Annotated in this window: 57 protein-coding genes (1 of these 57 only partly in view); 35 read left to right on the forward strand and 22 right to left on the reverse strand. The window is 61.9% G+C overall.

Features of this window, described 5'->3' with window-relative positions; genetic code table 11:
- Positions 1–646: the 3' portion of an EAL domain-containing protein gene (locus J3A98_RS18370; RefSeq protein ID WP_209967661.1), read on the forward strand. It extends 1,619 nt beyond the left edge of the window; only the last 646 of its 2,265 coding nucleotides appear in the window; the start codon falls outside the window, past its left edge; it ends in the stop codon at positions 644–646.
- Here the strand turns inward: J3A98_RS18370 and J3A98_RS18375 are convergent.
- Both J3A98_RS18375 and J3A98_RS18380 read right to left on the reverse strand, forming a co-directional pair.
- Positions 546–1,433 carry an NAD(P)-dependent oxidoreductase gene (locus tag J3A98_RS18375; protein WP_176685311.1) on the reverse strand — a complete coding sequence of 296 codons (888 nt, stop codon included), beginning with the start codon at positions 1,431–1,433 and terminating at the stop codon, positions 546–548. The two genes, J3A98_RS18370 and J3A98_RS18375, sit on opposite strands and share 101 nt — an antisense overlap.
- A 197-nt stretch (positions 1,434–1,630) precedes the next feature.
- Complete coding sequence (locus J3A98_RS18380; protein WP_209967663.1) at positions 1,631–1,936, reverse strand: DUF2288 domain-containing protein; 306 nt, start codon at positions 1,934–1,936, stop codon at positions 1,631–1,633.
- A gap of 358 nt (positions 1,937–2,294) precedes the next feature.
- Here J3A98_RS18380 and J3A98_RS18385 point away from each other — a divergent pair, with 358 nt between their 5' ends.
- The 8 genes from J3A98_RS18385 (at position 2,295) to nhaA (ending at position 11,093) form a co-directional block, all read left to right on the forward strand.
- Complete coding sequence (locus tag J3A98_RS18385) at positions 2,295–3,410, forward strand: branched-chain amino acid ABC transporter substrate-binding protein (protein WP_176685313.1); 1,116 nt, start codon at positions 2,295–2,297, stop codon at positions 3,408–3,410.
- Positions 3,411–3,595: 185 nt separating this feature from the next.
- Positions 3,596–4,519: a high-affinity branched-chain amino acid ABC transporter permease LivH gene (gene livH / locus J3A98_RS18390; RefSeq protein ID WP_008097482.1), complete on the forward strand. Its 924-nt coding sequence runs from the start codon at positions 3,596–3,598 to the stop codon at positions 4,517–4,519.
- Positions 4,516–5,772: a high-affinity branched-chain amino acid ABC transporter permease LivM gene (locus J3A98_RS18395; protein WP_176685314.1), complete on the forward strand. Its 1,257-nt coding sequence runs from the start codon at positions 4,516–4,518 to the stop codon at positions 5,770–5,772. Before livH ends, J3A98_RS18395 begins: the two co-directional genes overlap by 4 nt.
- Entirely contained in the window at positions 5,769–6,536 is a 768-nt protein-coding gene (gene livG / locus J3A98_RS18400; protein WP_021785842.1) for a high-affinity branched-chain amino acid ABC transporter ATP-binding protein LivG, read from the forward strand. The genes J3A98_RS18395 and livG overlap by 4 nt, the downstream gene beginning before the upstream one ends.
- On the forward strand, positions 6,537–7,238 hold the full coding sequence (locus tag J3A98_RS18405; RefSeq protein WP_021785841.1) for an ABC transporter ATP-binding protein: 702 nt from the start codon (positions 6,537–6,539) through the stop codon (positions 7,236–7,238).
- Between the two features lie 88 nt (positions 7,239–7,326).
- Positions 7,327–8,001: a hypothetical protein gene (locus tag J3A98_RS18410; protein ID WP_209967665.1), complete on the forward strand. Its 675-nt coding sequence runs from the start codon at positions 7,327–7,329 to the stop codon at positions 7,999–8,001.
- Between the two features lie 103 nt (positions 8,002–8,104).
- Complete coding sequence (locus J3A98_RS18415; RefSeq protein ID WP_209967667.1) at positions 8,105–9,712, forward strand: NAD(P)/FAD-dependent oxidoreductase; 1,608 nt, start codon at positions 8,105–8,107, stop codon at positions 9,710–9,712.
- A gap of 205 nt (positions 9,713–9,917) precedes the next feature.
- The gene (gene nhaA, locus J3A98_RS18420) at positions 9,918–11,093 is read left to right on the forward strand and encodes a Na+/H+ antiporter NhaA (RefSeq protein WP_176685316.1); all 1,176 of its coding nucleotides are present in this window, start codon (positions 9,918–9,920) and stop codon (positions 11,091–11,093) included.
- A 69-nt stretch (positions 11,094–11,162) separates the two neighbouring features.
- On the opposite strand, the gene J3A98_RS18425 is transcribed toward nhaA, so the two are convergent.
- Entirely contained in the window at positions 11,163–11,627 is a 465-nt protein-coding gene (locus J3A98_RS18425) for a glycine zipper 2TM domain-containing protein (protein WP_009684613.1), read from the reverse strand.
- A gap of 147 nt (positions 11,628–11,774) precedes the next feature.
- On the opposite strand from J3A98_RS18425, the gene J3A98_RS18430 reads away from it, so the two are divergent.
- Complete coding sequence (locus tag J3A98_RS18430) at positions 11,775–12,008, forward strand: hypothetical protein (protein WP_176685317.1); 234 nt, start codon at positions 11,775–11,777, stop codon at positions 12,006–12,008.
- A 39-nt stretch (positions 12,009–12,047) separates the two neighbouring features.
- On the opposite strand, the gene pdxH is transcribed toward J3A98_RS18430, so the two are convergent.
- The 5 genes from pdxH to dinG all read right to left on the reverse strand — a co-directional run bounded on the left by pdxH (position 12,048) and on the right by dinG (position 19,514).
- On the reverse strand, positions 12,048–12,695 hold the full coding sequence (gene pdxH / locus J3A98_RS18435; RefSeq protein WP_176685318.1) for a pyridoxamine 5'-phosphate oxidase: 648 nt from the start codon (positions 12,693–12,695) through the stop codon (positions 12,048–12,050).
- 19 nt (positions 12,696–12,714) lie between these two features.
- Positions 12,715–13,677, reverse strand: coding sequence for an OmpA family protein (locus tag J3A98_RS18440; RefSeq protein WP_176685319.1), 963 nt, complete (start codon positions 13,675–13,677; stop codon positions 12,715–12,717).
- Positions 13,678–13,776: 99 nt separating this feature from the next.
- Positions 13,777–14,922, reverse strand: coding sequence for a serine hydrolase domain-containing protein (locus J3A98_RS18445; protein ID WP_176685320.1), 1,146 nt, complete (start codon positions 14,920–14,922; stop codon positions 13,777–13,779).
- Between the two features lie 133 nt (positions 14,923–15,055).
- A complete protein-coding gene (locus tag J3A98_RS18450; RefSeq protein WP_209967670.1) occupies positions 15,056–17,290 on the reverse strand; it encodes a beta-galactosidase in 2,235 nt (744 codons plus the stop codon).
- Positions 17,291–17,369: 79 nt separating this feature from the next.
- Positions 17,370–19,514, reverse strand: a complete 2,145-nt coding sequence (gene dinG, locus J3A98_RS18455) for an ATP-dependent DNA helicase DinG (RefSeq protein ID WP_209967672.1) — start codon at positions 19,512–19,514, stop codon at positions 17,370–17,372.
- Positions 19,515–19,612: 98 nt separating this feature from the next.
- On the opposite strand from dinG, the gene J3A98_RS18460 reads away from it, so the two are divergent.
- A complete protein-coding gene (locus tag J3A98_RS18460) occupies positions 19,613–20,077 on the forward strand; it encodes a CopD family protein (protein ID WP_020191313.1) in 465 nt (154 codons plus the stop codon).
- A 116-nt stretch (positions 20,078–20,193) separates the two neighbouring features.
- Here J3A98_RS18460 and J3A98_RS18465 read toward each other — a convergent pair whose 3' ends face one another.
- From J3A98_RS18465 to J3A98_RS18475, 3 genes are all read right to left on the reverse strand, one after another.
- On the reverse strand, positions 20,194–20,469 hold the full coding sequence (locus tag J3A98_RS18465; RefSeq protein ID WP_209967674.1) for a DUF1145 domain-containing protein: 276 nt from the start codon (positions 20,467–20,469) through the stop codon (positions 20,194–20,196).
- Between the two features lie 97 nt (positions 20,470–20,566).
- On the reverse strand, positions 20,567–21,286 hold the full coding sequence (locus tag J3A98_RS18470; protein WP_209967676.1) for an OmpA family protein: 720 nt from the start codon (positions 21,284–21,286) through the stop codon (positions 20,567–20,569).
- An 89-nt stretch (positions 21,287–21,375) separates the two neighbouring features.
- Positions 21,376–22,068 carry an OmpA family protein gene (locus J3A98_RS18475; protein ID WP_176685325.1) on the reverse strand — a complete coding sequence of 231 codons (693 nt, stop codon included), beginning with the start codon at positions 22,066–22,068 and terminating at the stop codon, positions 21,376–21,378.
- Between the two features lie 159 nt (positions 22,069–22,227).
- On the opposite strand from J3A98_RS18475, the gene J3A98_RS18480 reads away from it, so the two are divergent.
- Genes J3A98_RS18480 through J3A98_RS18495 form a run of 4 tightly spaced genes read left to right on the forward strand, consistent with a single transcriptional unit; the run spans position 22,228 to position 23,882 of the window.
- Positions 22,228–22,722: a DUF6231 family protein gene (locus J3A98_RS18480; protein WP_209967677.1), complete on the forward strand. Its 495-nt coding sequence runs from the start codon at positions 22,228–22,230 to the stop codon at positions 22,720–22,722.
- A gap of 2 nt (positions 22,723–22,724) precedes the next feature.
- Positions 22,725–23,201, forward strand: a complete 477-nt coding sequence (locus tag J3A98_RS18485; protein ID WP_209967679.1) for a YchJ family protein — start codon at positions 22,725–22,727, stop codon at positions 23,199–23,201.
- 2 nt (positions 23,202–23,203) lie between these two features.
- A complete protein-coding gene (locus J3A98_RS18490) occupies positions 23,204–23,677 on the forward strand; it encodes an LEA type 2 family protein (protein ID WP_176685333.1) in 474 nt (157 codons plus the stop codon).
- A gap of 7 nt (positions 23,678–23,684) precedes the next feature.
- Complete coding sequence (locus tag J3A98_RS18495) at positions 23,685–23,882, forward strand: SEC-C metal-binding domain-containing protein (protein WP_003254900.1); 198 nt, start codon at positions 23,685–23,687, stop codon at positions 23,880–23,882.
- 169 nt (positions 23,883–24,051) lie between these two features.
- On the opposite strand, the gene J3A98_RS18500 is transcribed toward J3A98_RS18495, so the two are convergent.
- Genes J3A98_RS18500 through J3A98_RS18515 form a run of 4 tightly spaced genes read right to left on the reverse strand, consistent with a single transcriptional unit; the run spans position 24,052 to position 27,657 of the window.
- Positions 24,052–24,954 (reverse strand): pyridoxal-phosphate dependent enzyme, encoded by a 903-nt coding sequence (locus J3A98_RS18500; protein ID WP_209967681.1) that lies wholly within the window; start codon positions 24,952–24,954, stop codon positions 24,052–24,054.
- Positions 24,951–26,162: an MFS transporter gene (locus tag J3A98_RS18505; RefSeq protein ID WP_209967684.1), complete on the reverse strand. Its 1,212-nt coding sequence runs from the start codon at positions 26,160–26,162 to the stop codon at positions 24,951–24,953. Before J3A98_RS18505 ends, J3A98_RS18500 begins: the two co-directional genes overlap by 4 nt.
- Positions 26,159–26,947 (reverse strand): alanyl-tRNA editing protein, encoded by a 789-nt coding sequence (locus tag J3A98_RS18510; protein ID WP_176685336.1) that lies wholly within the window; start codon positions 26,945–26,947, stop codon positions 26,159–26,161. Before J3A98_RS18510 ends, J3A98_RS18505 begins: the two co-directional genes overlap by 4 nt.
- The gene (locus tag J3A98_RS18515; protein WP_176685337.1) at positions 26,944–27,657 is read right to left on the reverse strand and encodes a serine O-acetyltransferase; all 714 of its coding nucleotides are present in this window, start codon (positions 27,655–27,657) and stop codon (positions 26,944–26,946) included. The genes J3A98_RS18510 and J3A98_RS18515 overlap by 4 nt, the downstream gene beginning before the upstream one ends.
- 172 nt (positions 27,658–27,829) lie before the next feature.
- On the opposite strand from J3A98_RS18515, the gene J3A98_RS18520 reads away from it, so the two are divergent.
- The 7 genes from J3A98_RS18520 (at position 27,830) to pdeM (ending at position 38,907) form a co-directional block, all read left to right on the forward strand.
- On the forward strand, positions 27,830–29,170 hold the full coding sequence (locus J3A98_RS18520; RefSeq protein ID WP_176685338.1) for a PLP-dependent aminotransferase family protein: 1,341 nt from the start codon (positions 27,830–27,832) through the stop codon (positions 29,168–29,170).
- A gap of 102 nt (positions 29,171–29,272) precedes the next feature.
- Positions 29,273–31,714, forward strand: coding sequence for a penicillin acylase family protein (locus J3A98_RS18525; protein WP_209967686.1), 2,442 nt, complete (start codon positions 29,273–29,275; stop codon positions 31,712–31,714).
- Positions 31,715–31,840: 126 nt separating this feature from the next.
- Positions 31,841–32,857 carry a ligase-associated DNA damage response exonuclease gene (locus J3A98_RS18530; protein ID WP_209967688.1) on the forward strand — a complete coding sequence of 339 codons (1,017 nt, stop codon included), beginning with the start codon at positions 31,841–31,843 and terminating at the stop codon, positions 32,855–32,857.
- Positions 32,854–34,512, forward strand: a complete 1,659-nt coding sequence (locus tag J3A98_RS18535) for an ATP-dependent DNA ligase (RefSeq protein ID WP_209967690.1) — start codon at positions 32,854–32,856, stop codon at positions 34,510–34,512. The genes J3A98_RS18530 and J3A98_RS18535 overlap by 4 nt, the downstream gene beginning before the upstream one ends.
- Positions 34,513–34,625: 113 nt before the next feature.
- Entirely contained in the window at positions 34,626–35,741 is a 1,116-nt protein-coding gene (locus J3A98_RS18540; protein ID WP_209967692.1) for a succinylglutamate desuccinylase/aspartoacylase family protein, read from the forward strand.
- Positions 35,742–35,809: 68 nt separating this feature from the next.
- Positions 35,810–38,260, forward strand: coding sequence for a ligase-associated DNA damage response DEXH box helicase (locus tag J3A98_RS18545; protein ID WP_209967695.1), 2,451 nt, complete (start codon positions 35,810–35,812; stop codon positions 38,258–38,260).
- Positions 38,257–38,907 (forward strand): ligase-associated DNA damage response endonuclease PdeM, encoded by a 651-nt coding sequence (gene pdeM, locus J3A98_RS18550; RefSeq protein ID WP_209967697.1) that lies wholly within the window; start codon positions 38,257–38,259, stop codon positions 38,905–38,907. Before J3A98_RS18545 ends, pdeM begins: the two co-directional genes overlap by 4 nt.
- Positions 38,908–38,913: 6 nt before the next feature.
- On the opposite strand, the gene J3A98_RS18555 is transcribed toward pdeM, so the two are convergent.
- Together J3A98_RS18555 and dcd are read right to left on the reverse strand one after the other, a co-directional pair.
- Entirely contained in the window at positions 38,914–39,141 is a 228-nt protein-coding gene (locus tag J3A98_RS18555) for a hypothetical protein (protein ID WP_003254918.1), read from the reverse strand.
- Between the two features lie 94 nt (positions 39,142–39,235).
- The gene (gene dcd / locus J3A98_RS18560) at positions 39,236–39,802 is read right to left on the reverse strand and encodes a dCTP deaminase (RefSeq protein ID WP_176685345.1); all 567 of its coding nucleotides are present in this window, start codon (positions 39,800–39,802) and stop codon (positions 39,236–39,238) included.
- 327 nt (positions 39,803–40,129) lie between these two features.
- Between dcd and J3A98_RS18565 the strand changes: the two genes are divergently transcribed.
- Complete coding sequence (locus tag J3A98_RS18565; protein WP_003254922.1) at positions 40,130–40,339, forward strand: cold-shock protein; 210 nt, start codon at positions 40,130–40,132, stop codon at positions 40,337–40,339.
- A gap of 206 nt (positions 40,340–40,545) precedes the next feature.
- Here J3A98_RS18565 and apbC read toward each other — a convergent pair whose 3' ends face one another.
- Entirely contained in the window at positions 40,546–41,640 is a 1,095-nt protein-coding gene (gene apbC, locus J3A98_RS18570; protein ID WP_209967699.1) for an iron-sulfur cluster carrier protein ApbC, read from the reverse strand.
- Between the two features lie 158 nt (positions 41,641–41,798).
- Here apbC and metG point away from each other — a divergent pair, with 158 nt between their 5' ends.
- The 7 genes from metG to J3A98_RS18605 all read left to right on the forward strand — a co-directional run bounded on the left by metG (position 41,799) and on the right by J3A98_RS18605 (position 47,500).
- A complete protein-coding gene (gene metG, locus J3A98_RS18575) occupies positions 41,799–43,838 on the forward strand; it encodes a methionine--tRNA ligase (RefSeq protein WP_176685347.1) in 2,040 nt (679 codons plus the stop codon).
- A 105-nt stretch (positions 43,839–43,943) separates the two neighbouring features.
- On the forward strand, positions 43,944–44,492 hold the full coding sequence (locus tag J3A98_RS18580; RefSeq protein ID WP_209967702.1) for an Rnf-Nqr domain containing protein: 549 nt from the start codon (positions 43,944–43,946) through the stop codon (positions 44,490–44,492).
- Complete coding sequence (locus J3A98_RS18585; protein ID WP_209967704.1) at positions 44,489–45,460, forward strand: RnfABCDGE type electron transport complex subunit D; 972 nt, start codon at positions 44,489–44,491, stop codon at positions 45,458–45,460. The genes J3A98_RS18580 and J3A98_RS18585 overlap by 4 nt, the downstream gene beginning before the upstream one ends.
- Positions 45,457–46,059 carry an RnfABCDGE type electron transport complex subunit G gene (locus J3A98_RS18590; protein ID WP_209967706.1) on the forward strand — a complete coding sequence of 201 codons (603 nt, stop codon included), beginning with the start codon at positions 45,457–45,459 and terminating at the stop codon, positions 46,057–46,059. The genes J3A98_RS18585 and J3A98_RS18590 overlap by 4 nt, the downstream gene beginning before the upstream one ends.
- A complete protein-coding gene (locus tag J3A98_RS18595; RefSeq protein WP_209967709.1) occupies positions 46,052–46,576 on the forward strand; it encodes an Rnf-Nqr domain containing protein in 525 nt (174 codons plus the stop codon). The genes J3A98_RS18590 and J3A98_RS18595 overlap by 8 nt, the downstream gene beginning before the upstream one ends.
- Positions 46,577–46,580: 4 nt before the next feature.
- A complete protein-coding gene (gene nth / locus J3A98_RS18600) occupies positions 46,581–47,219 on the forward strand; it encodes an endonuclease III (RefSeq protein ID WP_143494696.1) in 639 nt (212 codons plus the stop codon).
- A 104-nt stretch (positions 47,220–47,323) separates the two neighbouring features.
- Positions 47,324–47,500: a hypothetical protein gene (locus tag J3A98_RS18605; RefSeq protein ID WP_003254937.1), complete on the forward strand. Its 177-nt coding sequence runs from the start codon at positions 47,324–47,326 to the stop codon at positions 47,498–47,500.
- A 72-nt stretch (positions 47,501–47,572) separates the two neighbouring features.
- Here the strand turns inward: J3A98_RS18605 and J3A98_RS18610 are convergent, their stop codons facing one another.
- Positions 47,573–48,196 (reverse strand): response regulator transcription factor, encoded by a 624-nt coding sequence (locus J3A98_RS18610; RefSeq protein ID WP_003254939.1) that lies wholly within the window; start codon positions 48,194–48,196, stop codon positions 47,573–47,575.
- A gap of 368 nt (positions 48,197–48,564) precedes the next feature.
- Here J3A98_RS18610 and J3A98_RS18615 point away from each other — a divergent pair, with 368 nt between their 5' ends.
- Complete coding sequence (locus J3A98_RS18615; RefSeq protein ID WP_209967711.1) at positions 48,565–49,047, forward strand: hypothetical protein; 483 nt, start codon at positions 48,565–48,567, stop codon at positions 49,045–49,047.
- 67 nt (positions 49,048–49,114) lie between these two features.
- Here the strand turns inward: J3A98_RS18615 and J3A98_RS18620 are convergent, their stop codons facing one another.
- Positions 49,115–50,332 (reverse strand): argininosuccinate synthase, encoded by a 1,218-nt coding sequence (locus tag J3A98_RS18620; RefSeq protein WP_021781974.1) that lies wholly within the window; start codon positions 50,330–50,332, stop codon positions 49,115–49,117.
- Positions 50,333–51,253: 921 nt separating this feature from the next.
- A complete protein-coding gene (locus J3A98_RS18625) occupies positions 51,254–52,186 on the reverse strand; it encodes an OmpA family protein (RefSeq protein WP_209967713.1) in 933 nt (310 codons plus the stop codon).
- A 130-nt stretch (positions 52,187–52,316) separates the two neighbouring features.
- Here J3A98_RS18625 and pyrC point away from each other — a divergent pair, with 130 nt between their 5' ends.
- Both pyrC and rnt read left to right on the forward strand, forming a co-directional pair.
- Entirely contained in the window at positions 52,317–53,363 is a 1,047-nt protein-coding gene (gene pyrC, locus J3A98_RS18630) for a dihydroorotase (RefSeq protein WP_176683651.1), read from the forward strand.
- Complete coding sequence (rnt, locus tag J3A98_RS18635) at positions 53,360–54,034, forward strand: ribonuclease T (protein ID WP_021781971.1); 675 nt, start codon at positions 53,360–53,362, stop codon at positions 54,032–54,034. Before pyrC ends, rnt begins: the two co-directional genes overlap by 4 nt.
- Before the next feature lie 159 nt (positions 54,035–54,193).
- Here the strand turns inward: rnt and J3A98_RS18640 are convergent, their stop codons facing one another.
- Complete coding sequence (locus J3A98_RS18640; protein ID WP_003254945.1) at positions 54,194–54,796, reverse strand: peroxiredoxin; 603 nt, start codon at positions 54,794–54,796, stop codon at positions 54,194–54,196.
- Between the two features lie 224 nt (positions 54,797–55,020).
- Between J3A98_RS18640 and J3A98_RS18645 the strand changes: the two genes are divergently transcribed.
- The gene (locus J3A98_RS18645; RefSeq protein ID WP_003254947.1) at positions 55,021–55,239 is read left to right on the forward strand and encodes a bacterioferritin-associated ferredoxin; all 219 of its coding nucleotides are present in this window, start codon (positions 55,021–55,023) and stop codon (positions 55,237–55,239) included.
- Between the two features lie 199 nt (positions 55,240–55,438).
- Positions 55,439–55,912, forward strand: coding sequence for a bacterioferritin (bfr, locus tag J3A98_RS18650; RefSeq protein ID WP_003254948.1), 474 nt, complete (start codon positions 55,439–55,441; stop codon positions 55,910–55,912).
- Positions 55,913–55,932 lie beyond the last annotated feature (20 nt).

Raw genomic sequence — 55,932 nt, forward strand, 5'->3', positions numbered from 1 at the left:
GGCCCGCTTGCAGCGTCACGGCTGCGGCGAAGTCAAGGTCACGGTCAATTGCTCGGCAGTCACCCTCAGCCACGACGAACTGCCCAACGAAGTTGAAAAGGCGCTGCTCCACGCCGGCCTTGCGCCGCGCCATCTGGAGCTGGAAGTGACCGAGAACGCCCTGGTGGGCGATATCCAGCGCACGGTCAGCCTGCTCAAACGCGTCCGGGCCTTGGGGGTGGCACTTTCGATCGACGATTTTGGTACCGGCTACTCGTCACTGGCCTACCTCAAACGCCTGCCGCTGGATGTACTGAAGATCGACCGCACCTTCCTGCAGGATGTACCGGGCAGCCAGAAAGACCGCGAAATTGTCCAGGCAATCATCGCCATGGCGCATACCCTGCACCTGCGGGTAGTCAGCGAGGGCGTGGAAACCGCCGAGCAGCAGGCTTTCCTCGAAAGCCATGGTTGCGACTACCTGCAGGGCTACCTGTTGGGGCGCCCCGTACCGCTGGCCGAGTTGCGTCCTCTGCTGGAGCGGTTGCAGCGCCAGAGTGGCCGGATCACTCCTTGTTGCGGTACAGCTCTACCAGGGTCGCCGGATCTTTTTGCAGGTAACCCTGGCTACCGTGCAGCCGCATCAGTTGCGCGGCAAGGCCACTGAGTGGCGTTGCTGAGCCTTGCTCGCGGGAAAACTTGACCGCACCATCGAGGTCCTTGAGCAGCGTGCGTACGTGCCACTTGATTGGCTCGAAGCGGCTCTCGGCCATTTGCGGCGCAAGAATCTGCAATGGCTTGGAATCGGCAAAACCACCGGCCAGCGCTTCAGCGATCAGCGTCGCATCCACGCCCGACTGTTCGGCCAGTGCCACCACTTCTGCAATTACCAGGGCATTGCACGCTACGATCATCTGGTTGCAAGCCTTGGTCACCTGGCCCGCGCCTACCGCCCCCATATGCGTCACGCGCTGACCAAGCACCTGCAGCACCGGGCGTGCACGCTGCAGGTCGGCCGCTTCACCACCAACCATGATCGCCAGCGTGCCAGCTTCGGCACCGGGCGTACCGCCAGATACAGGTGCATCCAGCCACGCCATGCCGCACAGTGCCGCCAGCTCGGCGGCCATTTCACGGGTGGCGGTGGGTTCCAGGCTAGAGAAATCGATCAGCAACTGGCCGCTGCGCCCGCCTTGGGCAATGCCTTGCTCACCGAACACCACTTCACGCACCACCGCCGTGTCGGCCAGGCACAGTAGCACCATGTCGCTGTCACGGCACAATTCGGCCGGGCTGTTGGCCAGGCGAGCGCCAGCGGCGACCAAGGCAGCGCACTTGTCCGGGCTGCGGTTCCAAACCGTCAATGGATAACCCGCTGCCAGCAGGCGGCGGCACATGGGCAGGCCCATCAGGCCGATGCCGGCGAATCCAAGCGAAGGTCGTGCAGTGCTCATCGATAAACTCCTGACTGATTCGAACATTTCCCAGATTGGCGACGATCCCGGTGGCGCCTGGCACAACGGTGCCACATTACGCATCCCGTAAACTGTTACCGCCACGCCGAATTGTTACTTCCCTCTACCCATCCTGATTGCTTTCAATCACCAAAACGGCGCTGATGCGTATTTTTGCGCACCAAAAAAGATCACGCTTATTCCTGGCTCTTCACCTGGATCACGATGAACGGCGACACCACCACCGCCCAGATCTCTGGCTCGCGGCTTTGCAGGTCCAATGCCTGCTCGGCCGACACCGGCCCAACGGTGCCATCACTACGCCACTTGGCGAAGATCTCGCTGCGATTCTCGGCCATCGCCTCGGCAACAGCGATCAGGTCAAGGCTGGGGTCGACCCAAATCAGGTCACCCTTGGCCCAAAAACGCTCCAGCGCTTTCCACTCGATGATTGCCGTCTCGCCAAGCAATTTGGCATAGAGGGTGCTTGTTTGATCAGTCATGGGCGGTATCCGCAAAAATCGGCCAATAAGAAGGCCGGCATTTTTGCAGAAAAACCCGGTTTCAAATATGTAATTTGGTCGATTGACCCCGGGTTTGTGGGACGGGGTCGCAGATGCAGGCAGTTTGATGGCGCCTTTCTGTATCTTTCTGTCGATCAAGCGACAACACAGGAAAGACGCACTTTTCGACCGCTTTTCAAGCGCTCGAACAGCGCTCTACACTGTACCGGTACAGTTCCGGGACATGTTCCGGGGGAAGGTGGGCTTGCGCGTTGGCATGGCCACGCCGCGAATCCCGCCCGGTCTGTAGCCCTGGCCGCCAGGACTATAAGAATTACAACAGAATGAGTGGAGCACTATGATCAAGATTTCCAAGCTGTTCGCCGCAATGGTTCTGGCCGGGGTAGCCAGCCATTCGTTTGCCGCCGATACCATCAAGATCGGCATCGCCGGTCCCAAGACGGGTCCTGTGACCCAGTACGGCGACATGCAGTTCATCGGCGCCAAGCAAGCCATCAAGGATATCAACGCCGCGGGCGGCGTCGATGGCAAGATGCTCGAAGCCAAGGAATACGACGACGCGTGCGACCCTAAACAGGCCGTGGCAGTCGCCAACAAAGTGGTCAACGATGGCGTCAAGTTCGTCGTCGGCCACCTGTGCTCCAGCTCCACCCAACCTGCGTCCGACATCTACGAAGACGAAGGCGTGATCATGATCACCCCCGCCGCCACCAGCCCGGAAATCACCGCCCGTGGTTACCAGCTGATCTTCCGCACCATCGGCCTGGACAGCGCCCAGGGCCCGGCAGCCGGCAACTACATCGCCGACCACGTCAAGCCGAAGGTCGTTGCCGTCCTGCACGACAAGCAGCAGTACGGTGAAGGCATCGCCACCGCCGTCAAGCAGACCCTGGAAAGCAAAGGCACCAAGGTTGCCGTATTCGAAGGCCTGAACGCTGGTGACAAGGACTTCTCCTCGATCATCCAGAAGCTCAAGCAGAACAATGTCGACTTCGTCTACTACGGCGGCTACCACCCAGAGCTGGGTCTGATCCTGCGCCAGGCTCAGGAAAAAGGCCTGAAAGCCAAGTTCATGGGTCCGGAAGGCGTGGGTAACGACTCCATTTCGCAGATTGCCCAGGGCGCTTCCGAAGGCCTGCTGGTCACCCTGCCGAAGTCGTTCGACGCAGACCCGGAGAACAAGAAAATCGTCGACGCCATCAAGGCTGATGGCAAGGACCCGAGTGGCCCGTTCGTATTCCCTGCCTACTCGGCCGTCGAACTGATCGCTCAAGGCATCAAGAAAGCCGGCTCCGATGATACCGAGAAGGTGGCCAAGGCCATCCACGAAGGTACCTTCAAGACCCCGACCGGCGACCTGTCGTTCGACAAGAAAGGCGACCTGAAAGACTTCAAGTTCGTGGTCTACGAATGGCACTTCGGCAAGCCGAAGACTGAAGTCTCCCCTCAGTAACTGCGTGACTAATAGCTGACCTACGAGCCCACTGTGCGAGCAGTGGGCTTCGTTTTATGAGGTTCATGGGCCCGATCCCCGCGATCCGGGGGCGGGCTCACCTGAAAATCTTAAAACCGTCATCCGCGGTTTCCTGGCCGTACCCCTGCCAGTGAAATGCAAATCAGGTTTTTAGGAGCGCTGTAATGCCTGAGATCTACCATTTCTTCCAACAACTGGTTAATGGATTGACCATCGGCAGCACCTATGCCTTGATCGCCATCGGCTACACGATGGTGTACGGCATCATTGGCATGATCAACTTCGCCCACGGCGAGGTGTACATGATCGGTTCCTACGTGGCCTTCATCGCCCTGGCGGGTCTGGCCATGATGGGTATCCATTCGCTGCCGATCCTGATGACCGTCGCCTTCGTCGCGACGATCTTCGTCACCAGTGCCTATGGCTACAGCATCGAACGAGTTGCCTACCGCCCCCTGCGCAACAGCAACCGTCTGATCCCGCTGATTTCCGCCATCGGCATGTCGATTTTCCTGCAGAACACGGTCTTGCTTTCGCAGGACTCCAAGGATAAATCCATCCCCAACCTGATCCCCGGGAGTTTCTCCTTCGGGCCAGGCGGTGCTGAAGAAGTACTGATCAGCTACATGCAGATCCTGGTGTTCGTCGTCACCCTGGTGGCCATGACACTGCTCACCCTGTTCATCTCTCGTTCCCGCCTGGGCCGCGCCTGCCGCGCCTGTGCCGAGGACATCAAGATGGCCAACCTGCTGGGCATCAACACCAACAACATCATCGCCCTCACCTTCGTCATCGGTGCCGCCCTGGCGGCCGTGGCGGCCGTGCTGCTGAGCATGCAGTACGGGGTGATCAACCCCAACGCCGGCTTCCTGGTGGGCCTGAAAGCCTTCACCGCAGCGGTACTGGGGGGCATCGGCAGCATTCCGGGCGCCATGCTCGGTGGGCTGGTGCTGGGTGTAGCCGAAGCATTTGGCGCCGACATATTCGGTGACCAGTACAAGGACGTGGTGGCATTCGGCTTGTTGGTTCTTGTCCTGCTGTTCCGGCCGACCGGCATCCTGGGCCGCCCGGAGGTTGAAAAAGTATGAACAGAAATCTCAAACAGGCGTTCTTCAGCGCCTTGCTGGTCTGGGCCGTGGCCTTCCCGGTGCTGGGCCTGAAACTGAGCATCGACGGCATCAGCCTGGTCGTGCACAGTCAGGGCTCGTTCACCATCAGCATCATCGCCGTGTGTTCGGTGCTGATGTTCCTGCGCGTGCTGTTCGACAAGCAGTGGAGTTCGGTGATGGGCCGCCGTTCGGATCGCAAGCTGATCCCCCCGGCAGTCAGCAACTACCTCACCCTGCCCAAGACCCAGCGCTATGTCATCATCGGGTTGATCGTGATGGCACTGGTATGGCCGTTCTTCGGCTCTCGCGGTGCGGTCGACATCGCTACGCTGATCCTGATCTACGTGCTGCTGGGCCTGGGCCTGAACATCGTGGTCGGCCTGGCAGGCCTGCTCGACCTCGGCTACGTGGGTTTCTATGCCGTCGGTGCCTACAGCTATGCCATGCTCTCGCACTACCTGGGCTGGAGCTTCTGGGTGTGCCTGCCGATTGCCGGCCTGATGGCTGCCACATTCGGCTTCCTGCTCGGCTTCCCGGTGCTGCGCCTGCGCGGTGACTACCTGGCGATCGTGACACTCGGCTTCGGCGAGATCATCCGCCTGTTCCTGCGTAACCTCACCGACTGGACCGGTGGCCCCAACGGCATCAGCAACATCCCCAAGCCGGAGCTCTTCGGCTTGACTTTCGAACGCCGTGCAGCCGAGGGCATGCAGACTTTCCACGAGTTCTTCGGGCTGCAATACAACTCGATCAACAAGGTCATCTTCCTGTACCTGGTGGCCCTGCTGCTGGCCCTGCTGGCTTTGTTCGTGATCAACCGCCTGCTGCGCATGCCGATCGGTCGTGCCTGGGAAGCACTGCGTGAAGATGAGATCGCCTGCCGTGCACTGGGCCTGAACCCGACCGTGATCAAGCTCTCGGCATTCACCCTGGGTGCCTGCTTCGCCGGTTTCGCCGGCAGCTTCTTCGCCGCGCGCCAAGGCTTGGTGACGCCGGAGTCGTTCACCTTCATCGAGTCGGCGATCATCCTCGCCATCGTCGTGCTTGGCGGCATGGGCTCACAACTGGGCGTGATTCTCGCGGCCATCGTGATGATCCTGCTGCCTGAGCTGATGCGTGAGTTCAGCGAATACCGGATGCTGATGTTCGGTGCGCTGATGGTGTTGATGATGATCTGGCGTCCGCAAGGCTTGCTGCCTATGCAACGTCCACAGATGGAGCTGCCCCGATGAGCCGCGAAATTCTGCAAGTCAGCGGCCTGAGCATGCGCTTTGGCGGCTTGTTGGCGGTCAACGGTGTGGGCCTGACCGTCAAGGAGAAACAGGTAGTGGCGCTGATCGGCCCGAACGGCGCCGGCAAGACCACCGTGTTCAACTGCCTGACCGGCTTTTACAAGCCCAGCGGCGGCACCATCCTGCTCGATGGCCAGCCGATCCAGGGCCTGGCCGGCCACCAGATTGCGCGCAAGGGCGTGGTGCGAACCTTCCAGAACGTGCGCCTGTTCAAGGAAATGACCGCGCTGGAAAACCTGCTTATCGCCCAGCACCGCCACCTCAACACCAACTTCTTCGCTGGCCTGTTCAAGACCCCGGGTTTCCGCCGCAGCGAGAAGGAAGCCCTGGAGCGTGCGCAGTACTGGCTGGAGAAGGTCAACCTCACCGAGTTCGCCAACCGCACCGCCGGCACCCTTGCCTACGGCCAGCAGCGCCGCCTGGAAATCGCCCGCTGCATGATGACCCAGCCACGCATCATCATGCTGGACGAACCAGCCGCAGGCCTGAACCCGAAAGAAACCGAAGACCTCAAGGCCCTGATCGCCTACTTGCGTGAGTCGCACAGCGTCACCGTGCTGCTGATCGAGCACGACATGAAGCTGGTGATGAGCATCTCCGACCATATCGTGGTCATCAACCAGGGCACCCCCCTGGCCCACGGCACGCCGGAAGAGATCCGCGATAACCCTGATGTGATCAAAGCCTACCTGGGGGAAGCGTAAATGCTGAAGTTTGAAAACGTTTCCACCTTCTATGGCAAGATCCAGGCGCTGCACAGCGTCAACGTGGAGATCAACCAAGGCGAAATCGTCACCCTGATCGGCGCCAACGGTGCCGGCAAGTCGACCTTGCTCATGACCCTGTGCGGCTCGCCGCAGGCGCACAGTGGCAGCATCAAGTACCTGGGTGAAGAACTGGTCGGCCAGCCGTCCTCGCACATCATGCGCAAAAGCATCGCCGTCGTGCCGGAAGGCCGCCGCGTGTTCGCCCGCCTGACCGTCGAGGAAAACCTGGCAATGGGTGGTTTCTTCACCGACAAGGGCGACTATCAGGAGCAACTGGACAAGGTGTTGCAACTGTTCCCGCGCCTGAAGGAGCGCTACATGCAGCGTGGCGGCACCATGTCCGGCGGCGAGCAGCAAATGCTCGCCATTGGCCGGGCACTGATGAGCAAGCCCAAGCTGCTGCTGCTCGACGAGCCCTCGCTGGGCCTGGCACCGATCATCATCCAGCAGATCTTCGACATCATCGAACAGCTGCGCCGCGATGGCGTGACGGTGTTCCTGGTGGAGCAGAACGCCAACCAGGCGCTGAAGATCGCTGACCGGGCTTATGTGCTGGAAAACGGTCGGGTGGTGATGCAGGGTACGGGGGAAGCGCTGTTGACCGACCCGAAAGTGCGCGACGCGTACCTGGGGGGTTGAATGAAAAAGGGCCTTCGGGCCCTTTTTTCTGCCTGCAGGACGTGTATCGTGGCCAGCTCTTTGGCAAAGATTCCCCGGAGCCCGCCCCATGCGCCTCACCCCTACCCTGCTGCTCAGTGCCCTGCTGCCCCTGTTCGCTGGCTGCCAGTTACTGGCCGAGCAGCCCCGTGACCCGAACATCGGCACCACGCGCATGCAGGGCGAACTGAGCGCCAATGGCGGCCGCCTGTTGTTCAAGCCCTGCAACGAAGCACGCCGCTTCGTGATCAATGACGTCGCCGGCACCGGCATCCTGCCGGAGGCCGCCAACCTGGCCAAGGACGCCAACGCCAAGTTGTTCGCCGACGTGCGCGGTCGCCTCACTGGCGCCAAGCAGGCCGACAACGACGGCCAGCTGGAGGTCAGCCGCCTGTACCGCCTGGAACCCTCCACCCGCGCTTGCGACGACCCCAACTTCAAGCAGCTGACCCTGCGCGCCAACGGTCATGAACCGGACTGGGACATCAAAGCCAGCGGCAAGGGCATGGTCATCGAGCGAATCGGCCAGCCCCCCCTGCCCTTGCCGTTCCTGGAAGAAGAAGTACCCGGTGGTGGCTTGACCCTGACCAGCGAAGCCAACGGCCAGCACGTGGAACTGTGGGTCGCTCCGCAGCGCTGTGCAGATATCGCCACTGGCGCCATCCACCACCTGCGCGCCGAACTGCGCATCGACGGCAAGACCTTGCAGGGCTGTGCTTACTACGGCGGCGCACGCGACAACTGATCACCGGGCGTTTTTATCCTGCCAGTAGGGGCAGCGAACAGCTTATACTTGGCGGTTTGTGTAAAGCCGCCGGCCGCCCATGGCCGGGATACTGGACCCTGCCATGCTACGAATCACCGAACTGAAGCTGCCCCTGGACCATCCTGACGAAGCGTTGCGCGAAGCCATCGTCCAGCGCCTGGGCATCCGCGACGAGCAACTGCTCAGCTTCAACCTGTTCAAGCGCAGCTACGATGCGCGCAAGAAGAACAGCGAACTGCTGTTCATCTACACCATCGACCTGGAAGCCAGCAACGAGGCCGAGCTGCTCAGCAAGTTCGCTGATGATCGCAACATCGGCCCTGCGCCAGATGTCACCTACAAGTTCGTCGGCCAGGCCCCGGCAGGCCTGCAGGAGCGCCCGATCGTAGTCGGTTTCGGCCCTTGCGGCATCTTTGCCGGCCTGTTGCTGGCACAGATGGGCTTCAAGCCGATCATCCTCGAACGCGGCAAGGAAGTTCGCCAGCGCACCAAGGACACCTGGGGTCTGTGGCGTAAAAGCGTACTCAACCCTGAGTCCAACGTGCAGTTCGGTGAAGGCGGCGCCGGCACCTTCTCCGACGGCAAGCTCTACAGCCAGATCAAGGACCCGCAACACCACGGCCGTAAAGTGCTGGAAGAATTCGTCAAGGCCGGTGCGCCGGACGAAATCCTGTACATCAACAAGCCGCACATCGGCACCTTCCGCCTCACCGGCATGGTCGAACAGATGCGCCAGGACATGATCGCCCTGGGAGCCGAAGTGCGCTTCCAGGAGAAGGTCACCGACCTGTTGATCGAAGATGGCCAACTGACCGGTGTCGTGCTTGAAAGCGGCGAACAACTGCACTCTCGCCATGTGGTATTGGCCCTGGGCCACAGCGCCCGTGACACCTTCCGCATGTTGCACGCCAAAGGTGTCTACATGGAAGCCAAGCCGTTCTCGGTGGGCTTCCGTATCGAGCACCCGCAAACGCTGATCGACAAGGCGCGCCTGGGTAAGTACGCCGGCCACCCGAAACTGGGTGCCGCCGACTACAAGCTGGTTTACCACGCCAGCAACGGCCGCTCGGTATACAGCTTCTGCATGTGTCCGGGTGGCACCGTGGTCGCGGCCACCAGCGAGCCAGGCCGAGTCGTCACCAACGGCATGAGCCAGTATTCGCGTAACGAGCGCAACGCCAACTCCGGTATCGTCGTCGGCATCGATCCCGAGCGCGACTACCCGGGTGGCCCGCTGGCCGGTATCGAACTGCAGGAGCGCCTGGAGGCGCACGCCTATGTAATGGGCGGTAGCAACTACCAGGCCCCAGCGCAACTGGTGGGCGACTTTGTCGCCGGCCGCCCCTCCACCGCTCTGGGCAGCGTCGAGCCGTCCTACAAGCCGGGCGTGACCTTGGGCGACCTGGCGCCGAGCCTGCCGGACTTCGCCATCGAGGCGATCCGTGAGGCACTGCCAGCGTTCGACCGACAGATCAAGGGCTATAACCTGCATGATGCGGTGTTGACCGGGATCGAGACGCGCACCTCGTCGCCACTGCGGATTACCCGGGGTGAGGATTACCAGAGCCTGAACCTCAAGGGGCTGTTCCCGGCGGGTGAAGGGGCCGGGTATGCGGGCGGGATCCTGTCAGCCGGTGTGGATGGCATTCGCATCGCCGAGGCGGTGGCGCGGGATATGCTCGGCATCTGATTCTTTATCGAATGACAGGGCCTCTTCGCGGGTGACCCCGCTCCTGCACGGAACAGTGGTCTCCCCGCAGGGGCGGATTTCCCCAAGGCCTGCTGGCAACAACATATAACAAAAACGAATATGGTTTTTGTTTTAAGGAACATCGTCACAGGCTAGGGTGTACGCCCGTACCCTTCGTAAACTGCTCATGGAGGGCCTATAGCCCGTGCGTAGCCTGCTTACCCGTTTCTTCCAACTGGAAGCCGCCAGCGGCCTGCTGCTGATCGCTGCCGCCGTTCTGGCCCTGGTCATCAACAACTCGCCACTGTCCTACCTGTACAGCGGCTTGCTCGACGTACCCGTCGCCGTCCAGATCGGCGCGCTGAACATCGCCAAGCCATTGCTGCTGTGGATCAACGACGGCCTGATGGCCCTGTTCTTCCTGCTCATCGGCCTGGAAGTCAAACGCGAGGTGGTCGACGGCCACCTGTCCAAGCCCTCACAAGTGATCCTGCCTGCCACCGCAGCCGTGGGCGGCATGGTGGTGCCAGCGCTGATCTACTGGTTCATCAACCGTGACAACCCCGCAGCCGTGGCCGGCTGGGCAATCCCTACCGCCACCGACATCGCCTTCGCCCTCGGTGTCCTGGCCCTGCTCGGCAAGCGCGTACCGGTGTCACTGAAGTTGTTCCTGATGACCCTGGCGATCATCGACGACCTGGGTGCAATCATTGTGATCGCCCTGTTCTACTCCGGCACCCTGTCGAGTGTGTCACTGCTGCTGGCTGCGGCCTGTCTGGTGGTGCTGGTGGCGATGAACCGGCTTGGCGTGGTCAAGCTTGGACCCTACATGATCGTTGGCCTGATCCTGTGGGTCTGCGTACTCAAGAGTGGTGTGCATGCCACCTTGGCCGGTGTCGCCCTGGCCTTTTGCATTCCGCTGCGTACACGCCATGCTGAATCGTCGCCTCTGCTGGCGCTGGAACACGCCCTGCACCCTTGGGTGGCCTATGCCATCCTGCCACTTTTCGCCTTCGCCAATGCCGGCGTTTCACTGACAGGCATGACCGTAGATAGCTTCACCCACCCAGTGCCGATGGGCATCACGGTCGGCCTGTTGCTGGGCAAGACCGTGGGGGTTTTCGGCCTGACCTGGGTGGCGGTCAAGCTGCGCCTGGCCTCGCTGCCTGCAGGTGCTGGTTGGGGGCAAATACTGGGGGTGGCGATACTCTGTGGCATTGGCTTCACCATGAGCCTGTTCGTAGGCTCGCTCGCCTTCGCCCCGGGTAGCAGTGATTACGCGGGCATGGACCGCATGGGTATTCTGACTGGCTCGTTCTTTGCCGCAGTGATCGGCTACGCCGTCACCGCGATGGCCAGCCGCAAAACCAGCGTTGCCTGACTTGACTGAAGCATAAGAAAAACCCCGACTGGCAGCAGCCATGTCGGGGTTTTTATTACTGCACTACGGTCAGTGCGAAACGCGACTGGTACCGTCTACAGTCATGATGCGCACTCGGTCGCCAACACGGAAGATTTCGTTCTCCTGCACGGCCTGCACATAGGCGCGCATGCTGCCATCATCTTCACGAACGGTAATTTCGACACCTTGGGTACGAGTCAGGCCTTCTTCTGCTGCGGAACCCGCCAAGCCACCGGCCACGGCACCGATCACGGCAGCCACGATGCTGCCACGGCCACCGCCCACGGCGCTGCCGGCTACACCGCCCACGATGGCACCAGCACCGCCGCCAATCGGGGTCTTGGTGCCCTCGATCTTGACCGGACGCAGGGATTCGATGGTGCCCATACGCACGGTTTGCACGCGGCGGGCTTCGTCACGGGAGTAGCTGTCACCGGTCAGGCTCGAGGCACAGCCCCCCAGCAGCAGCGACATGGTGGTAAAGGTCGCCACCAGCAAAGCGGATTTACGCATGGGTAAAGTCTCCATAAGTCAGGTGCTCATTAGACGCTGCACATTGACGGCTGTCACGGTACAAACGTAATAAAATTGTTTTCATTCAGCCGGGGTACAGCCTGCCGGGCTGTGTCGAAGGCCTTTCAAGTGAGACCAAGAATAGCCATGGATTACTTCATCGTCGTGGTCACCACCGTTACGGGACTGTATTTTCACTGGTGGCTGTATGTGCGCATGCGCCGCTGGATGGACCGTGACCTGGCCTTGTCGCTGGCAGGGGCTGATCCTGAAAAACGCGCGTTCATGCTTGAAAGGTTGGCGCAGGCGCGGCAGGAGAAGGTAGGGCGTAAGCAACTACCGGGGTGGTTGGAGCGCGAGGCGGCGGGATATCCGGGGTAACTTGATCGATGGCTGGGGCCGCTTGGCAGCCCCAGTTACTCAGGGTGCCAGCCGCTCTCGCAGCCACTGCCCATCCACCAGCCGATAGTTCAACCGGTCATGCAGGCGGCTTGCGCGCCCCTGCCAGAACTCGATGCGCTCGGGCAACAAACGGTATCCCCCCCAATGCTCAGGGCAATGCGGCTGGGTGTCGGAGAAACGCGCTTCAGTGGCCTTTACCAGGCCCTCCAGTTCCTCACGCCCGGCAATCACGCGGCTCTGTGGCGAGGCCCAGGCCCCCAGACGGCTGCCCAGCGGGCGGACCTGGTAGTAGGCATCCGACTCCTGCGCCGTAACCTTCTGCACTCGACCTTCAATGCGTACCTGACGTTCCAGCGCCGGCCAGAAGAAGGTCATGGCCGCAAAGGGGTTGGCTTGCAGTTGCTGGCCTTTGGCGCTGTCGTAGTTGGTGAAGAAAGTGAACCCCTGCTCGTCGAGCCCCTTCAACAGCAATACACGGCAATGCGGGCGACCTTCGCCGTCCACGGTGGCCAAGGTCATCGCGTTGGCTTCCACCGGTACCTGCTCGGTTTTCACCGCATCGGCGAACCACTGGTGGAACAGGGCAAACGGCTCCCCCGGTGCCTGGGCTTCGGTCAGTCCATCACGGGTGTAGTCGCGGCGCATATCGGCCAGGGATTGGGTCATGACTGCGGTTCCTTGACGATCAGTTGGTCTTCGCAGGGCTGTTGGCAGCTACTTTCTTGTCAACGGCAGCTTTCTTGGCCGCAGGCTTGGCTGGCGCAGCTTTTTTCTTGGCTGCAGTCTTCGCAGGTGTTTTGGCCTTGGCTACAGGTTTCTTCGCCGCAGCCTTGGCGACCGGCTTGCTGCCAGCAGCCTTGGCATCCTGCACGGCCACCATAGAGGCCGGGGCGGGTGCCGGGGCGGCCTGCTGGTATTTGGCCAGGAGTGCAACCATGGTGTTCTGCGGGGTCAGCAACATTTCCACGCGGCGGTTCAGGGAGCGCCCCTCGGCGCTGTCGTTGGCAGCGCGCGGCATCATCGAGCCCATACCCTTGAGGGTCAGGCGGTCACGCTGCAGGCCGCTGAGGCGGAAGATGGCCGATACCGAAGCGGCGCGCTCCAGGCTGAGCTTCTGGTTGGCAACGGCGGCACCGCTGCTGTCGGCATGGCCCAGCACCAGCACGGCAGTCTTGGGGTCGCCTTCGACAGTCTTGGCGACGCGGGTGATCGGGCCCAGGGACAGGGGCAGCAGCATGTTCGGGCGATCACGATTGTATGAGCTGTCTACCGGCAGGGTTACCGCCAACACATTGTCGCGACGCTCCAGCTCCAGCTTGCTGTCCTTGATCGCTTCACGCAGCTTGGGCTCGTATTCGTCCAGCCAGGCCTGGGTAGCCTTCTGATCAATCTTCGGCACCACCGGCCCCTTGGCTTGCTCATCGTCACCGCCAAACGGCCACCACCAGCGGCTGGCGCTTTCGGATTTGGCATCGGCTTTGGCCACGGTTTCAGTAACGGCTGACTTCACTTCCTGCTCGGCAACCTTTTCCGAACCGAAAGGCCACCAGCTGGAACCACCTACCTTGGAGCCATCCGGGGAGTGGCTGGCGCAGCCGGTAACGGCGGTCAGGCACAGGGCGAGTGCTAAGGTTTTATGTGAAGACATCAGCGATACACCATGAAATAGAAAGATATTTTGCCCAGGGACTTCAGGCCTTGGCATTGAGGATAGTCAAAGGGGTGTGGCAATACCCGCATTACCCGATCAAAGGCAAGTGGCAAGAACGCGCACCAGTTTCTGGGCCCGTGGGTCCATCAGCACATAAGGGCCTAGGGTATTGACCACAAAACCGAAGGCCACATCGTGCTCCGGGTCGGCAAAACCGACCGAGCCACCGGCACCGGGGTGGCCAAAGGCGCGGGCGCCAAGACCAAAGGTGGCATTCGCCACATCGGGCTGGTCGAGCATGCAGCCCAGGCCGAAACGGGTCTGAGTGAGCAAGGTACGATCCTGGCCGAGGCTATGCTCGCGGGTCAGCTCATCGAGCAGTTCGGATTCAAGCAGGCTGCCGTCCAGCAGACCGGCATAGAACCCCGCCAGGCTGCGTGCGTTGCCATGGCCATTGGCCGCTGGCTGCTGCATGCGTCGCCATTCCGGTTTGTTGGTGCTGGTCAGTATCGCGGGCGGGTTGGTAAAGGCGCGGGTCGACAGTGCCTCAGGCTCGCGCATGGTCACCTGCAGCAAGCGTTGCGCTGCGGCATCTCCAGCGTTGCCCTTGCCACGGGCAATATGCGCCACGCGGTGGAACTCTTCGTCGGCCAGGCCAACATGGAAATCCAGCCCCAACGGGCGGGCGGTACGGGCCACGATCGAGTCGCCAGGGCCACGGCCGTCGGCACGGCGGATCAGCTCGCCGATCAGCCAGCCATAGGTGATGGCGGCATAGCCGTGTTCTGTGCCTGGCGTCCACCACGGAGTCTCGGCGGCCAGGGCATCGACCATGACCTGCCAGTCATACAAAGCTTCGGCCGGCAGCAGCTCACGAATGGCCGGCAAGCCGGCACGGTGGCTGAGCAACTGGCGCAAAGTGATCGACTGCTTACCCGCCTGGGCAAACTCGGGCCAGTAGTTGGCCACCGGGGTATCGAGGGCCAGCTTGCCCTCGCCGACCAGTTGCAGGGCGGTAACGGCCGCGAAGGTCTTGGTGCAAGAGAACAAGTTGGCGATGGTATCGCTGTGCCAGGCCTGCTGGCCGTCCTTGTCGGCACAGCCGGCCCACAGGTCAACGACGGTTTCGCCACCCACCTGGATGCACAGCGCGGCGCCACGCTCCTGGGGATCATCGAACAGCGCGGCAAAGGCTTCGCGCACGGCTTCGAACTTCAGCTCATAGTGACCCTGGATCTGCACCCGCTGCTCTCCGTACGACCATATCCAAAAAGGTGTGCATTGTTTCAGTAGTTGGGCGTTTTGCAAACTGGCTTGGACCAAGTGGTCGCGACACAAAGCCACTCCCACGTAAGATGACTGCACCAGCCTGACTTCAGGGGGCCGGTCTTTCCAGCTCGGCACGCAGCTGGCTCATGGTGTGCAGGTTACTTTTGCGCACGGCATCGACAAACCCTGGATAGGGCATGTCGGTAATCGCCACCAGCCCGAGGTGGCCGTTCTCACCATCGAGCAGGCGACCGCTGGCCGGTTGGTCGAGGTACTGGAACCAGTGCGCGCCAACGATCATCGGCTGCGCCAGGGCCGCCTTGAGGAAGTTTGCGTAGGCCGGGCCGCGATCCTCTTCCCGCGCCAGCTCCAATGGCCCCGGCCAGAACGGCCCGCGATCACGCGAGCCGAACTGGAACTCGGACACGAGCACCGGCTTGTCCAGCTCCGCCAGGCGGGCAAAGTCGTAGCCGTCCTGTGGCTTGAGGGTATAGAAGTTGAAGCTCAGTACATCGCAGAACTCGGCACAGGCCTTGACCGCCTCCGGTGTACTGACCGCATAGCGACCACCCAGGAGCATGTGATTGGGCGCATGCCACTTCAACGAATCGGAAATGGTCTTGAAGTAGGTCTCGGCAAATACCCGCTGGAAGTGTTGGTAGTCACGCTCGATTTCCGGGTGCTCCGGGTTAGGCAACGGCGCCTCGAAGCCAGGATCCTCCATTAGCTCCCAGGCGGTCAGTTCGATCCCCCAGGCCTTGGACAACCCCTCCTGGTTGCGATACTTGTCGCGCAGCTGCTTGAGAAACGCGCGTTTGGCTGGCACGTCGGTGGTCAGGCGCAAGGTACCGTAGGCCAGGCCATAACGGGCCTGGGGATCGCTTCCGGGGGCAGCCCAGGCCAGTTCGTTGTCCGCGAAGTAGCCGATCAACCAAGGGTCGTCGCGGTGATCGCGAGCGGCGATGGCCACCGCACGTTCGGTGGCCATGGCAAATCGCGGGTCGAACGGGTCGGGCATGCGCCCCCACCAATCCATGCCAGTGCTGATGCTGGCATAGTCGCCCACGATCGACAGCGGCAAGGTATACGGCATGCGTCTGGCCTGGCCAAGGGCCGGCTCGCTCCAGTTGCCAACGGTGTTGAACCCCCAGGCCAGAAGCCGGTCAAGCGCGTGCGCCTGCCAGCGGTCGGCATCCAGCACCGGCAGTGCGCAGTTGGCTGGCTGGCCCTCCACTGCGGGCGGACAGGGTTTGCCATAAGTACGCTGCAGGTTGGCGGCGTAGAAGTCGAACCAACGCCCCTGCTTGAAATTGCGCCCCTGCGACGAGGCATTGCCATCGTCGTTGTTGCTTTCGCCATAGAACCCGGCCAGTGCATCGCCCTCGGCGGGCAGGGCCTTGAACATGCCTTCGCGCCCGGCGACATAAGTACGCCCACCGTCTGCCGCCACGGCGTTCACCCCCAGCGAATAGAACGGGTGCCCATCCGGCGTTATCAGGTACCAGCGGCCATCACGCTTTTCAGTGCGAAAGAAGCCCTTGGCTGCAAAGGCCGGCCCGCCCACCAGGCCACCGTAAGCGTCCAGCTGCTGCTTGCTGCGCTCCGCCAACCAACCCTTGAGCTGTTGCTGTTCACGGGTATCGGCCGCCTTGAGCTGCTCGTCACTGGATACCTTCTCGGGCCAGTTCCCGCGAGTCGACTGGCCATAGGCATCAATCAGCTCGTGATAGGCCGCCCTGTACGCCTGGTCGTCATCCTGGATACCGACACGCTCGATCAACAGGCTCTGCGCCACCTTGGGGCTGGGGATGCTCAGGCTGACCGAGATCACCTGCTTGAGGTCGACTGCACCGGCACTGCTGGTCAAAAGGAGGCGCTGACCACCGTGGGTCCACGGCATCGGCGGGCCGGCGCGCATGCCCTGGTCCAGCGGCGAACTGGCTGTCAGCGGCACCATCACCGTTTGCGCGGGGCCTGCGGGCAGGTCGATACGGCTGGTCAAGGTGCCGCCATCGCTGCCTTGCACCGTGACATCCACGGTCAATGCCCAATCCATGGCACTTTGCAGGCGCAAGGTCAGGAACTGCCCGGCGGACCAGTCCCACACCCCGCTCTGCGGGCTCAGGCGCAGGGTGGGCTGCTGCGCCGGGTTGAACACCACACGCCGCAACACCTCGCCCTCGGCCGTTTGTTCCGCGTTGTACTGCGGCATGCCGGCATTCACGGTCGCCACATTGACCACCGAGGCCGGGCGCACGAAGCTGAACAGCGTTTGCTGCTCGGCCAGCAAGGGCGAACTGCACAACAAGGCGAAGACGGCGGGCACGGTACGGCGGATCATAAGGCGAGGGCTCTCCTTCAGGGCCCTGATGGGCCCAAGACTGAGTAATGGACAATGCGCCGGCGCAAGTGCTCGGCGGTCAGGAAATTTCCCGCCGGAACGGCGGCAGCGCATTGAGAATAGCCTTGCCGTAGCGCTGGGTGACCAAGCGCCGGTCAAGCAAGGTGATAACGCCGCGATCCTGCTCGGTACGCAGGAGGCGACCGCAGGCCTGGATCAGCTTCAACGAGGCGTCGGGCACGGCAATTTCCATGAACGGGTTGCCGCCACGTGCCTCGATCCACTCGGCCAGCGCAGCTTCGACCGGGTCATCGGGCACAGCGAAGGGAATCTTGGCGATGACCACGTGTTCGCAATACGCACCCGGCAGGTCGACGCCTTCGGCAAAGCTGGCCAAGCCAAACAGCACGCTGTGCTGGCCATCGTCGACCCGCGCCTTGTGCTTGTTCAGGGTTTCCTGCTTTGAAAGGTTACCCTGGATGAGCACCAGCTTGCGCCAGTCACGGTCCAGACCGTCAAACACATCCTGCATCTGCTTGCGTGACGAGAACAACACCAGCGCGCCACGGGCATCTTCGACAATGTTCGGTAGCTCGCGGATGATCGCCGCGGTGTGCGCTGCCGCATCGCGCGGGTCGGCCTGCAGGTCGGGGACCCGCAGAAGGCCGGCATCGCCATGCACAAACGGGCTGGGCACCACGCAGGTGACTGCGTCGCGCGGCAACCCCGAACGCATGCGGAAACGGTCGAATTTGCCCAGCGCGGTCAATGTCGCCGAAGTTACCAGCGCACCGTGGGCCACGCTCCACAGGCTGCGCCGCAGCATTTCTGCGGCGAGGATGGGGCTGGCGTTGACTTCGATGTCGAACAGCGCGCCACTCTCGGCCAACGTCAGCCAGCGCGCCATGGGGGGGCTGTCTTCCGGGTCTTCTGCGGTGAAGGCTGTCCACAGCTCCCAGTTGCCTTGAGCACGGGTGACCAGGCTGCCGAACAACGGATACCACTCTTCGGCCTGGTGGCTGGCGATGCCGATGTTGACCTCGCCGTCCATGCCTTCCTTGAGCAGGTCAGCCAGACGGGTGAACAGATCGTTGAGGCGGGCAAAGCCCTTTTTCAGTTCGATGCCCACTTCGCGAATCTGCTCCGGCACCACCCCTCCCTCGAAACGGTAACGCGGGCGCTCACGGCCTTCTGTGTCCTCGCTGGGACGGAAGTCGGCCACCTGTTCACAAAGGGTGAACATGAACTGCTGCTGGGTGCGTACTTCTCGTGCCAGCTCCGGCACCTGCTCGATGTACTTGCCCAGGTCGCCGGGCAGCGGATGCTGGGCCAGCAGCTTGGTCAGGTTCTTGGCGGTCTGCTCCAACCAGTCGGCGGTAGAGCGCAGCCGCGAGTAATGGGCGAAATGGCCGATGGCCTTGTCTGGCAGATGATGGCCTTCGTCGAACACGTACATGGTATCGCGCGGATCGGGTAGTACCGCGCCGCCACCCAGGGCCAGGTCGGCCAGGACCATATCGTGGTTGGTGACGATCACGTCGACCTTGCCCATGCCTTCGCGGGCCTTGTAGAACACGCACTGCTGGAAGTTGGGGCAGTGGCGGCCGGTGCACTGGCTGTGGTCGGTGGTCAGGCGTGCCCAGTCCTGGTCCTCCAGGGCCTCGGACCAGCTGTCACGGTCACCGTCCCAGCGGTTGCCGGCAAGCTTCTCGATCATGCTGTTGAACAACTTCTGGCTGCGCTCGTCGACTTCGATACGGAAGCCTTCTTCTTCGAACAGTTGAGCCGTGGCGGACTGGGCGTGGCCTTCCTGCAGCAGGATGTCGAGCTTGGACAGGCACAGATAGCGGCCACGGCCCTTGGCCAGGGCGAAGCTGAAGTTGAGGCCGCTGCTGCGCATCAGGTCGGGCAGGTCCTTGAAGACGATCTGCTCCTGCAGGGCCACGGTGGCCGTGGCGATCACCAGGCGTTTGCCCGCGGCCTTGGCAGCCGGGATGGCAGCCAGGCTGTAGGCTACCGTCTTGCCGGTACCGGTGCCCGCTTCCACGGCCACCACCGCAGGCTCGCCAGCGCGGCGGCCTTCATCGTCGCAGGCAATGTCGCCAAGTACCTTGGCCACTTCGGCGATCATCAGGCGCTGGCCATAGCGCGGCTTGAGGCTCTTGGCTTCGAGAAAACGCGAATAGGCGCCCTGGATAGTGGCTTTGAGTTCGTTGCTGATCATGGTCTGCAGGCGCCCGGAGGGCTGGATATATTTTCAGTGTTTCGCATGGGGCGGCTATCATACCCCGCTATTGCCCTTTCTGCCGCATGGAGATCCGAATGCTCGCCTTTGCCCTGCCCTACACACTGCATGTTCTGGCCGCCCTGGTATGGGTCGGCGGCATGTTCTTCGCCTGGCTGGTGCTGCGCCCGGCAACGGTTGCAGCCCTGGAAGGGCCTGCCCGCCTGCGCTTGTGGGTGGAAGTTTTCCGACGCTTCTTCGGCTGGGTCTGGCTGGCGGTGGCGATTTTGGCGATAAGTGGTATCGGCATGTTGCACATGCGCTTCAGCGGTTTCGAGACAGCACCCAGGTACGTACACGTGATGATCGGTGGCGGGATCGCCATGCTTGCCTTGTTCATGCGCATTCAGGCGTTGCTGCTGCCGGAATTGAAGGCAGCAGTGCAGGCCGAGGACTGGCCGACGGGGGCGGCGGTACTGGGGCGCATTCGGCGGATGGTGGGGGTCAATCTGCTGCTGGGGCTGGCCGTGGTTGCGGTGGCCAGTTCGCGGCTGGTGATCTGACAGGTTCTGCGCGCAACCAGTAGCGAAACCGGTGCCACGGTGGATGTCACCGGCGTTGCCGGTGTTCGCGGGCAAGCCCCACAAGGGATCGCGGTGAGAGTCACAGCCACTGCAGCTCACTTCACCCGCGGCGCCTCGCGCACACGGGGAATGGACATGACATGGAAGATCCCCGTCAACAGGATTTGCAACCGGTCAAACCAACGGTGACTGCGCCCGCGCAGGCTGCGATTGAAGAACAGCACTTCAAGCAAGTGCAGACCCAACAAGACGATGCCTGTGGCATTGATCAGCAGATTGAAGGGCAAAGGTTGTGGCATCAGCTGATTGAACAACAACACCCCCCAGAAAGCGACCGTCAGGACCTTGCCCAGACCCAGGATGAACTTCATACCCGTCCCTATAGATTGTTGTCATGTCGAGGCGACCCGATCGAGCAAACCGTGCGAACGACATTGACGGTAATGCCAAGGCAGGCGCCTGCACCACTCAGTTGAAGTGCAGCTCCACCCGTCGGTTGCGCGCGCGGCCCTCCTCGGTTTCGTTGTCGGTCACCGGCTCGCTTTCCCCGCGGCCCTGGCTGGTGACCTTGCCCATCTCCAGGCCCTGACCAATCAGGTACTCGGCGACGCTGCTGGCGCGGCGTTCGGAAAGTGCCTGGTTGTAGCTGTCGGAGCCCACACTGTCGGTATGCCCGATCACACGGACCTTGGCCACCGTCGGTGAGTTGAGTTTCGCCACCAGGCCTTGCAGGCGTTGCTGGGCCGCCGGCGTCAGTTCGGCGGAGTCGAAGGCGAACATCACCGCGCCGTTGTCATCGAGGGTGATCACCTCTGGCGAGGGTTCGGGAGCACTGGCAGGTGGCGCTGCCGGGTACTGTCTGAGTGGGCAACCCATGTGGTCGACCGCCGTGTTGGCTGGGGTCTCGGGGCAGTGATCACGCCGATCGAAAATGCCGTCACCGTCTTCGTCACCGTCCTGGGCATAACAAATCAGCCCCCCGGCGATGGCGCCCAGGGCACCACCACCGGCAGCCCAGGAAGAACTCTCGATGGCGCCAAGGCCACCACCGACCAAGCCGCCCAGCAGGCTGCAGATGGGCCAGGTCCTTTGATTGAGGGGCGCACTGCCATCGCTGTGCGTAGCGCAGCCCGCGAGCAGGCTGGCAGCCACCAACAGCGGCAATGCCGCCTTCGACGTCACACTCATGCTGAATGCTCCTGTGTCATTGGCCACAAACGGCCGGGCGGCATGAAGATGCGCCCGTGCCACTGCTCAAGGCACGAGCGCACGCCGTCTTACCGCTGGATCTTGATCTCGGTACGACGGTTCATGGCACGCCCTTCGGCTGTGGCATTGTCTGCCACCGGCTGGGTCTCACCCGCGCCGACCACCGAAACGAAGCTGCTGCGCGCTACACCGCTGTCGACCAGATAATCGGTCACCGAATGGGCACGTCGCTCGGACAGCTTCTGGTTGTAGCTGTCGGAACCGACGCTGTCGGTATGGCCGCTGACGCTAAGGCGGGCAGATGGCGCTTCCTGCTTCAGACGCGTGGCAATGGTATTGAGGCGCTCTTTGTCACTGGCAGTCAGGCGCGCAGAATCGAACTCGAAGTGCACATCACGGATGACAATGACTTCTTCCTTCTGCACCACCACTTCTTCGACCACCGCGACCGGCTCAGGCGGGCATCCGTTGGCATCGACCTGCACACCACGCGGGGTGCCAGGGCATTTGTCACGGCTGTCGGGCACGCCGTCGCCATCCTCGTCGCCATCGCCGTGGGCCCAGCAATAGCCCGCCGCCAGGCCACCGCCCAACAACGCACCCCAGCCAGCCCAGCTGGAACTTTCGATGGCGCCCAAGGCGGCGCCGCCTACACCCCCGACGGCGGCACATTTCGGCCAGTCGGTTTTTTGCAAACCTGCACAACCAGTCAACACACTGGTGAGCAGTACCAGGGGTATCGCTGTGCGTACTATGCTCATTTCATTGCTTCTCCTAGGGGGAATCGGCATAAGACCGATCTCTGGGAGTAAAGACCGCTCATCCCAACCCTGCCAGCAATAAGCTACGTCACGGCCACATGCCTCTTTGCCCACACGCCGCAGCCCGCTAGTCTTGGACGACTAGAACGAGGAATGGCAATGACCGAAGGTTTTTCCAAACGCACCCCGCAACAGGCCCTGGCAGCCCTGCTCGAGCGCTTCACTCCGCGACGCCTGCTGCTGGTAGGTACGCGCTTTCCGGCGCTGGACGCCTTCGCCCAGGCGCACCCCCAGGTGACCATCGACATCGCCGCCCCTGGCCCGCTGCCGGCCGAACTGGCCGCCCAGCGCTTTGATCTGGCGGTACTGGTGGACTGCCTGGAGCACTTGCCCAAGCGCACCGGCCTGGAGCTGCTCGGCGGCATTCGCAACCTCAACGCCAGCCGGGTTGCAGTGCTGGCCGACCTGGCCGCCTGCGGCTGGCAGGACACCGACTTCTTCGCCCTGGCCTTGTCGGCCAGCGAGAAATTCCGCCGTGACCAACAGGTTTTGAGCCTGTTCACCTATGATCTACATGACTATAAGCAGGTACCGGACTGGCTCAACGCCAGGTTCTGGGCCAACCCTGAAAACTTCGGCAAGTACTGGTGGTGATGATGAGTGTCTCGGTCTGCCCTTGTGGCAGTGGCAACCTGCTTGACGCCTGCTGCGGGCATTACCATGCCGGTACCCCGGCACCGGATGCCCAGGCCCTGATGCGCTCACGCTACAGTGCGTACGTGCTGGGCCTGGTCGACTACCTGGTAGCCACCACCCTACCGGTTCAGCAAGCCGACCTGGACCGTGCTGCCATCGCCGACTGGAGTGCACAGAGCACCTGGCTGGGCCTGGAGGTGGAAAGCGCAGAAGTGCTGGGCGGCCAGCCGGAACACGGCTTCGTCACCTTTACCGCGCGTTGGCACGACCAAGAGGGCGATCATCAGCACCGTGAACGCTCGGCCTTCGTCCAGCATGCCGGTCGTTGGTACTTCATCGACCCAACGGTCGGGCTGAAGGCCGGGCGCAACGACCCCTGTCCCTGCGCCAGCGGGCAAAAATTCAAGAAATGCTGCGCCAGCTACGTAGGGAACTGAACATGATCAAGCGCACCCGTCTGCTACTGCTCGGTGCGCTGCTGGCATGGCTGACGGGTTGTGCCAGCTGGGGCGAGGACTGGCGCGAGCCCGAAGTGCATCTGGTCGAGGTCGAAACAGTCAAGGCCAGGTTGCTGGAACAGGAGTTCGTGTTGCACCTGCGGGTCGACAACCCCAATGACAGCCGCCTGTTCATTCGCAACGTGTCGTATGCAATACGCCTCAATGACCTGCTACTGGTGCAGGATCAAGCCAGCGTATGGCGCAGCGTGGGCGGGCATGCACGGCGCACGTTCAAGATCACCGCACGAACCAACCTGTGGCAGCACCTGAAGCCACTGGCCAAACTGCTGAAAAGCAAGCAGCCGCTGCATTACACCCTGCAGGGCGAACTGGCGACCGGGTTGCTCATCCATCGGGACCTGCACATATCACGCAGTGGTGAGATAATCTCCGGCGATCACATACCGGAGTAACCCTGCAATGTCCCAACAGCCTCACGTTCATGGCCCTGACTGCAACCATGACCATGATCACCACCACGATCACGGCCATGTACACGGCCCGCACTGCAACCACGGCCATCAGGAGCCGGTACGCAACGCCCTGAAGGACGTTGGCCGTAACGACCCGTGCCCGTGCGGTAGCGAGAAAAAGTACAAGAAGTGCCACGGCGCCTGATCGACTGACTCGATAAAAAACTGAGAGATTGCGCGAACACTGTGGGGAGCGGGCGCGCCCGCGAACACGGGCGAAGCCCGTGCCATCCACCGCGCCACCTGCTTCGCGGGCTTGCCCGCTCCCACAGGTACCGTGCCAGCCTCTGAATCATGAGCCTGGCACAGGTAGGCTACGCGGCCTTTCGCCGGTTAGCCCCCAGCAGGTCCTGGTACCAGAGGCCGGCATCATAGGCGATGGTCACCAGGGTGGTCTCGACATACTGCGGGTGCTGGGCCATGCGCTGGGCAACCGCCAGGCAGGCAGCGGCTGTATTACCGACGAAAATGCCACTCTGCATGTAGAACCAGCGCTGTGCGGCCAGCATTTCTGCATGGTGCACCTGGGCCCGCTCGTCCACCAGCGACCAGTCCATGAACGGCGGGCAAACGCCCACGGCCATGCCTTCAAAACGATGATCGGCGAACACGCCGGCCCTCGAGTCACAGCCATTGGGATCGACCAGCACCGTCGACACCTCGAAGCCATGGTCCTTCAGCCCCAGGGTGATACCCGTGAAACTGGCGCCAGTACCCGCACAGCCCACGAACAGGATCTGTCGCCCCGCCCCGGCGTTGGTCAGTTGCATGGCCAGTTCGCTGGCGGTCTGATAGCGGTGGGCCTCGATGCCTACCGGGTTGTTGAACTGGTCGGTGTAGAAGTATGACTTGCCCAGCGCGGCCTGGTTATCCAGGTGATGCATCACCACGTCCTTGGGTGTGGCACCGGCCATCAGCATTTCCTTGCCGATCAGTCGGGCACCGAAACACTCCAGCAGATCCCGCTTGGTCTGGCTGAAACTCAGCCCGACCGCCAGCTCTACGGCGACCTGGTATTTGTGGCAAGCCGCCAGCAAGCCAAAGCCGAAACTGCCACCGGTCTTTTCGATGACGGTCGTCACCCCAGGAGTGATGTCACCCTTGCGCACGGCATGTTCGACGATCTGCCGCGCCGCCCGGTATTTGTGGCTACCGCCCGGGTTGTTCATTTCCAGTTTGGTGTAGATACGATCGCTGACACTGATGAGCTCGCTCATTTGCGGCTACCTTCCATTGAAGTATGCAGACCGGCCTTGTTCTGCAGCAGCCCGGCAGTGGCAACCAGCAGCCCCATGCAGAGGACCATGCAGATGGCATTGGTACCGTCCCAGCCAACCGAGCTCAGCAACAGCGAAGGGCTGAATGCGCCGAGGGTGGCAAAAATGGCAATGGCCAGGTCGTTCTTGCCCTGCATCTGCATCGCGGCCGGGCTGTTCTGCAGTGACTGGGCCAGCAACGCACCTCCGCCTACATAAGTGAGGTTCCAGCCCAGTCCAAGGGCAATCAGTGCCAGGGTCATCATGGCGTAGCTGTGCGACCAGATATTCATCGCCGAACAACCGATCAACAGGGCCAGGCCCGCGCAAATGGTGGTCTTGATACCCAGTCGCTGGATGATGGCGCCGGTGAAGAACGACGGGGCAAACATGGCGATCACATGCCACTGGATCGCCAGTCGGACGTCAGTGAAGTCCTCGTGCATGTGTTTCATGTGCATCGAAGCCTGGATCATCAGCAGGTTCATGATCCCGTAGCCCAGCGCAGCGACAGCCATTGCCACAACCACGCTCGGGCCTGCCGGCTCGGCGCGGGTGCTTGCCGGCTGTGTTGCGCTGTTGATCGCGCTGGCCGTACCCGCATCATTGGGCAGGCACAGGGCAATCAACAACGACAGCAGCGCCAGGCCGACAAACGCGGCATAACACAGCGAAAACAGTGGGAAGCCACCAACATCACGCAGCCACTCGGTAAGCGTTGGCCCGACGACAGCCGCGATGACCCCGCCAGCCACGACCAGCGAAAGCGCCTTGGGCTTCAAGGCCTGGGAAAGATTGTCGGTTGCCGCGAACCGGTTGAAGTTGGCGAACGCGATGTACACACCCAATGCTGAGTGGCTGAGGACCAGCGTTGGAAAATGCTGGTGCTCCACCGCCAGAAAGCCGCTTACGCCAGACAGCGCCAGGGGAATCGCGCCCAGCATGAACGCCTTTTTACGGCCGATGCGGCTCATCAGCCTGGAAACCGGATAGGTTGCCAACATCAGGCAAAGAAACTGGAACCCGTACGGCACCGTGGACCATGCGGCGTCAGGCGCCAACGAGGCCCCGACAATGGCGGCCATCGTCACCGACATCACGGCAGTCGTCAGGTTGATCGACTGTGCGGTGAAATACAGGTACGTGCGCCGCGGTAACGTGCTGTTCATAATGCGTGCTCGTGATAAGGGGACAGGTCGATTTCGGCCTCGGGGAACACGCAGATCAGCCGTTCCTTGCCTTTACCCAGGCGTTTGCGCTTGACGCCAAGGCGCCCGATGCGCCGAGGCGAATCGAGGTGCGTGCCACCGCACGGGATTTCGATCCCGTTGTAGGTCCACAAACGCGCGTCCTCCAGGCCTTGAACCGCGTAGTGCTCGATGGGCGCATCGCAGCCGATCAGTTCATTCGCCCGTCGTTCTATTTCAAGTACGTCTTCAGCCGTGAACGCGTCCTCGACCAGGAAGTCGAAACGTGCCGTGTCTTCTTTGATATGGCAGCCGATCGTCCATTGCTTCAGCTCTTCACGCAGCCCGATGGCGGCGGCATACAGGAAGTGGCTGGCACTGTGAGACAACGTCAGCCGTTCGCGCCGTTCAATATCGATAGTGACGCGGGCCGGCATGCCTACGGTGACTTCATCAAGCAAGTGCAAATCATCAGGGTGCAAGCTGTGAATAATGATGCCGCCCAGTTTTCCGCCTTTGAAACCCTCCAGGCGAATAGGGCTACCGTAGAGTTTTTTAACCCAGATGAATCGCACGGTACCCACCGGTAATTCAATCGTGCCGAAGTCCGCTTCCTGGCCGCCACCTTCCGGGTAGGCCACTGTGCTCAACAACTCGATGCCGTCACTGTGCACGCGTGCTACTTGAGTGTTCGCGCCCGCCAGGTACTGGTCTTTGTAATACAGTTTCTCGGTATTTCGTAAAACTTCATAGTTAAGAGAGTTCATGATTCCAATACCACCTGCAATGATGTTTTAACCTGTACCCGGGCAGCGGCCGGGACGTCTTTGGTAACAATGCAGCCCGGTCCGATAAACGCGCCGTCACCCACATGAATTGCGCCCAGCACACTGGCGAAAGCGCCGATCTGTACCCGGTTACCCAACGTCGGATGCCTGGGGTTCGAGGGGTTGTCACTGATACCGCGGGCGCCCAGGGTCACCCCGCCCAGCACGTAGCAATCGTCACCAATGGTCGACGTTTCACCAATGACGGTGCCCATGCCATGATCGATGATGAAGCGCGCACCGATGCGGCTGCGGAAATGAATCTCCGCCCCCGACAGCATTTTTCCGCGCCGGGAAATCATGGCGGCCAGGCATTGGCCGCCGGCGCCGTAGGTAGCGGCGCTATTGTTGTAGATCCAATGGGCAAGCCGATAATGCAAAACCGCAGAATAAGAGGTGTAGGTTTTTGCAATGAATACCAGGTCGCGGCCGGCAGCCGGATCTTTCATGGCAAATGCCTGCAAATCGGCATGTGCCTGTTCAGTCACACTTTCAATGACCGATGTTTCTTTCAGTGCTTCGAACTCGACGATTGAACAACACTCCAATAACGCCGAGGTCACAAGATTCTTTACAACTTTGAATGACTCCAGTTCGTCAGGGACAGGAAGCCTGGCAATGACGGCTGATTGCATGTCCATAGGGTGCATGGGCTTGATATCCAGTTGTCGGGTCTGCACAAACGCTATAAGTGCCGCCTTTGTTGGCAGCCGAAAGTTTCGACACGGGGATAGTGGCATGTGCTGGCCATTTGCAAACGAACAGTCGACAAGCATTTCCGTTAACTGTTAGGCTTTTTTTTCTAACGGTTTCGGACCTGCCATGACCCCCTGCAGCCTTCATCACCTGTTGAAACAACGCCTGGATGCAGGCGAGTGGTTGCCAGGGCAACGCATGCCCTCCATCCGCAAGCTGACGGCGGCAGTCGACTTCAGTTACCACGACGTCGTATCGGCCTATGCCCAGTTGGTCAGCGAAGGTGTGTTGACGGCATCACCCGGCCGTGGCTACTTCGTGGCAAACCGCGCCCGGCAAACCAGCGTGATCCACGAACCCGAGTGCATGGCCGGCGATCCGCTGTTCCGGCTGCTGCAGGGCGGCCAGCACTTCACCAAACTGGGCAGCGGCTGGCTGCCCCCTGCATGGCGCGACACCGAGTTGCTGGCCAAGGCAATTCGGCGCACGGCGCGGTTGGAGCAGAGCTCGCTGGCAGAGTACGGCGACATCCAGGGCTACCTGCCCATGCGTAAACAGCTGTGCGTGCACATGAAACGGCTGACCCGTGTCGAAGCCCGCCCCAACCAGTTGCTGACCACACTGGGTGCTACGCAAGGCCTGGACCTGGTGGCACGGTTGCTGATCAAACCAGGCGACCACGTTTTCGTCGACGAACCGGGCAACGGCAACCTGATCAAGCTGATCCAGCTGGCGGGCGGGCACGTCGTCGGCATTCGGCGGACCCAGGACGGGCCGGACGTGGAAGAAATGAGAAGCCACCTGGCCAGGCACAAGGTCAAGGCGTTTTTCTGCAACAGCACCTTCCACAACCCGACCGGCAGCAACATCAGCCCGCACAACGCCTTCAGCGTCCTGCGCCTGGCGGTGGAGCACGAGTTCTTCGTGGTCGAGGATGATGTGTATGGGGACTTCAGCCCCGCCGTGCGCCAGACCTTTGCCGAGCTGGACAACCTTGACCGGGTTATCTACATCGGCAGCTTCTCCAAGTGCCTGTCGGCATCGCTGCGCGTGGGGTTCATTGCCTGCTCGCAAGACCTGATCGAGCCGCTCACACGCCTTAAACTGCTGACCTGCGTTGCTGTCCCGGCGTTTTGCGAACGCTTCGTCAACACCATATTGTCGGATGGCACCTATGCCCGGCACATGAAGGACGTGCAGCAGCGCCTGATTCGCCAGCAAGTGCAAACCCAACGCTTGCTGCTCGAGCGCGGCTGGCAGTTCGACATTGCACCACAAGGGGGGATGTTCCTCTGGGTCTACCACCCGGACCTGCCCGACCTGCAACCTTTCATGCGTAAACTGGAGCAGCACAAGATCCTGCTGATGCCCGGCTCTGCATTCGCGGTGAGCCGTGACTATCAACGCTACACGCGTATCAATTGCACGCATTTTTCCGACGCCTTGGCTGAGCACTTCGACGTTTGACCCGCGCAATCAAATAAACCGACCTGGGACCTTGCACGGCGCCTGCGCGCTTACTACCTTAGCGCCTTTCCAAACCAGCCTCGCCTTGCAGGAGCCCTTGCCATGGCCGCCCCCGCCTTTCCTCCCTTCCGCTTGCGGTTCGCAACCGCTGCCACCCTGCTCGGCATGCTCGGGCTGGCCGGCTGCCAGATGGGCGGCTACCAGGATAGCGTGCCACCGACCAGCGGCGTGCAGCCGCTCAAGGGCCTGGCGCAGAACGTTTCGGTACGGCGCAATGCAATGGGCGCGCCGCTGATCGAAAGCAGCAGCTTCCATGATGCGCTGTTCAGCCTGGGCTATGTGCACGCCAGCGACCGCATCGAACAGATGGTCGCCATGCGCCTGCTCGCCCAGGGCCGTCTGGCCGAACTGGCCGGCAGCGAAGCGCTGGACATCGACCGCCTCATGCGCGCCGCCAACCTCAAGCAGAGTGCCGCCCAGCAATACGCCGACGCATCGCCACGGCTCAAGCGCTTCTTCGAAGTGTACGCGCGCGGGGTCAACGCCTACCTGTTCCGCTACCGCGACAAGCTGCCAGCAGGCCTGGCCAGCAGTGGCTATCGCCCCGAATACTGGAAGCCTGAAGACTCGGCGCTGATCTTCTGCCTGTACGCGTTCAGCCAGTCGGTCAACCTGCACGAGGAACTCAGCGCCCTGACCCTGGCGCAGAAAGTGGGTAGCGACAAGCTGGCCTGGTTGCTGCCCGGGGCCCCGGACGAGCCGTTGGCCGAAATGGAAGTGGACAAGCTCAGGGGCCTGAACCTCGCCAGCCAGTTGCCGGGGTTGCCCGCCCTGACAGCCGCCAGCCAGAAGCTCGCCGACCTCGACCTGCTCGGTAGCCCGGGGTCGGCCAACCTGGCCCTGGGCCCGCAGCGCAGCCGCAGCGGCAAGAGCCTGCTGGCCAGCGACAGCCGCGCCGGCTGGGCCTTGAGCCCGGTACAAATCAATACCAGCAAGTACCAGGTGGCCGGCCTGTCCTTGCCCGGCCTGCCGATCGTGCTGGCCGGCTACAATGGCAAGCTGGCCTGGAGCAGCAGCGCAGTGATGGCCGACAATCAGGACGTGTTCCTTGAGCAGTTGCGCCGCCAAGGCAATCAGTTGAGCTACCTGGCCGACGGTAAATGGCTGCCGGCCCGCACCCGTATCGAAACCTTCTTTATCCGTGGGCAACGACCACTGCGCGAAGTGATGTACGACACCCGCCACGGCACCCTGCTGGCCCAGCCAGAAAACGCTAGCCTGGGCCTGGCGCTGAACCTGCCACAGTTCAAAGGTGATCGCAGCCTGGATGCGCTGTTCGACCTGACGCGGGCCAAGAACCTGGAGCGAGCCTTCGACAGCACCCGGGAAGTGACCGCTGCTGCCGTCAACTTCGTTTTCGCCGAGCCTGAGCACATCGGCTGGCAAGTCAGTGGCCGCTACCCCAATCGCCGCGAAGGCCAGGGCTTGCTGCCCTCGCCGGGCTGGGACGGGCGTTACGACTGGGACGGCTATGCCGACCCGATGCTGCACCCATACGACCAGGACCCACCCGCGGGCTGGATCGGCCACGCCAACCAGCGCAGCCTGCCGCGCGGCTATGGCATGCAGCTGTCCAGCACCTGGTATTACCCCGAACGTGCCGAACGCCTGGCACAGCTGGCCGGCAACGGCCGCCACGACAGTCGCAGCCTGATGGCCCTGCAGAACGACCAGGTGACCTTGCTGGCCAACAAGCTCAAGCAGATGTTCGACGCCCCCGGCATGGCCCAGCCTCTGAAGCAGGCAATCGACGCCCTCCCCGCTGTGCAGCGCGACAAGGCCCGCGACACACTGGCCCGGATCAAGGCTTTCGATGGCCGCCTGAGCCCGGTGTCGGCAGATGCCGCGCTGTACGCGTTGTTCTTGCAGGAGGTCGCTCGACAGACCTTCCTCGATGACCTTGGCCCGGCGTCCAGCCCGGCCTGGCAGGCGTTCGTCAGCAATGCACGTTTGTCGTTCTCGGCGCAGGCCGATCACCTGCTGGGCCGCGATGACAGCCCTTTCTGGGATGACCGCACCACGCCGCAAAAAGAAGACAAACCCACCATCCTCGCCCGCAGCCTGGCGGGCGCAATGGAGGCCGGTATCGCGCAACTGGGGGCCGACCGACGCACCTGGCAGTGGGGCAAGCTGCACCAGTACCGCTGGCCGGCACCGGCCTACCATGGCCTGGGTGATGCGATCAGCCGTGCGCCGCTTGCCGCAGGCGGCGACTTCACTACCCTGGCCCTCACACCATTCGCCTGGGGCAGCGACTTCGACACTCGCCTGCCAGCCTCGGCACGGATGATCGTCGACTTCGGCCAGGCCGAACCCTTGCAGATACTGACCAGTAACGGCGAGTCCGGCAACCCGGCCAGCGCGCATTACCGCGACGGGCTGGATGCCTGGTTCAAAGGGCGATTCATGAGCCTGCCGCTGCAACAGCAGAACTTCGCCAGGGCGTATGGCAACCAGCGGCTTACGTTGGTGCCGGGGCGGTAAAGGCGTGCTTGAGGGAAGCACGAGGGGGCCTGGTGAACGTATTCAGCAGCTCCCTCCTACATCCATCCGAACTAACGCCTTGCACCACGTATCCTAACGGGTAAGCCCAGAACCAGTGCCCGTGCCATGGACCTTGTCATCGCCCGCCCCGAAGGGCTGTACTGCCCGCCCGGAGATTTCTATATCGACCCCTGGCGGCCCGTGGACCGGGCTGTCATTACCCACGGCCACGGCGACCACGCACGCACCGGCAATGGCCATTACCTGACCGCCAGCCCCGGTGCCGGCATTCTGCGCAGCCGCCTGGGCCAGGCCATCAATTTGCAGACCCTGCCCTACGGTGAGCGCCTGCTGCACCACGGTGTGACGTTGAGCCTGCACCCGGCCGGGCACGTGCTGGGTTCGGCGCAGGTGCGCATGGAGTACCGAGGTGAAGTCTGGGTTGCATCCGGTGACTACAAGGTAGAACCCGATGGCACCTGTACGCCCTTCGAACCAGTGGCGTGCCACACCTTCATCACCGAGTCGACCTTCGGCCTGCCGATCTACCGCTGGCCAAGCCAAAGCGAGACCTTCGCCGACATCAATGCCTGGTGGCGGGCCAACAGCGAACAGGGCAAAGCCAGCGTGCTGTTCTGCTATGCCTTCGGGAAGGCCCAGCGGATTCTGCATGGGCTGGATGCCAGCATCGGCCCGATCCTCGTGCATGGCGCCATGGAGTCGCTCAACCGGGTGTACCGGGCTGCCGGTATCCGCCTGCCGGAAACCCGCTACGCAGGCGACATCCCGCGCAACGATCCACTGCTGCGCCAGGCACTGATCCTGGCGCCCCCATCAGCCAGCGGCAGCAGCTGGCTGCGCCGTTTTGGCGATTACAGTGATGCCTTCGCCAGCGGCTGGATGCTGCTACGCGGCGCCCGCCGACGGCGCGGCGTGGACCGGGGCTTTGTGCTATCCGACCACGCCGACTGGCCCGGCCTGCTCTGGGCCATTGGCCAGACCGGTGCCAAACGGGTAATGGTCACCCACGGCTCGGTCGACGTACTGGTGCGCTACCTCACCGAACAAGGCCTGGATGCCCGCGCCTTCGTCACCGAGTATGGCGACGAAGACGATGCGCCGAACACGGCCACTTCGCCATGAAAGCCTTCGCTACGCTGTTCCTGCGTCTGGACGCGACCACCTCCAGCAACGCCAAGCTCGAGGCACTGCGCGGCTACTTCGACATGGCGCCCGCCGAAGATGCTGCCTGGGCGGTGTATTTCCTGGCCGGCGGGCGCCCACGCCAACTGGTGCCCACCCGCCTTCTACGCGAACTGGCAACAGCGCTGGCAGGCCTGCCGGACTGGCTGTTCGAAGAAAGTTATCAGGCCGTGGGCGACCTGGCCGAGACCATTTCGCTGCTGCTGCCGCTGCACGTCGATGGCAACGAGGAGGGCCTGGCCACCTGGGTGGAACAGCATTTGCTGCCCCTGCGCGGGCTGCCGCCTGAGCAAGTCCGGCAGCGCCTACCGCCACTCTGGGCCCGGTTGGAACGCGCCAGCCTGATGCTATGCCTGAAGCTGATCACTGGCAGCTTTCGCGTGGGCGTGTCAAAGCTGCTGGTCACCCGCGCCCTGGCACAATTGGCCGGGCTGGACGCCAAACGCGTGGCCCAGCGCCTGGTCGGCTACACCGATATAGGCCATCGCCCGACTGCAGCCAGTTACCAGAGGCTGATCGCCCCAGAGTCCGCCGATGAACACAACCAGCGTGGTGGCCAGCCCTACCCATTCTTCCTGGCCCATCCCCTGCAAGTGTCCAGCGATCAATTCGACACCCTGCTCGGGCCACCAAGCGATTGGCAAATCGAGTGGAAGTGGGACGGCATTCGGGCGCAGGTGGTAAAGCGCGATGGCCAGCTGTGGGTGTGGTCACGCGGCGAAGAACTGGTTACCGAGCGTTTCCCCGAACTGCATGGTCTGGCACAGACGTTGCCCGATGGCGTGGTGCTCGACGGCGAGATTCTGGTCTGGAAACCCGGTGAAAACGAGACTGAACTGGCCGTGCAGCCATTTGCCTTGCTACAACAGCGCATCGGTCGCAAAACGCTGGGTAAAAAACTGCTGAACGATGCGCCAGTGGTGCTGCAGGCCTACGACCTGCTGGAGTGGCAGGGCGATGACTGGCGCAGCCGACCGCAACACGAACGTCGAAGCCAGCTGGAACGCCTGGTGGATGAACACCCACTTGCCCCCGTGCTGTTGTCGCCTCTGCTGCAAGGCCCGGACTGGCCCGACCTTGCCCGCCAGCGCGAACAGTCGCGCAGCCTGGGTGTGGAGGGGCTGATGCTGAAGCAGCGCAAGGCCCTGTACGGCGTGGGGCGCACCAAGGACATGGGCATTTGGTGGAAGTGGAAGATCGACCCGTTCAGCGTCGATGCGGTGCTGATCTATGCCCAACGCGGCCACGGCCGCAGGGCCAGCCTGTACAGCGACTACACCTTTGCCGTATGGGATGCACCGGCAGGTACCCCTGATCGGGCGCTGGTGCCCTTTGCCAAGGCCTATTCAGGGCTCAGTGACGAAGAAATGCGCAAGGTGGACGCCATCATCCGCAAGACCACGGTGGAAACGTTCGGCCCGGTGCGCAGTGTGACGCCAACGCTGGTGTTCGAACTGGGCTTCGAAGGCATCGCACTGTCCCGGCGTCACAAAAGCGGTATCGCCGTGCGCTTTCCGCGCATGCTGCGCTGGCGGCTGGACAAGCCGGTGGAGGAGGCAGATGACCTGGCCACCTTGCAGGCGCTACTGGCCTGAAAAAGTTTGCGTTGCCCGATTGCTGCAGGATGAGGCGCATTCGCTGAAACTATGCTTCTATTTTTGAGCCGACCCGTGTCGCAGACCGTTTTCGCCACGCAGCCAGGACCAACATGCATCACTCAACCCACGACCTGCTCTCCCCCGTTCCGGGCATCACCCGCCAACTGCACAGCTTCCACTTCGGCCCCCGCAGTGGTGGCAAAGTCTATATACAGGCCTCGCTACATGCCGACGAGTTGCCGGGCATGCTGGTAGCCTGGCACCTCAAGCGCCGCCTGGTCGAGCTGGAGCAGCAAGGCCGACTGCAGCGCGAGATCATTCTGGTGCCGGTTGCCAACCCGGTGGGCCTGGAGCAAGTGCTGCTGGATGCGCCATTGGGGCGTTTTGAACTGCAAAGTGGCGAGAACTTCAATCGCAACTTCGTAGACCTGTCGGACAGCATCGGCGACCAGATCGAAGAACACCTCACCCAGGACCCGCAGCACAACCTTGCACTGATCCGCGAATACCTGCGCCGCGGCCTGGATGCACACCCGGCCCGTACCCCCCTGCAGGCCCAGCGCCTGATACTGCAGCGCCTGGCCTGCGATGCCGACATGGTGCTGGACCTGCACTGCGACTTCGAAGCGGTCGAGCACCTGTACACCACACCCGATGCATGGCCCCAGATCGAACCCTTGGCCCGTTACCTGGGCGCCCAGGCCAGCCTGCTGGCAACCGACTCGGGCGGGCAGTCGTTCGATGAGTGTTTCAGCCTGGTCTGGTGGCAATTGCAGCAGCGTTTCGGCAAACGCTTCCCGATTCCGTTAGGCTGCTGCTCGGTAACCGTCGAGCTGCGCGGCCAGGCGGATGTCAGCCATGATCTGGCCAGCAAGGACTGCCAGGCGATCCTCGACTTCCTGACCCACGCCGGTGTCATCGAAGGCACCAGGGCCGCCCTGCCCGCACTGTTACGCCACGCCACGCCGTTGGCCGCGGTGGAACCCGTGGCAACGCCACTGGGTGGGTTGCTGGTTTACCATGCCAAACCGGGCCAGCACCTGGAGGCCGGCCAACTGATTGCCGAAGTCATCGACCCACTCAGTGACCGAGTCACCGCCCTGCGCAACAGCCAGCCGGGCCTGCTGTATGCGCGTAGCGTACGGCGCATGGCCACCGCTGGCATGGTCATCGCCCATGTGGCCGGCGAACAGGTATGCCGCAGCGGCTACCTGTTGGCCAATTGATCCGGGTAAAACCATTGCAGCCGGCCAGTGGTCTGTAGAAGCACAGCCGTCGAGGGACCACCTGCCTCATGCCTGCTGCTACCGACCTCGCAAACACCTGGTTTGCCATGCGCGGCTGGAAGCCCTTCGCTTTCCAACGGCGCGTATGGGCTGCCGTCGCACGGGGCGAGTCCGGTTTGCTGCATGCCAGTACCGGTGCCGGCAAGACCTACGCGGTATGGCTCGCTGCGCTACGTGCGTTCAAGCCCAGGCCGCAGGGCCGCCAGCCGGCCCCCATACAGGTGGTGTGGGTGACGCCCATGCGTGCCTTGGCCGCCGATACCGCACGCGCGTTGCAAGCGCCGCTTGAAGAGCTCGAGCTGCCCTGGAACGTTGGGGTGCGCAGCGGCGACACCAACAGTGCCGAACGCGCCCGACAGGCCCGGCGGCTACCCAGTGTGTTGATCACCACCCCCGAAAGCCTGACCCTGCTGCTGACCCGGGCACAGGCACGTGAGGATTTCGCCACGCTGCAAATGGTGGTGGTGGATGAATGGCACGAGCTGCTTGGCAACAAGCGCGGGGTACAGCTGCAGCTGGCCTTGGCGCGCCTGCGCCATTGGCACCCAGCCCTACCGACCTGGGGCTTGTCGGCAACGCTCGGCAACCTGCAACACGCACTGGATGTCTTGCTGCCCCAAGGTGGCCTGCTGTTGCAAGGCCGGCAAGACAAAGCGCTGCAAGTCGACACCCTGCTGCCAGCAGCGATCGAGCGCTTCCCTTGGGCTGGGCACATGGGCCTGAAGATGCTTGACCAGGTCAGCCATGAGATCGATGCCAGTGCCAGTAGCCTGGTGTTCACCAATACCCGTGCCCAGGCCGAAATCTGGTACCAGGCCCTGCTTGAGGCCCGCCCGGACTGGGCCGGGCTGATCGCCCTGCACCACGCCTCGCTGGCCCGTGATACCCGCGACTGGGTCGAGCGCAGCCTCAAGCAAGGCAGCCTGAAGGCAGTGATCTGCACCTCCAGCCTGGACCTGGGCGTGGACTTTCTGCCTGTGGAACGGGTGCTGCAAATTGGCTCGGCCAAGGGCATCGCCCGCCTGATGCAGCGGGCGGGTCGCTCAGGACACGCGCCTGGGCGGCGCTCCAGGGTCACCCTGGTGCCCACCCACAGCCTGGAACTGGTGGAAGCGGCGGCGGCCCGGCAGGCACTGATAGCCGGCCACATCGAAGCCCGCTTTTCACCGCGCCTGTGCATGGATGTGCTGGTACAGCATCTGGTCAGCATGGCCTTGGGCAGTGGCTTTCGCCCGGAGCAACTGCTCGCCGAAGTGCGCAGCACCTGGGCCTTTCGCGAGTTGCGCGACAACCAATGGCAATGGGCGCTGGACTTCGTCTGCCACGGCGGCAGTTCACTTACCGCCTACCCGGACTACCAGCGCGTCGAGCGTCAGGCCGACGGTGTTTATCGGGTTACCAGCGAACGCTTGGCGCGCCGCCACCGTATGGGCATCGGCACCATCGTCAGCGATGCCAACCTGCAATTGAAATACTGGAGCAAGGGCGCCGGGGGGAAAACGCTGGGCAGTGTTGAAGAAGCATTCATCGCCCGCCTGCGCCCCGGCGATACGCTGGTATTTGCCGGGCGGGTACTGGAGCTGGTGCGTGTGGAAAACATGACGGCCTATGTGCGTCGCAGCACCGCGCGCAAGGCCGCTGTAGCGCGCTGGAACGGCGGGCGCATGCCGCTCTCGAGCGAACTGGCCGAGGCGCTGGTCGAGCAACTGGATGCTGCAGCCCATGAACGCTTTGACGGGCCGGAAATGCGCGCAGTACGCCCGCTGCTTGCGCTTCAGGCGCAGTGGTCAGCCTTGCCCACCACAGGCACACTGCTGGCCGAGACCTTCAAGTCCCGTCAGGGCTGGCATCTGTTCCTGTACCCCTTTGCCGGGCGCATGGCCAACCTGGGCTTGGCCAATCTGATTGCCTGGCGGGTCAGCCGCGCACAACCGCTGTCGGTGTCGATTGCCGTCAACGACTACGGATTCGAACTCCTCAGCCCGACCAAGGTGGACTGGGCCAGGCACTTGCCGCAAGCGCTCGGCACCGGGCACCTGCTGGAAGATGTGCTGGCCAGCCTGAATGCCGGGGAAATGGCACTGCGGCGCTTTCGGGAAATTGCCCAGATTGCCGGGCTGGTGTTTGGCGGCTATCCCGCCGCGCAGAAGAGCACGCGGCAAATCCAGGCCTCCAGCGGGCTGTTCTATGAGGTGTTTCGCAAACACGATGCGGGGAATCTGCTGCTTGGCCAGGCGCGGGATGAGGTATTGAGCGAAGAGCTGGAAATCGAACGGCTGCGTCGGCAATTGCTGAAAATGAGCGCGCTGCAACTGGACCTGCGGGCGTTGAAGCGGCCAGGGCCACTGGCGTTTGCCTTGCTGGTGGAAGGCATGCGCGAGACATTGAGCACCGAGAAGCTGGCAGACCGCATTGCGCGGATGGTGGCGGACCTGGAGCAAGCGGCGGACGCGGAATGAATTACCAACCCATCGAACACTGTGGTCAGGTGCTCTGGCTGCTCGCCGACAAAGCCATCTACTGGCCCGCCCGCCGCGCCCTGCTGGTGGCCGACGTGCACATCGGAAAGGCCGCCAGCTACCGCGCCCTGCATCAACCGGTGCCACGCGGAACGACTGAGGCGACACTCGCCCGTCTCGATAGACTGCTGGCCGAGCACGACTGTGAGCAACTGATCATCCTGGGCGATTTTCTTCACGCCCGGACGGCCCGAGCACCGGCAACACTGGCCAAGCTGGATGATTGGCGGAAGCGACAAAGAAAACTGAAAATTGCCCTCATACGCGGCAATCATGATCGCAACGCCGGCGATCCACCAACTTCGCTCGATATTCAGATCGTGGGCGAGCCTTGGGTTCTGGAGCCCTTTGCCCTGCAGCACGAACCGCAGCCCCACCGCACCCATCCGGTGCTCGCGGGCCATGTACACCCGGTGTTCGTCCTGCGCGGTAAGGCCCGTCAGCGCCTGCGCCTGCCTTGCTTCGTGATCGATGAGCAGGTCAGCCTGCTACCTGCGTTCGGTGAGTTCACCGGAGGGTGGGAAGTCACCCCCGCCAGCGCCAGCCGGGTGTACCTGGCGGGCGCTGACCGCATCTGGCCGCTATAGCGACGCTCAGGCGACTGGTGCGGGAGGCGGCTCGTCCGGCAAGGTCGGCTCACCCGGCTCCATGGGAGGCGTCTCACCGGGTTCCGGCGGTTGCGGAGTATCGGGGTCAGGTTGATGGGGCACGCCCCCCGCCTGCATGGGCAGCGGGTGCGCCAGCAGTGACCAGGGCAACAACCCTACGTGATTGGGCTGCAGGCCTGCCAGCTTGGCACTGATTGCGGGATGGAGTTTCATAGGCTGCTCCTGACGAAAGCCGATGCACATCATGCACACCGGCGTTACTTCGTTGGAGTGCCAAAGGCGCGGGTAATTCCCCGCGCTTGTCGGCTCAGGTGCGCGGCAGGGTGACGCCACGCTGGCCCTGGTATTTGCCGCCACGGTCCTTGTACGACACTTCGCACTCTTCATCGGACTGCAAGAACAGCATCTGCGCCACGCCCTCGTTGGCGTAGATCTTCGCCGGCAGCGTGGTGGTGTTGGAGAACTCCAACGTCACGTGGCCTTCCCACTCGGGCTCGAGTGGCGTGACGTTGACGATGATGCCGCAACGGGCGTAGGTGCTCTTGCCCAGGCAAATGGTCAGGACATCACGCGGAATGCGGAAATATTCGACAGTGCGCGCCAGGGCGAAAGAGTTTGGCGGGATGATGCACACGTCACTCTTGATATCGACGAAGCTGCCGGCATCGAAGTTTTTCGGGTCGACGGTGGCCGAGTTGATGTTGGTGAACACCTTGAATTCGTTGGCGCAGCGCACGTCGTAGCCATAACTGGAGACGCCGAAGGAGATCACACGGCTGTCCTGCTCGCCGCGCATCTGGCGCTCGACGAAGGGCTCGATCATGCCGTGTTCCTGCGCCATGCGGCGAATCCACTTGTCCGATTTGATGCTCATGGCGGGGTGTCCTGAAGAGTTGCGTGGTGAAAATCGTGATGCGCATATTACCGGTCCCGGCGCCCAGGTTAAAGTTCCATCCCAAATCCCGCGCCGGGTGGGGGCTGCAGCCGCCGCCGATCCGAATTTGCCTAAAGCGCCTTCTGACCATTGGCAGGTTGCGGAAAGTGGGGTAAGGTGTTGCCACTGTGCTGCACGTGACACCGAGAATCTCTAGTTTGATGCACGATCCTGATCGGCCCATCGCTGAATTTTCTGCTCTCTTTGCGCTCAGTCCCGGGCAGGGTTTTTCCTGACCGTTATCAAATTGTCCAAGGAGACAGAAAAATGTCCAACCGTCAATCCGGTGTTGTTAAGTGGTTCAACGATGAGAAAGGCTACGGCTTCATCACCCCTCAGTCGGGCGACGACCTGTTCGTGCACTTCAAAGCCATCCAAGCTGACGGCTTCAAAACCCTGAAAGAAGGCCAGGCTGTTACTTTCGTCGCTACCCGCGGCCAGAAAGGCATGCAGGCTGAAGAAGTTCAGATCGCCTAAGTCGATCTAGCTTCCTAGCTTTCAAAAAAACCCGCCTTCTGGCGGGTTTTTTTATGCCTGTGCAAAAGCCATGCATGCAAGTGTGGGATCGGCCTTGTGTCGCGAAAGGGCCGCAAAGCGGCCCCAGCAATACTTGATTGCATCACGGATCTTGGGGGCGCTTCGCACCCCTTTCGCGACACAAGGCCGCTCCCACTGGGACTGCGTCAGTCTTCGCTGATGGTAATGCTCGGCATTGCTGGCGCCGCTGCTTCCTGCAGCACGATCCGCGCGCCCACCTGGCGGGCCAGTTCCTGGTAAACCATGGCAATCTGGCTTTCCGGCTCGGCGATTGCCGTCGGCTTGCCGCTGTCGGCCTGCTCACGTATCAGCATCGACAACGGCAGCGACGCCAGCAGGTCGACGCCATACTGGCTGGCCAGCTTCTCGCCGCCACCTTCACCGAACAGGTGCTCGGCATGGCCGCAATTCGAGCAGATATGTACGGCCATGTTCTCGACAACGCCCAGCACTGGAATGTTGACCTTGCGGAACATTTCCACGCCCTTCTTGGCATCCAGCAGAGCCAGATCCTGCGGCGTGGTGACGATCACCGAACCGGCCACCGGGACCTTTTGTGCCAGGGTCAACTGGATGTCACCGGTACCTGGCGGCATATCGATCACCAGGTAATCCAGGTCATCCCAGGCGGTCTGGGTGACCAGTTGCAGCAGCGCGCCGGACACCATCGGGCCACGCCATACCATCGGCGTGTTGTCGTCTGTGAGGAAAGCCATGGACATGACTTCCACACCGTGAGCCTTGATCGGCACGAACCACTTCTGCTCGCGAATCTGTGGACGGGTGCCCTCGGCGATGCCGAACATCACACCCTGACTGGGGCCGTAGATATCGGCATCGAGAATACCTACCCGTGCGCCTTCACGTGCGAGGGCCAAGGCCAGGTTGGCTGCGGTGGTCGACTTGCCCACACCGCCCTTACCCGACGCCACGGCGATGATGTTCTTGACGTTGGCCATGGCTGGCACCTGTGCCTGGGCCTTGTGCGCGGCCACCACGCAGTTGATCGAAACCTGGGCGCCACTGACACCCTCAAGGCTGCCGATGGCGGTCTGCAGCACCTGGGCCCAGCCACTCTTGAACAGCCCTGCGGCATAACCCAACTGCAACTGCACGCTGACCTGCCCGCCCTGGATATCGATGGCGCGCACGCAGCCGGCGCTGACCGGGTCCTGGTTCAGGTAGGGGTCGGTGTACTGGCGAAGCACGCCTTCAACGGCGGCACGGGTGACGGCACTCATGGAGACTCCCATTGGCAAACTGAATGTAAAACAGCCGCCTATCCTAACCCGTCAATCGTCAGCAGATACGCTTGCGGGGTGAAATATCTTCGCCAGCCCTTTATAGTGGCCGATCACCCTCATTTTTACCCCGTAGCCAGATAAGTAGCCGAGCCACCATGTCCGAGCCACGCCAGATTCTCGTCACCAGCGCCCTGCCCTATGCCAATGGATCGATCCATCTCGGCCATATGCTGGAGTACATCCAGACGGACATGTGGGTACGCTTCCAGAAGCTGCGCGGCAACCAGTGCATCTATGTCTGCGCCGACGACGCCCACGGTTCGGCCATCATGCTGCGCGCCGAAAAGGAAGGCATCACCGCGGAACAGCTGATCGCCAATGTCCAGGCCGAGCACAGCAGCGATTTCGCCGACTTCCTGGTGGACTTCGACAACTTCCACTCCACCCACAGCGAAGAGAACCGCGAGCTGTCGAGCCTGATCTACTCGCGCCTGCGTGAAGCCGGGCACATCGCCACCCGCTCGGTGACCCAGTACTTCGACCCGGAAAAAGGCATGTTCCTCGCCGACCGCTTCATCAAGGGCACCTGCCCGAAGTGCGCGGCCGAAGACCAGTACGGCGACAACTGCGAAAAATGCGGCGCCACCTATGCACCCACCGAGCTGAAGAACCCCAAGTCAGCCATCTCCGGTGCCACCCCGGTACTGCGTGACTCCCAGCACTTCTTCTTCAAGCTGCCAGACTTCCAGGCCATGCTGCAGCAGTGGACCCGAAGCGGCACCCTGCAGGACGCGGTAGCCAACAAGCTGGCAGAATGGCTGGACTCCGGCCTGCAGGAGTGGGATATCTCCCGCGACGCGCCGTACTTCGGCTTCGAGATCCCGGGCGAGCCTGGCAAATACTTCTACGTATGGCTGGATGCGCCGATCGGCTACATGGCCAGCTTCAAGAACCTCTGCGCACGCCGCCCGGAGCTGGACTTCGACGCCTTCTGGAACGAAGGCTCCAAGGCCGAGCTGTACCACTTCATCGGCAAGGACATCGTCAACTTCCACGCCCTGTTCTGGCCAGCCATGCTCGAAGGCGCCGGCTTCCGCAAGCCAACCGCGGTCAACGTGCACGGCTACCTGACGGTCAACGGCGCCAAGATGTCCAAGTCGCGCGGCACCTTCATCAAGGCCCGCACCTACCTGGACCACCTGCAGCCGGAATACCTGCGTTACTACTATGCGGCCAAGCTGGGCCGTGGCGTCGACGACCTGGACCTGAACCTGGAAGACTTCGTGCAGAAGGTCAACTCCGACCTGGTCGGCAAGGTAGTCAACATTGCCAGCCGCTGCGCCGGTTTCATCCACAAGGGCAACGAAGGCGTGATGGTAGGCGGTGATGCCGCGCCTGAGCTGACCGAAGCCTTCCTGGCTGCCGCCCCCTCCATCGCCGAAGCCTATGAGGCCCGTGATTTTGGCCGTGCCATGCGCGAAATCATGGCACTGGCCGACCGCGCCAACGCCTGGATCGCCGACAAGGCACCGTGGTCACTGGCCAAGCAGGAAGGCAAGCAGGATGAAGTCCAGGCCATCTGCGCCCAAGGCATCAACCTGTTCCGCCAACTGGTGATTTTCCTCAAACCGGTACTGCCGGTGCTGGCTGCTGACGCCGAGGCTTTCCTCAACGTGGCCCCGCTGACCTGGAACGACCACCTGACACGCCTGGAAAACCACCCGCTTAACCCGTTCAAGGCCCTGATGAGCCGTATCGAGCCGGCCAAGGTCGAAGCCATGATCGCTGCCAGCAAGGAAGACCTGCTGGCTGCCGAAGCCAATGCCCCGGCGGGCAATGGCGAACTGACCAAGGACCCGCTGTCGGCCGAGATCGAGTTCGATACCTTCGCGGCCGTCGACCTGCGCGTGGCGCTGATCGTCAAGGCTGAGGCCGTAGCGGGTGCCGACAAGTTGCTGCAACTGACCCTGGACATTGGTGACGAGCGCCGCAACGTGTTCTCCGGCATCAAGTCGGCCTACCCAGACCCGTCCAAACTGGAAGGCCGCCTGACCATGATGGTGGCCAACCTCAAGCCACGGAAGATGCGCTTTGGCGTATCCGAGGGCATGGTCATGGCTGCCGGCCCTGGCGGTGAAGAAATCTACCTGCTGAGCCCGGACAGCGGCGCCAAGCCAGGCCAGCGCATCAAGTAACAGCCCTGCGGGCCATTGTGGGAGCGGCCTGCCCGCTCCCACAATACGCAGGCCCCTTCATGTCAAACCCGGACAATCACCCTGATTCCCGGCTATCGTCATCTCATGAATGACTACATCCTGGTCCTGATCAGCGCCGCACTGATCAATCACCTGTGCCAGCTCCGACAGCCACTCTCCGGGTTGCAACTGCAGGTGCACGGCCTGGCCTGTGCCCTGTGCATTGCACTGGGCGTAATCGGCGCGCAACTGTTGGCGCACACCGTACTTGCCCCGCTGCACATCCACGAACTTGCCCTGTTCCTGCTATTGCCTTGGCTGGCTTTGCTCGCCTGGGGCCTGCCCTGGCTACTGGCCAAGTGGCGCCCGGCCTGGCCCGTAGCGGGGTTGCCAGCGCTGCTGTTGAGCAATGCCGCAGCGCTTGGGCTGGCCCTGCAACAGGCAAGCGACGACGTCAGCTGGCCAACCACGCTACTCCAAGGCTTGCTGACGGGTGGCGGCTTCTGGCTGGCGCTGATGGTGTTCGCCGACCTGCACCAGCGCAGCGCCCACGCCGACATCCCCAATGCGCTGCGCGGCCTGCCCATCCAATTGATCGGTGCCGGGGTAATGGCCATGGCGTTTTCCGGCTTCAATGGAATGTTTGGCCAATGAGCAGCCCCGATCCGCGGCTACGCACCAGCATGTGCCTGGTCTTGCTCGCCTGCACGCCTGGACTGCTGGCGCTGTTGTGGCTGCATGGCTGGGGCATGGTGCTGAACCTGTTGCTGTGTGCCAGTGCCGCATTGCTGTGCGAAGCATTGCTGCTGGCACTGCGCAGTCAACCACCAAGCCAGGCGCTAAACGACGGCAGTGCACTGGTGACCGCCGTGCTGCTGGCGGCCGCCCTGCCCACCCTGGCGCCATGGTGGCTGCCGGTCATTGCGGCATGTGTTGCGATCGGCATCGGCAAGCAGGCCTATGGTGGGGTCGGGCGAAATCTGTTCAATCCGGCCATGGTGGGTTATGCGTTCGTGCTGCTCAGCTTCCCGTTGCAGATGAACCATTGGCCTGGGCAGGTCCCAGACCTGCTCGACAGCCTGCAACAGGTGTTCGCTGGGGGCGAACAGATCGATGCCTGGGCCCGGCCGACATTGCTCGACGGCTTACGCCACAACCGCAGCCTGACCATCGACGAGCTGTTTGCCAGCCATCCGGGCTTTGGCAGCATTGGTGGGGCAGGCAGCGAATGGGTCAACTTGGCATTCCTGCTTGGCGGCCTGTTCTTATTGCAGCGCAAGGTGATCAGTTGGCATGCGCCGGCAGGTTTGCTGGCAGGGTTATTGGTATTCAGCCTGTTGGGCTGGAACGGTTCGGGGTCGGACTCCAATGGCTCGCCTTTGCTGCACCTGTTTTCCGGCTCGACCATGCTGGCAGCATTCTTCATTGCGACCGAGCCAGTGTCCGGCCCCAGAAACGACTGGGCCAAGCTGTGCTTCGGCCTGGGAACAGGGCTGCTTATCTACCTGATTCGTACTTGGGGCAGCTTCCCGGATGGCACCGCGTTCGCCGTTCTGCTGATGAATCTTTTGGCTCCGGTACTCGAGCGCATGGCTGTGCAACGTCAGCAGGCAGCCCGATGAAGCGGGGGGGACGGGATGTGGGCCTGCTGCTGCTGACTGGGGTATTGACAGTGTCTGCCACCCTGGCCTGGCGGCAGTGGACCAGCCCAGCCATCGCCAGCGCCGAAAAACAAATGCAAAGCCGCCAGCGGCTGGCCGTGCTGCCCGAAGGCAGCTATGACAACCAGCCACTGGAAAGCCCGCTGCCAAGGCCCGCCGCACAGAGGCCCAACAGCCGTATCCTGGCAGCTTACCGCGCCACTATGGCAGGCAAGCCAAGCGCCATTATTTTGGTCACACAGGTGCAGGGGTATGCCGGACCAATCGTACTAAGCGTCGCCATCGCCACAGACGGCCGACTGATCGGCAGCCAGGTTGTCGAACAACTGGAAAGCCCGGGGCTTGGCGATCACCTGAGTGACCCACAACTGCAGTGGCTGAAGCAGTTCGACAATCGCTATCTGGGCGATCACTGGGCACTCAAGCGGGACCAGGGTGATTTTGACCAATTGGCCGGCGCAACCGTAACCTCGCGGGCAGTTATCGCCGCATTGCAGGACGCGCTGAGTTATTTCGATGAACAGCGTAGTGTATTGCTGGAGGGCGCCGCACATGAATAGGTTTGGCCTGCTGGCCATGAGCATCGCGCCCCTGTTAGGCGCCACCCGAACGCTGGCTGAAGGCGCGGCCATCGGCCTGTGCGCAGCAGTGATGGGCTGCCTGCACCAAGTGTTGCTGGCCCCCCTGCGTAAACGCGTGGCCAGCTGGGCATATCTACTGGCCAGCCTGCTGCTGCTGGCAGCCCTGGCCAGTTGTCTGCAGTTGGCCATGCGGGCCTGGCCACTACCACTGGCCATTGCTCTGGGCCACTACCCCGCATTGTTGTGCCTGCAATGCCTGGCCAGTGACCACCTGCTGCCAGACCAACGCCGCTGGCGCGCGCTGGCAAAGCACCTCGGGGCTGTCTTTGCCAGTTGCCTGCTGCTGGGCGCCAGCCGCCAATGGCTGGCTGACCATGCCGAGCTGCACCTGGCCAGCCTCGCGCCCGGTGCGCTACTGCTGCTGGGACTGCTGTTGGCCTTGTACAATCGCCTGCATCCGGGCTCTGCCCACCCACATCGTCAAGGAAAGCCCTGATTTCATGAATGCCGCCAAACGCCTGGAGATTTTTCGCAGACTGCACGAAGACAACCCCGACCCAAAGACCGAACTGGCCTACACGACCCCGTTTGAACTGCTGGTCGCCGTGACACTGTCCGCGCAATCCACCGACGTCGGCGTCAACAAGGCCACTGCCCGCCTGTTCCCCGTCGCCAACACCCCCGAGGCCATCTATGCCCTGGGCGTTGAAGGCCTTAGCAAATACATCAAGACCATCGGGCTATACAACAGCAAGGCCAAGAATGTCATAGAAGCGTGCCGGCTGCTGATCGAGCGCCACGACAGCCAGGTACCGCAAACCCGCGAAGCGTTGGAGGCGCTACCCGGTGTCGGTCGAAAAACCGCCAACGTGGTGCTTAACACAGCGTTTCGCCAACCGGCCATGGCAGTGGATACCCACATTTTCCGCGTGAGTAACCGCACGGGTATCGCACCAGGCAAAACGGTGCTGGAAGTGGAAAAGAAACTGGTCAAGTTTGTACCTAAAGACTACCTGCTCGACGCCCACCATTGGCTGATCCTGCACGGGCGCTACGTGTGCCAGGCGCGCAAGCCAAGGTGCGGCAGCTGCAGGATCGAAGATTTGTGCGAGTACAAGCACAAAACCTCCGACGATTGAGCCAATAGCCAGAAACCACTCACGTCGATTGAAAAAATCTTTTTTACCAGCGTCTGCTTTCTGGTTATAAGGTCGGCCAATGGCCCCTTGGCTTGGAGCGACTCATGAGTACCGATAAAGACGACCTGTCGATCGATGATGATTTTGTTGCCGCAGACGATGACGCGGAACCACAAGTAGAAACCGCAAAGACCAACCTGAGCAAACGCCGCACCATCGACAACATGCTGGAAGAACGGCGCCTGCAAAAGCAGCTGGCCGATTTCGATTACGACCTGTAGTTCTGGTCCTGTAGTCATGGATCCATAGCCTTGGCAAAGCTTCCTGACTGGAGGCTTTGCCAAGGCCCGGGATCAGTTCAGACCTTGCCGTTGCGCCAGCTCGATCAGGTCAACCAGTGACCGTGCATTGAGCTTGAGCAACAGCCGCGACTTGTAGGTACTGACCGTCTTGTTACTGAGGTACATGCTGTCGGCAATCTCCTTGTTCGAACGCCCTCGCGCCAGCTGTTGCAGCACCGTCATTTCTCGCGCAGAAAGGCGATTCACCATATCCGTCTCGCTGCCCGCCCCCCTGCCACGTGACGCATGCAAGGCCTGGTTGGGGAAGTAGCTGTAACCCGACAACACAGCCTTGATAGCGCTAAGCAGCTCGGTAAGCTCCTGCTGCTTGCACACGTAACCCGCCGCCCCCGCCTGCATGCAGCGCATCGAAAAGTTGCCGGGGGCCTGCGACGTCAGCACCAGTACCTTGCTACCCGGGCTGAATGTCGCCATGCGGGCGATTACCTCCAGGCCATCCAGTTTCGGGATACCGATATCCAGCACCACAATATCCGGCAGGTGTTGCCGTGTCAGCTGCAGCGCAGCCACCCCATTGTCAGTCTCCGCCACAACGTCATACCCATGCCGCTCCATCAGCATGCGTACGGCCAGGCGTATGACCGGATGATCATCCACGATAAGCACTTTATTCATGCGATATCCATACATTGTTGTTGCTTTGGCACGCCACGATAACCGACAGGACGCCTGCTGGCGCGGCGATTTACCAGTGAAAGCCATTGACAGAGAAAACCTACAGAACTTACAGAAACTTCCTACACACTATGACTATGGTTGTAACAAATAAATTTCTTATCACCGAAAGAAACGGTACTACCCACTGACATAAACGCGCCAGTTGAGTACTGATCTTCAGTAGAGGAGAACTTCCGACTCGAACGCGCTGAAAAGGCAACACAACGAGGTTCTCTGACGATCATTCCTCCCCCGGGAAACAATCCAGCCTTTAGTTGAGTACAGCGGTAAGGTAAAGATGGGAAAAACCGCTGGAGACGGCCCCTATGACCCAAGCACAACCTGTCGCCCCGCTGACGATCATTGCCATCTTCGCGGGGATTATCGAAGCCTCCGCCCTTGCCACACTGCCATTTCTCGGCGAGTCCAGCCAAAAGCTCTACACCTGGTTCCTGGTAGGTTTTCCATTCTTTCTGACAGCACTGTTTTTTCTGACACTCAACTTCAATTACAAGTCGTTCTATAGCCCGCTTCCCAACAACACAGCACACGACAACACACCAGCACTGAACAGTATGGCCACACCCGTTATTGCCAATGATGCCCCCGAGGCGATACAGGGCGAACCTGTCACATTCATGTTCTCCGGCCCCGACGCCTGTCGCATGATGGAACAACAACTCTTGCACGCACTTGCCCAACCGCCCGAGCCCGCGCGCGTCTGGCGCTTTTGTAATCTGGACAGACGTCAATGTGCGCAGCTTTCGATCAGCGCACTTGAGGGCGAAGATGTAAACCCTCGAAGTTGAACAACCCGCCTTTCCGCAGGCATAAAAAAACCCCGGATTGAGCCGGGGTTTTCGCACAGGCCAGCAATCAGAGCAGCGAACGGCCCTTGTTGGCGGCAATGCGCATACGCAGTGCGTTGAGCTTGATGAAGCCAGCAGCGTCTTCCTGGTTGTAGGCACCACCATCTTCTTCAAAGGTGGCGATGTTGGCATCGAACAGCGAATCGTCCGACTTGCGGCCAACCACGGTCACATTGCCCTTGTACAGCTTCAGGCGCACCACACCATTCACGTTGACCTGCGAAGCATCGATCATCTGTTGCAGCATCAGACGCTCCGGGCTCCACCAGTAGCCGGTGTAGATCAGGCTGGCATACTTGGGCATCAACTCATCTTTCAGGTGAGCGACTTCGCGGTCCAGGGTGATCGACTCGATGGCACGGTGAGCCTTGAGCATGATGGTACCGCCAGGCGTTTCGTAGCAACCGCGCGACTTCATGCCGACGTAACGGTTCTCGACGATGTCCAGGCGGCCGATGCCGTTGGCACCACCGATACGGTTCAGGTCGGCGAGGACGGTGGCCGGGGATTTCTCGACGCCGTCGATGGCAACGATGTCACCATTGCGGTAGGTCAGCTCGATGTAGGTAGCTTGGTCCGGGGCGTTCTCAGGCGAGACACTCCAGCGCCACATGTCTTCTTCGTGCTCGGTCCAGGTATCTTCCAGGACACCGCCTTCGTAGGAGATGTGCAGCAGGTTGGCGTCCATCGAGTACGGCGACTTCTTCTTGCCGTGGCGCTCGATCGGGATGCCGTGCTTCTCGGCGTAGTCCATCAGCTTCTCGCGGGACAGCAGGTCCCACTCGCGCCATGGGGCGATGACCTTGACACCTGGCTTCAGGGCATAGGCACCCAGCTCGAAGCGCACCTGGTCGTTACCTTTGCCGGTGGCGCCATGGGAAATGGCGTCGGCGCCGGTTTCGTTGGCGATTTCGATCAGACGCTTGGCGATCAGCGGACGGGCGATGGAAGTACCCAGCAGGTACTCGCCTTCGTAGACGGTGTTGGCGCGGAACATCGGGAACACGAAATCACGCACGAACTCTTCGCGCAGGTCGTCGATGTAGATCTCTTTAACGCCCATTGCCTGGGCCTTGGCACGAGCCGGTTCGACCTCTTCGCCCTGACCCAGGTCAGCGGTGAAGGTCACCACTTCGCAGTTGTAGGTATCCTGCAGCCACTTGAGAATCACCGAAGTATCAAGGCCGCCGGAATACGCCAGTACGACCTTTTTTACGTCCGCCATGCCATCACTCCACGGGGTTGTACGGAAAGGTACCGATTCTACCGGCGTTGCGGATAAATTTACAGTGGGGCGACAGCTTCTGACGACAAAGCGACAGGAACTTTCGTAGGGGCGACGGGCGGTCGGCTGCGGGATGTGGCATTAGGACCATGGAGGGGCGTCGAGCCGCAGCGTGCATGCCTTGAGGAGTTCAGCGCCTGTGAGATCGAGCGCCGCCACGTGTCCGCCTCAACACATTTTGCGCCTGTGAGATCGGGCGCCGCCCGGTGTCCGCCTCGACACATTCTGCGCCTGTGAGATCAAGCGCCGCCAGGTGTCCGCCTCGACACATTCTGCGCCTGTGAGATCGAGCGCCGCCAGGTGTCCGCCTCGACACATTCTGCGCCTGTGAGATCGAGCGCCGCCAGGTGTCCGCCTCGACACATTCTGCGCCTGTGAGATCGAGCGCCGCCAGGTGTCCGCCTCGACGCATTCTGCGCCTGTGAGATCGAGCGCCGCCCGGTGTCCGCCTCGACACATTCTGCGCCTGTGAGATCGAGCGCCGCCAGGTGTCCGCCTCGACACATTCTGCGCCTGTGAGATCGAGCGCCGCCAGGTGTCCGCCTCGACACATTCTGCGCCTGTGAGATCGAGCGCCGCCCGCGCGGCGCTTCGCGGGTAAACCCGCTCCTACGTTTGTTTCGGGCCAATTATGCCTGTGGGATTCGCGCGCGAACGCCTTGGTGCCTATCTCGATATCGCGTCGTACCAACAAGGCGGTCGCGCGCGCCAGGCACAGGATGGACTGGCCCGAAACAAACGTAGGAGCGGGTTTACCCGCGAAGCGCCGCGCGGGCGGCGCTCGATCTCACAGGCGCTGAAAATGTTGTGACGAACCCCTGGCGGCCTTGATGCGAGCCCATGACATGCACCGACCAGATCTCAGGGCGCCTTCGCCCCTGATACCGGTGCAACAGCCGGCGCCGCTTGCTCAACCGGCCTTTCCACGGCTTTTTCAACCACCGCCACCCGATCCAGCTCGATATTCACCCGCCGATTACGCGCCCGGTTCGACGCACTGTTGTTTTTCGCCAGCGGATAACGCTCGCCATGGAAGCGCACAGTAATCTGCTCTTGCGGCACACCGTGAGCCTTGAAGTAATCGGCCACGGCCAATGCGCGACGGCGCGACAGGTCGCGGTTGGTCAGGCGGTTGCCACTGTTGTCGGAGTGGCCGTTGAGCTCGATATGGTTAACCGTGGGGTCGGCCTTCAGGTAGTCGACAATCACCGCCAGCCGCGCCTTGGCTGCTGCATCCAGCTCGAAACCGCCCCCAGGGAAGCCCACTTGAGTCTGGCGCACCTGGTCATAGTTCATCGGCAACAGCTTGCCCGCACAGACCTGATAGTCATTGTAGGCCTTGGCGAAGCTGACCGGCAGCACACGCACCTCCATCGGCCTGCCCGCCTCACCGGTGTAGTTGCGCACGACTGTGCTACGCCCGTCGAGCAGACCGTTGATCAGCCGGCTGGCCTGCCCTTGGGAGGAGCTGAACAGCACACCGCTGCGGGCCATACGCACATGGCCCAGGTTGATATCGCCACGCCCAGGTTGCCATGGCGCTGCCGCGGCCAGCAGGCTGGCGGTGCCGGCACCCAGTACGTTGCTGTCCGAACGCAGCTGGAACACCGGCTGCTCGCCTGCCCGGCGCACGAACGTACCGCTGCCGAAACCTTCGATCGGTTGGCTCAGACGGCACTCGAACTGGTCACCCTCGACCTTCCAGGCAATGTTCTCCATGCGCGTCTGGAAAGTCAGTGCGCCGGCCGGCAGGCTGGCGAACAGGGTCAACAGGGCTAGGTAACGCTGGCGCACGGGCGGCTCCACAATTTCTGACGGCTTACCAGCAGGCTATCGGACGCCGCGCGGAAAACTTGATAGCCGTGCTCGCCCCGGGGTTTTCCGGTAGGATTGGGGCTTGAGTTCGACCCGCCTGGAATCCCCAATGTCCGATCGCCTGACCCTCCTGCGCCCCGACGACTGGCACATCCATCTGCGCGATGGTGCCGTCCTGCCCCACACCGTTGGCGACGTGGCGCGTACCTTCGCCCGTGCCATCATCATGCCCAACCTGGTTCCGCCGGTGCGCAATGCCGCCGAGGCCGGCGCCTACCGTGAGCGCATTCTGGCTGCCCGCCCGGCCGGCAGCCGCTTCGAGCCGCTGATGGTTCTGTACCTCACCGACAACATCAGCCCCGAGGACGTCCGCGCGGCCAAGGCCAGCGGTTTCGTGTACGCCGCCAAGTTGTACCCGGCCGGTGCCACCACCAACTCCGATTCCGGCGTGACCAGCATCGACAACATCTTCCCGGCCCTGGAGGCACTGGCGGAAGTGGGCATGCCGCTGCTGGTGCATGGCGAAGTGACCCGCAGCGAGATCGACGTGTTCGACCGCGAGAAGCGCTTCATCGACGAGCACATGCGCCGTGTGGTCGAGCGCTTCCCGACGCTGAAAGTGGTGTTCGAACACATCACCACCAGCGACGCCGCGCAGTTCGTCACCGAGGCCCCGGCCAACGTGGGTGCGACCATCACCGCCCAGCACCTGCTGTACAACCGCAACCACATGCTGGTTGGCGGCATTCGCCCGCACTTCTACTGCCTGCCGATCCTCAAGCGCAACACGCACCAGGTGGCCTTGCTGGACGCCGCCACCAGCGGCAACCCGAAGTTCTTCCTCGGCACCGACTCGGCACCTCATGCCCGGCACGCCAAGGAAGCAGCCTGCGGTTGCGCGGGTTGCTACACCGCCTATGCGGCCATCGAGATGTACGCCGAAGCGTTCGAACAACGTAACGCGCTGGACAAGCTGGAAGGCTTCGCCAGCCTGCACGGCCCGGCCTTCTATGGCCTGCCGGCGAACACCGACACCATTACCCTGGTCCGCGAAGAATGGACCGCTCCGGAAAGCCTGCCATTTGGCGAGCAAACCGTAGTCCCGCTGCGCGCTGGCGAAAAACTGCGCTGGCGCCTGCTGGAGGCAAACGCGTGAGCGAAGACCTTTACGAAGACGACCTGGAAACCCAAGGCAGCAGCGGTCCTCGCCACCCGATGGCCGAACGCTTCCGCGGCTATCTGCCGGTCGTGGTGGATGTTGAAACCGGCGGTTTCAACAGCGCCACCGATGCATTGCTGGAGATTGCCGCTGTCACCATCGGCATGGACGAGAAAGGCTTCCTGTTCCCCGAACATACCTACTTCCACCGAGTGGAGCCGTTCGAGGGCGCCAACATCGAGCCGGCCGCGCTTGAGTTCACCGGGATCAAGCTGGACCACCCGCTGCGCATGGCGGTCAGCGAGGAAAGCGCGATGACCGACATCTTCCGCGGCGTGCGCAAGGCACTCAAGGCCAACGGCTGCAAGCGGGCGATTCTGGTCGGCCACAACAGCAGCTTCGACCTGGGCTTCCTCAATGCGGCAGTGGCGCGTAATGATCTGAAGCGCAACCCGTTCCACCCGTTCTCCAGCTTCGACACCGCCACCCTGGCGGGCCTGGCGTATGGCCAGACCGTGCTGGCGCGGGCCTGTCAGAGCGCCGACATCGACTTCGACGGGCGTGAGGCGCACTCGGCACGTTACGACACCGAGAAAACCGCTGAACTGTTCTGTGGCATCGTCAACCGCTGGAAAGAAATGGGCGGCTGGCGCGATTTCAACGATTGATCTGCCAAAAGCATTCGCGGGCACGCCCGCCCCCACAGGTTCACCTTTGCCTTCAGGCATGCAGAGAATCGGTGGGAGCGGGCGCGCCCGCTAAGAGGCCGGCACAGGAAGGCATAAAAAAACCGGCCACGAAGGCCGGTTTTTTCATCCGCGCAGCAATTACAGCTTGCCAGCGTTCTCGCTCAGGTAGGCAGCAACGCCTTCAGGCGAAGCGTTCATGCCTTTGTCGCCTTTTTTCCAGTTGGCAGGGCAGACTTCGCCGTGCTCTTCGTGGAACTGCAGGGCGTCGACCAGACGCAGCAGCTCGTCCATGTTACGGCCCAGTGGCAGGTCGTTGACGATCTGCGAACGGACAACACCGTTGGTATCGATCAGGAAGGCGCCACGGAAGGCCACGCCACCTTCGGACTCGACGTCGTAGGCTTTGCAGATTTCGTGGGTCATGTCGGCAGCCAGGGTGTACTTCACCTGACCGATGCCGCCGTTGTTGACCGGGGTGTTACGCCAGGCGTTGTGGGTGAAGTGCGAGTCGATCGACACGCCGATCACTTCCACGTTGCGCGCCTGGAAGTCAGGGATGCGGTTGTCCAGGGCGATCAGCTCGGACGGGCAGACGAAGGTGAAGTCCAGCGGGTAGAAGAACACCAGGCCGTACTTGCCCTTGATGGCCGAGGCCAGGTTGAAGCTATCGACGATCTCGCCATTGCCCAGCACGGCCGGAACGGTGAAATCGGGGGCTTTCTTACCAACGAGTACGCTCATTGTAATCTCCTGATGAGGGTGAAAAACCGTTTGCCGGGCCAGACGAGCTTGCCCGACATCCAACAAAGGCCGACCATCATACACGGCTTCTCATGACAGGCCGACTCCGTCGACAAAGCGACCACCGGTCGCTCAAGCACAGCCCTCTCAGAAAGATCTTTGACAAGCATTCTCATTACCATTAAGCTCCAACCCATCGACCCAACCAGCGATGGTCAGCCCTTATGTATGTGTGTCTTTGTGTCGGCGTTACCGACGGACAGATCCGCGATGCGATCTATGAAGGATGCTGCAGTTACAAGGAAGTGCGAGCCGCCACCAATGTCGCCAGCCAGTGTGGGAAATGCGCCTGCGTGGCCAAGCAGGTGGTCCGCGAGACCCTGACCGAGCTTCAGGTCAGCCAGGCAGCCCTGCCCTACCCCGTCGAATTTACCGCTGCCTGAACCCAGAATTTCAAGAACCGGACCTGGTGTCCGGTTTTTTTATGCCTGAAATTCAATAAGTTAGCGGTGCAACGCGGTTCACAAACATTCTTATTCCTATTAATTTTCACTTATTATTCAAGAACTTAGGTTTGACACACCTAAGTATCGGGCTCAAACTTCAGTGGATTGACACACTTCTACAGGGCAGGAACCCGACATGAAAGGCGACGTAAGCGTCATCCAGCATCTCAACAAGATCCTCGGAAACGAGCTGGTCGCGATCAACCAGTACTTCCTGCACGCACGCATGTACGAAGATTGGGGGCTGAACAAACTCGGCAAGCACGAGTACAAAGAATCCATCGATGAAATGAAGCACGCTGACAAACTGATCAAGCGTATTTTGTTCCTCGAAGGTATTCCTAACGTTCAGGACCTGGGCAAACTGTTGATCGGCGAGCACACCAAGGAAATGCTTGAGTGCGATCTGAAGATCGAACAGCAAGGCCTGGTCGACCTGAAGGCAGCCATCGCCCATTGTGAAACCGCTGGCGACTTCGGCTCCCGTGACGTGCTCGAAGATATCCTCGAGTCCGAGGAAGAACACATCGACTGGCTGGAAACCCAACTGGGTCTGATCGACAAGATCGGTATCGAGAACTACCTGCAGTCGCAGATGGGCGAAGAATAAATATTCGCCCCATGAAAAAA

It is taken from the genome of Pseudomonas sp. BP6 (assembly GCF_017875935.1).
Taxonomy (GTDB): domain Bacteria; phylum Pseudomonadota; class Gammaproteobacteria; order Pseudomonadales; family Pseudomonadaceae; genus Aquipseudomonas; species Aquipseudomonas putida_Y.

Coding starts and splice junctions, on each gene's coding strand:
- J3A98_RS18375 (WP_176685311.1), bottom strand. CDS start 1,433: ATGAGCACTGCACGACCTTCGCTTGGATTCGCCGGCATCGGCCTGATG.
- J3A98_RS18380 (WP_209967663.1), bottom strand. CDS start 1,936: ATGACTGATCAAACAAGCACCCTCTATGCCAAATTGCTTGGCGAGACG.
- J3A98_RS18385 (WP_176685313.1), top strand. CDS start 2,295: ATGATCAAGATTTCCAAGCTGTTCGCCGCAATGGTTCTGGCCGGGGTA.
- livH (WP_008097482.1), top strand. CDS start 3,596: ATGCCTGAGATCTACCATTTCTTCCAACAACTGGTTAATGGATTGACC.
- J3A98_RS18395 (WP_176685314.1), top strand. CDS start 4,516: ATGAACAGAAATCTCAAACAGGCGTTCTTCAGCGCCTTGCTGGTCTGG.
- livG (WP_021785842.1), top strand. CDS start 5,769: ATGAGCCGCGAAATTCTGCAAGTCAGCGGCCTGAGCATGCGCTTTGGC.
- J3A98_RS18405 (WP_021785841.1), top strand. CDS start 6,537: ATGCTGAAGTTTGAAAACGTTTCCACCTTCTATGGCAAGATCCAGGCG.
- J3A98_RS18410 (WP_209967665.1), top strand. CDS start 7,327: ATGCGCCTCACCCCTACCCTGCTGCTCAGTGCCCTGCTGCCCCTGTTC.
- J3A98_RS18415 (WP_209967667.1), top strand. CDS start 8,105: ATGCTACGAATCACCGAACTGAAGCTGCCCCTGGACCATCCTGACGAA.
- J3A98_RS18425 (WP_009684613.1), bottom strand. CDS start 11,627: ATGCGTAAATCCGCTTTGCTGGTGGCGACCTTTACCACCATGTCGCTG.
- J3A98_RS18430 (WP_176685317.1), top strand. CDS start 11,775: ATGGATTACTTCATCGTCGTGGTCACCACCGTTACGGGACTGTATTTT.
- pdxH (WP_176685318.1), bottom strand. CDS start 12,695: ATGACCCAATCCCTGGCCGATATGCGCCGCGACTACACCCGTGATGGA.
- J3A98_RS18440 (WP_176685319.1), bottom strand. CDS start 13,677: ATGTCTTCACATAAAACCTTAGCACTCGCCCTGTGCCTGACCGCCGTT.
- J3A98_RS18450 (WP_209967670.1), bottom strand. CDS start 17,290: ATGATCCGCCGTACCGTGCCCGCCGTCTTCGCCTTGTTGTGCAGTTCG.
- dinG (WP_209967672.1), bottom strand. CDS start 19,514: ATGATCAGCAACGAACTCAAAGCCACTATCCAGGGCGCCTATTCGCGT.
- J3A98_RS18460 (WP_020191313.1), top strand. CDS start 19,613: ATGCTCGCCTTTGCCCTGCCCTACACACTGCATGTTCTGGCCGCCCTG.
- J3A98_RS18465 (WP_209967674.1), bottom strand. CDS start 20,469: ATGAAGTTCATCCTGGGTCTGGGCAAGGTCCTGACGGTCGCTTTCTGG.
- J3A98_RS18470 (WP_209967676.1), bottom strand. CDS start 21,286: ATGAGTGTGACGTCGAAGGCGGCATTGCCGCTGTTGGTGGCTGCCAGC.
- J3A98_RS18475 (WP_176685325.1), bottom strand. CDS start 22,068: ATGAGCATAGTACGCACAGCGATACCCCTGGTACTGCTCACCAGTGTG.
- J3A98_RS18480 (WP_209967677.1), top strand. CDS start 22,228: ATGACCGAAGGTTTTTCCAAACGCACCCCGCAACAGGCCCTGGCAGCC.
- J3A98_RS18485 (WP_209967679.1), top strand. CDS start 22,725: ATGAGTGTCTCGGTCTGCCCTTGTGGCAGTGGCAACCTGCTTGACGCC.
- J3A98_RS18490 (WP_176685333.1), top strand. CDS start 23,204: ATGATCAAGCGCACCCGTCTGCTACTGCTCGGTGCGCTGCTGGCATGG.
- J3A98_RS18495 (WP_003254900.1), top strand. CDS start 23,685: ATGTCCCAACAGCCTCACGTTCATGGCCCTGACTGCAACCATGACCAT.
- J3A98_RS18500 (WP_209967681.1), bottom strand. CDS start 24,954: ATGAGCGAGCTCATCAGTGTCAGCGATCGTATCTACACCAAACTGGAA.
- J3A98_RS18505 (WP_209967684.1), bottom strand. CDS start 26,162: ATGAACAGCACGTTACCGCGGCGCACGTACCTGTATTTCACCGCACAG.
- J3A98_RS18510 (WP_176685336.1), bottom strand. CDS start 26,947: ATGAACTCTCTTAACTATGAAGTTTTACGAAATACCGAGAAACTGTAT.
- J3A98_RS18515 (WP_176685337.1), bottom strand. CDS start 27,657: ATGCACCCTATGGACATGCAATCAGCCGTCATTGCCAGGCTTCCTGTC.
- J3A98_RS18520 (WP_176685338.1), top strand. CDS start 27,830: ATGACCCCCTGCAGCCTTCATCACCTGTTGAAACAACGCCTGGATGCA.
- J3A98_RS18525 (WP_209967686.1), top strand. CDS start 29,273: ATGGCCGCCCCCGCCTTTCCTCCCTTCCGCTTGCGGTTCGCAACCGCT.
- J3A98_RS18530 (WP_209967688.1), top strand. CDS start 31,841: ATGGACCTTGTCATCGCCCGCCCCGAAGGGCTGTACTGCCCGCCCGGA.
- J3A98_RS18535 (WP_209967690.1), top strand. CDS start 32,854: ATGAAAGCCTTCGCTACGCTGTTCCTGCGTCTGGACGCGACCACCTCC.
- J3A98_RS18540 (WP_209967692.1), top strand. CDS start 34,626: ATGCATCACTCAACCCACGACCTGCTCTCCCCCGTTCCGGGCATCACC.
- J3A98_RS18545 (WP_209967695.1), top strand. CDS start 35,810: ATGCCTGCTGCTACCGACCTCGCAAACACCTGGTTTGCCATGCGCGGC.
- pdeM (WP_209967697.1), top strand. CDS start 38,257: ATGAATTACCAACCCATCGAACACTGTGGTCAGGTGCTCTGGCTGCTC.
- J3A98_RS18555 (WP_003254918.1), bottom strand. CDS start 39,141: ATGAAACTCCATCCCGCAATCAGTGCCAAGCTGGCAGGCCTGCAGCCC.
- dcd (WP_176685345.1), bottom strand. CDS start 39,802: ATGAGCATCAAATCGGACAAGTGGATTCGCCGCATGGCGCAGGAACAC.
- J3A98_RS18565 (WP_003254922.1), top strand. CDS start 40,130: ATGTCCAACCGTCAATCCGGTGTTGTTAAGTGGTTCAACGATGAGAAA.
- apbC (WP_209967699.1), bottom strand. CDS start 41,640: ATGAGTGCCGTCACCCGTGCCGCCGTTGAAGGCGTGCTTCGCCAGTAC.
- metG (WP_176685347.1), top strand. CDS start 41,799: ATGTCCGAGCCACGCCAGATTCTCGTCACCAGCGCCCTGCCCTATGCC.
- J3A98_RS18580 (WP_209967702.1), top strand. CDS start 43,944: ATGAATGACTACATCCTGGTCCTGATCAGCGCCGCACTGATCAATCAC.
- J3A98_RS18585 (WP_209967704.1), top strand. CDS start 44,489: ATGAGCAGCCCCGATCCGCGGCTACGCACCAGCATGTGCCTGGTCTTG.
- J3A98_RS18590 (WP_209967706.1), top strand. CDS start 45,457: ATGAAGCGGGGGGGACGGGATGTGGGCCTGCTGCTGCTGACTGGGGTA.
- J3A98_RS18595 (WP_209967709.1), top strand. CDS start 46,052: ATGAATAGGTTTGGCCTGCTGGCCATGAGCATCGCGCCCCTGTTAGGC.
- nth (WP_143494696.1), top strand. CDS start 46,581: ATGAATGCCGCCAAACGCCTGGAGATTTTTCGCAGACTGCACGAAGAC.
- J3A98_RS18605 (WP_003254937.1), top strand. CDS start 47,324: ATGAGTACCGATAAAGACGACCTGTCGATCGATGATGATTTTGTTGCC.
- J3A98_RS18610 (WP_003254939.1), bottom strand. CDS start 48,196: ATGAATAAAGTGCTTATCGTGGATGATCATCCGGTCATACGCCTGGCC.
- J3A98_RS18615 (WP_209967711.1), top strand. CDS start 48,565: ATGACCCAAGCACAACCTGTCGCCCCGCTGACGATCATTGCCATCTTC.
- J3A98_RS18620 (WP_021781974.1), bottom strand. CDS start 50,332: ATGGCGGACGTAAAAAAGGTCGTACTGGCGTATTCCGGCGGCCTTGAT.
- pyrC (WP_176683651.1), top strand. CDS start 52,317: ATGTCCGATCGCCTGACCCTCCTGCGCCCCGACGACTGGCACATCCAT.
- J3A98_RS18640 (WP_003254945.1), bottom strand. CDS start 54,796: ATGAGCGTACTCGTTGGTAAGAAAGCCCCCGATTTCACCGTTCCGGCC.
- J3A98_RS18645 (WP_003254947.1), top strand. CDS start 55,021: ATGTATGTGTGTCTTTGTGTCGGCGTTACCGACGGACAGATCCGCGAT.
- bfr (WP_003254948.1), top strand. CDS start 55,439: ATGAAAGGCGACGTAAGCGTCATCCAGCATCTCAACAAGATCCTCGGA.